This is a genomic window from Nocardiopsis sp. CNS-639 (assembly GCF_000381685.1).
In the GTDB taxonomy this organism is placed as follows: Bacteria; Actinomycetota; Actinomycetes; order Streptosporangiales; family Streptosporangiaceae; genus Nocardiopsis; species Nocardiopsis dassonvillei.
In genome coordinates, this window is record NZ_KB906859.1 from 1 (window position 1) to 56,512 (window position 56,512).

Sequence of the window (56,512 nt, forward strand, 5' to 3'; positions counted from 1 at the left end):
TGGTTGGCTACGTTCGGGAGGGATAACCGCTGAAAGCATCTAAGCGGGAAGCTTGCTTCGAGATGAGGTCTCCTGCCTCCTTTGAGAGGGTAAGGCTCCCTATAGACGATGGGGTTGATAGGCCGGGTGTGGAAGCCCTGTGAGGGGTGGAGCTGACCGGTACTAATAGGCCGAGGGCTTGTCCGCTGCAGATAATTGGATGTTCGCGCACATTTTTCACGGAGCTTGCTGCTCACGGTGATTCCCTGCCTCTTGGGGTGGGTGGAGTCGGGTGGGTGGTGTGTGGTTTCCGTGGTGGTTATTGCTGGAGGGTCACACCCGGTCTCTTTCCGAACCCGGTCGTTAAGTCTTTTTGCGCTGATGGTACTGCCCTGTGGTGGGGTGGGAGAGTAGGTCGCTGCCACGGTTTTTTGTTGAGGGGGGTCGCCTTGCGGGGCGGCCCCTCTTTTTTTGTGGTGGGGGAGGGGTGCCCACAAGGCGACCCCTCCCCCCTTTTTCACGGGCTTACATGTGCACTTGTGAAATCAGTGGACGCCTAGAACCCGTAGTTGTACATCGAGCCGCCCGGGTAGACGGTTCCGACACCGTTGCGGTAGGCGTAGCCGCCGTAGGCGCCGCCCTCCACGAAGGTCCAGCCGCCCAGGGTCCTGCCGTGCAGGGCGACGTACCAGCCGGCGGCGTTGGGGTCGCTGTACCCCCGCAGCGAGAAGTGGATGTGCGCGCCGGTCGTCGAACCGCCGGCGCAGAGGCTGTTGCCCTGGGTGCCCAGGTAGTGGCCGACCCCGACGTTGTTGCCGGGCAGCCACTGGTAGTTCTCCAGGTGGTAGTAGTCCGTGGAGTACCCGTTGTCGTGGATCACCCGCGTCCAGCCGGTGCACAGGCTGTACGCGTAGCCGCCGCGGGCCGCGCGGGCCTGGCCGCTGCCGCCCGCGAAGTCCACCGAGCTGTAGGGACGGCCTCCGCTGTTGCCGTGCGGTCCTCCCGTCATGATCATCGACGAGCCGATGGCGAACGGCAGCCCGACGCCGATGTAGCTGCTGGTGGAGACCCCGGAGGGGTCCGTCGAGGCCGCGACGGTCTCCCGCTCGTCCTCCTCCAGCAGTGCGGAGTCGGCCAGGATGGACGAGAACTCCTCGGTCCCCTCCAACCCCACCGTCCACGCGGAGCCCTCGTAGTCGGCGGCGAACAGCCAGGCGTAGGGGCTCTCGTCCACGTTCATGGGCGCGGTCACGATGGCTACGCCGAACGCCGAGCCGTCGGCGGCCTCGCGGACGTCGACCCGCACGTCGCGCTCCTGGCGGGCGAGCGCGCCGAGGGACGAATCCCTTGCTTGCAGGACGTCGGCGATCACCGATTCGGCCAGGACGTCCTCGGGGGACGCGGCGGCCGACCCGCCCGGGAGGGCTTCGGCGGTGTCGCTGTCGACGGTGATCTCGACGTTGTCGGCGTAGGCGAGCGGGGCGCCCGCCGGGATCGGTCGGGCGTGGGCGGTGGGGGCGGTGACGACCAGGACGGCCGAGGCCGCGACGGCCACGGCGGCGGCACCCAGGGGGCGGGTTCTGGAGACCAGGGCACGGAGGCCGTGGGTGGAAGGGGGTGGCAACTCTTCTCCTTGTGGGGGCGGAGCCAGCGGAACCGTGCGCGCAGGGGTGTGAGCGCACAGTTACCGAAGAGTAATGACGAGTTCGTGCCCCGACAAGGGGTGTAAGGGCGGCGCTTCACGCGGTGCCGCGCACAGGTGTCGCGAGCAGAGGAAAACCCCGCTCCCGTACTAGGGAACGGGGCCGGTGGCCTCCTCGCCGGGTCAGCGGATGCCCGCGACCCTGCCCTCCAGGCCCAGGAGGAACTCCTTGCGCTCCAGTCCACCCGCGTACCCGGTCAGCGAACCGTTCGCACCGATCACCCGGTGGCACGGCACGATGATGCTGATCGGATTGCGTCCGTTGGCCATGCCCACCGCCCGGGATGCGGTCGGCCTCCCCAGTTCCTCCGCCAGCTGGCCGTAGCTCGCGGTCTCGCCGAACGGGATGGTCGTCAGCGCCGCCCACACCCTCAACTGCCAGTCGGTCCCCGCGGGGGCCAGCGGCAGGGTGAACTCGCGCAGTTCGCCCGCGAAGTACGCCCTCAACTGCTCCTCGGCGTCGGCGAACGGCTTGTGGTCGGCCACCCAGTCCTGCGGGACCACCCGCGTCAGCCCGTCCTTGGCGGGGGTGAGCACGCCGCCCAGGGCCGCACCGTCACCGAACAGGGTCAGGTCGCCCACCGGCGACTCCATCGTCGTGTACCGCGTCGGTCCGGGCAGGGGAGCGCGGAACTCCACCGTCGCCACCCTCGGGGGCGCCTTCGGCTCCACGTCGAACGCCAGCATGCCCTGTTCCTCCTGTCCGGGTCCCCCGACCGTCTGCGCCTGCCGCGTGCTCATGCCGATTCCTTCCGTTCCTGACGTTCCTTCGAACCATCCCGCACGCCGTCCCGCACGACCACGTCCGCCCGAACGGCCTCACGGTCGGCCAACGACGCCCACAGCGCGTGGTTGGCGTAGGACCGCCACGGGCTCCACTCCCGTGCCTCGCGCGCGGCGGCCGCGGGGGTCGCCCGTCTGCCCCCCGCCTCCAGCGCCATCCGGACGCCCAGGTCGCCGTGCAGGAACACGTCCGGATCGCCCAGACCCCGCATGCGCACGTAACCGGCGGTCCACGGACCGATGCCGCGCAGCTCCACCAAGCGCCGTTCGGCCTCGTCCCGGTCGCATCCCGGCCCCAGGTCGATCCACCCCGAGGCGATCGCCTCGCACAGCCCCGCCAGGGCGCGTCCCCGCGCGACCGGGATGGAGAAACCGGCCGGGTCGGCGGCGGCGAGCGCGTCAGGGGAGGGGAACACGTGGGTGAGCCCTCCGCCCGGCGCTTCCAGGCCCGGAGCGAGCGGTTCGCCGAACCGCTCGACCAGCCGCCCCGCCAGCGTGCGGGCCGCACGCACCGACACCTGCTGACCGAGGACCGCCCGGACCGCCAGCTCGGCCGGGTCCACGTGCCCGGGCGATCGCAGTCCCGGGTGGGCGGCCACGATCGGCCCCAGGAGGGGATCCCCGCCCAGGGCCTCGGCCACCGCGCCCGGGTCGGCGTCCAGGTCGAGCAGCCTGCGGCACCTGCGCACCGCGCTGGTCAGGTCGCGCGCCTCCGACAACCGCAGGCGGCACAGTACGTGCCCCCCACCGCTCACGGAGACCCCGCCGTCCACAGCGTCCGCCGAACGAACGCCGCCCGTGGCACCAGCGCGGCCGGTCCTGCCCGCCCTGCCGGTCCTCGACCCCTCGGACAGCTCCACCACGGCGGGACCGTGCGCCAGCATCAGCGTCCTGCGGTAGACCCCGTCCCGGTACTCCTCCACGCCCGGGACCGCACGGTCTCCGAGGAACCTCAGCATCCGGGCCAGGTCGATGGGCTCCCGGTAGGGCAGCCGCAGCGTGACCGTCCCCGGCTCGGTGGCCGGAGGGCGGGCGTCCCCCGGACGCGACCCCCCGGAAGCCGACGCACGCCGACCGCCCATGGTCCGCATCTCGGTGGGGGAGCGGTCGAACACCGCGCGCATCGTCTCGTTGAACTGGCGTACGCTCGCGAACCCCGCGGCGAAGGCGACGTCCGCCATCGGCATGTCGGTGGTCTCCACCAGCACCCGTGCCGTCTGTGCGCGCTCGGTCCGGGCCAGGGCCAGCGGCCCCGCGCCCACCTCGGCCGACAGCAGCCGGTTGAGCTGGCGTTCGCTGTAGCCGACCGCCGAGGCCAGGGCGCTGACGCCGCCCCGGTCCACGGCGCCGTCCTGGATGAGGCGCATCGCGCGGCCCACCACGTCGGCCCGCAGGTTCCACTCCGGCGAACCGGGGGTGAGGTCGGGACGGCACCGCTTGCAGGCGCGGAACCCCGACTCCTGGGCGGCCGCGGCGGTCGGGTAGAAGCGGACGTTGGCCCGTTTGGGGGTGACGGCCGGGCAGCTCGGACGGCAGTAGATACCCGTGGTGCGCACGGCTGTGTAGAAGACGCCGTCGAAGCGGGCGTCCCTGCTGTGTACGGCGCGGTAGCGCTGGTCGTCGTCCATCACGCCATCCATGTTCGCCGACGCGGCGCACCGAAGCTGGCGGTTTTCGGACATCGATGCGAGGGCCTCCCGGCTCCGGCGCCCACCGGCGCCGAGGGGCCCGCCGGCTCCGGGCCGGTCGGCCCCGAGGGGCTCACCGGCCCGGAGGGCCGCCGTCTACGAGGGACTCAGAGGGGGCCGCCGCGGTCGTCGCGCGTCCCGGGCACCGGGGGGCTTGCGGGGGCGTCCGCGCCGCCGCGCACGGGGCCTTCGGTGCCGCTGGCCGGGGCGTCCGTGCCGCCGCGGACCCCGGTGGCCCCCGCGCCCCCGTCCCCGGTCACGTCCTCGGCGGTCTCACCGTGGTCGAGGAGGTACTGCACGTACACCGGGCGCAACGCCTCCTGGACCTCCGGGTCGGCCTCGGCGGACAGCGCCTCGTACACGAAACCGGACAGCTGGGCGACGCTCGCCTCACTGGCCTCCTCGTTGCCCGCCGCCGCCTCGGCGGCCGGGATCAGCCTGAGGAGCCGCCAGAAGAAGCGCAGGTCCCACCGCTGCCGTGCCAGTTCGACGGCGCGGTCCCGCAGGTCCTCTGTGCTGGTCTGGTCGAATTCGGTGACATCGTCTCCCATGTTCGGACGATACCCGTCCCCGCGCCCGTCACCCGACAGTGACCTGCGTTACGCTTCATGCGAGTTCATCGTCTCGTCCCCGCGCACCCGGGGGCCTCCCACAAGGAGGGCCGGCGGTCGGGGGAACACTCGTGAGGGGTTTGCCATGGCCGAGGGCGCACCACGGATCGTCGTAGCCAAACCGGGGCTGGACGGACACGACCGCGGTGTCAAGATCGTGGCCCGCGTGCTGCGTGACGCCGGTGTCGAGGTCATCTACACGGGTCTGCGCCAGACACCCGAGATGATCGTGGCGGCCGCGCTCCAGGAGGACGCCGACGCCATCGGACTGTCCGTGCTCTCCGGCGCCCACATGACCATGTTCTCCCGGGTCCTGGAACTGCTCAGGGAGAACGGCGCGGAGGACATCCGGGTGTTCGGCGGCGGGATCATCCCCGACGCCGACATCGCCGAACTCGAACGCCTGGGCGTCGCCAAGATCTTCACTCCGGGTGCTCCGACCTCGGAGATCGCCGACTGGGTGCGGGAGAACGTCCGTCCGGCGCACGCGGCCTGAACCCCTCCCGCGCCACCGGAGTTCCCTCCGGCCCCGTCTTCGTCGGGTGATGTTGGTCGCACCCGCTCAGGGGGCCGTATCCGGGCGAAAGGCGCCCCCGCGGTGTTATGTCGTGTCCCTGGTCACATATTTTCCCACGCGGGTGCTTCCGTGACGCCGCCTGAGCGGCTTTTGGGACGGGCCGGGGCCGGTCAACCCCGCCCCCGGTGTCTGGCGGCCGGATTTCAGGCGACTAAGCTTTGCGCATGTCGCGGGTGGCAACGCCGCGGCGATCTCGATCTTCTGTAAGCGGCGCAGACCGCGGGGTTGTGCCTCGTGCGCCCCGTGTGACACGTGTCAGTGGGTCACAGCCGATCCGGACGAGGCCACCCCGGTAGACATCCTGAGCCAGCGAGTTACAAGGACGGACCCTCGTGGACCTGTTCGAATACCAGGCGAAGCAACTCTTCGCAGAGTACGGGGTTCCCGTACCCCAGGGGAAGGTGGCGAGCACGGCCGCTGAGGCGCGTGCCATCGCTGATGAGTTCGCCGCCGCCGGCAAGCCCCGCGTCGTCGTCAAGGCGCAGGTCAAGACCGGTGGTCGCGGCAAGGCCGGCGGCGTCAAGGTCGCCGAGGGCCCCGAGGACGCCCAGGCCAAGGCCGAGCAGATCCTCGGTATGGACATCAAGGGCCACACGGTCCACCGTGTCCTGGTCGAGGAGGCCTCCGACATCGCGGAGGAGTACTACTTCTCCTTCCTGCTGGACCGCGCGAACCGCACCTTCCTGTCCATCTGCTCCGCCGAGGGCGGCATGGACATCGAGGAGGTCGCCGAGACCAACCCCGACGCCGTCGCCAAGTTCCCGGTCGACGCCCTGACCGGCGCTCCCGCCAGCATCGCGGCGGAGATCGTCAAGGCGGGCAAGCTGCCCGAGGCCGCCGCCGAGGGCGCGACCGAGGTCATCACCAAGCTGTGGGACGCCTTCGTCGGCAAGGACGCCACCCTCGTCGAGGTGAACCCGCTCATCCTGACCAAGGACGGCCGGGTCGTCGCCCTGGACGGCAAGGTCACCCTGGACGAGAACGCCGAGTTCCGCCAGGACCTGGAGAGCCTCACCTTCGCCGAGGAGGGTGACCCCCTGGAGGTCGCCGCCAAGGCCAAGGGCCTCAACTACGTCAAGCTCGACGGCGAGGTCGGCATCATCGGCAACGGCGCGGGTCTGGTCATGTCCACCCTGGACGTGGTCGCCTACGCCGGCGAGGCGCACGGCGGCGTCAAGCCCGCCAACTTCCTGGACATCGGCGGCGGCGCCTCGGCCGAGGTCATGGCCAACGGCCTGGACATCATCCTGGGCGACCCCTCGGTCAAGAGCGTGTTCGTCAACGTCTTCGGCGGCATCACCGCCTGCGACGCGGTGGCCAACGGCATCGTCCAGGCCCTGGAGCTGCTCGAGAGCCGTGGCGACGACGTCAGCAAGCCGCTGGTCGTGCGACTGGACGGCAACAACGCCGAGCTGGGCCGCGAGATCCTCACCAAGCGGGCCCACCCGGCCGTGCGACAGGTCGACACGATGGACGGCGCCGCCGCTCAGGCCGCCGAGCTCGCGGCGAAGTAGGGGAAACAAACACCATGGCTATCTTCCTCAACAAGGACAGCAAGGTACTCGTCCAGGGCATGACGGGCTCTGAGGGCACCAAGCACACCCGGCGCATGCTCGCCTCGGGCACCACCATCGTGGGCGGGGTCAACCCCCGCAAGGCCGGCCAGAAGGTCGACTTCGACGGCACCGAGGTGCCCGTCTTCGGATCGGTGGCCGAGGGCATGGCCGCCACCGGCGCCGACGTCACCGTCATCTTCGTGCCGCCCAAGTTCTCGCGCGAGGCGGTCTTCGAGGCCATCGACGCCGAGATCGGGCTGGCCGTGGTCATCACCGAGGGCATCCCGGTGCACGACACCGCCGCGTTCTGGGCCCACGCCCAGGCCAAGGGCAACAAGACCCGCATCATCGGTCCCAACTGCCCCGGGCTGATCACGCCCGGCCAGTCCAACGCGGGCATCATCCCGTCCGACATCACCAAGCCGGGTCGGATCGGACTGGTGTCCAAGTCCGGGACGCTGACCTACCAGATGATGTACGAGCTGCGTGACATCGGTTTCTCCTCGGCGGTGGGCATCGGCGGGGACCCGATCATCGGCACCACGCACATCGACGCCCTGGCGGCCTTCGAGGCCGACCCGGACACCGACGTGATCGTGATGATCGGTGAGATCGGCGGCGACGCCGAGGAGCGGGCGGCGGAGTTCATCCGCGACAACGTGACCAAGCCCGTGGTGGGGTACGTGGCGGGCTTCACCGCTCCGGAGGGCAAGACGATGGGCCACGCGGGCGCGATCGTCTCGGGTTCCTCGGGCACCGCCGCGGCGAAGAAGGAAGCACTGGAGGCCGTCGGCGTCAAGGTCGGCAAGACTCCGAGCGAGACCGCTCAGCTGGCGCGCGCGCTGTTCTGACGCGTTCCGGTACCGACAACGGCTCCGCCCCGCCGCTCAGCGGTGAGGCGGAGCCGTTGTCGTGTGCGCCCCCGCGTCCGCGGCCGGAGGTCAGGTGGGGCGGCGCGAGTGCCGGACCACGCCCACGACGACGTGGGGGACGATCATCACGGTGAGGAAGATCCCCCAGCCGACGAGGGCCTCGCGGCTTCCGTCCAGGACGGCGGGCAGCCCCCAGAACAGGAAGACGCAGCCCACCCAGGGCAGCACGCCCCACCAGGGCGCGGAGCGGTCCCCGCCGTCCGCGCAGGCCGGTGCGGTTCCCCCGTCCTTCCGGCGGGGCTCCGGAACCGGCGCGCTCCCGCGCCCCGCGCCGGGGGCGCGCGTGTCCGTCGCGGGCAGGTCGCCGAAGAGGGGGACCAGGTCGGAGGAGGTGACGGCGCGCACCGCCAGGGAGGCGCGCTCCTCGTGCTCGTCGACGTCCAGGCGCCCCTCCTCGAAGGCGGTGCGCAGTCTGGCCAGGGCGTCGTCGCGTTCGGCGTCGGAGAGGCGGTAGGGGCGCGGGTGTTCGGGGCCTGGCATGCGGGACCGCTCCGTTCGGGCCGGGGAGCCTCGTTCCCAGGGTAGGACGGCCGGAACGGGGATCCGGTTCCGTCCTCGCGGGCACGACACGCGCGGCCGGGATACCACGGAGCATTCCGGTCCCTGGCAGCATAAGTCGGGTGAGTACGTCAGGATCTCCCCCCGACCGCGGCCGTTCCTCCCAGCGCACGCGGTCCAGCGGCGCGGCGGAGCCCGACGCGGCCGTCGCGCCCCGACCCGTCTACGCGACCGGCGGGATCGCCGCGGCCACCGCCGCGGCGCTGGGGTTGGCCGTGATCGTCACCCTCACCATCATCGGGTGGGTGGCCGCGCCGCACGACACCTTCGGCGAGGACATCATCGACATCCTCCAGGGTGCGGTGCTGGCCTGGCTGGTGGGCCACCACGTGTCGTTCTCGGTGCCCGACGGCCAGATCGCCCTGCTGCCGTTGGGGCTGGTGCTGTTGCCGGGGCTGCTGCTGTACCGGTCGGGACGGTGGCTGGCGCGTTCCTGCGACATCCCCCGCCTGCGGTACGTGTACCGGGCGGCGTTGGCGATCGCCGGGCCGTACGCGGCGATCGCGGGCACCCTGGCCCTGCTGGCGCGGACCGAGGCGGTCGAGCCGAGTATGCCGCGCGCGCTGGTCATGGGGTTCGTGACCGCCTTCCTGGCCGGGGGGCTGGGGGTGCTGCGCCAGCTGATGCGCGACAAGGAGGTGCCCGCCCGGGACCTGCTGCGGCTGATGCCCGCCCGGTCGCGCTCCCTGTTGGTGGGGATGCTCGCCTCCACGGGGACGCTCCTGCTGGGCGGGCTGGCGCTGTTCCTGGTGGCGCTGGCGATGAGCCTGCCCGAGGTCGTCGAGACGACCCGGGTGCTCGGCCCGGGCCTGGTGGGGGGTGCGCTGCTGATCGTGGTCCAGTTGGCGTACCTGCCCAACGCGGTGGTGTTCGCGGTCTGTTACGCGCTGGGCCCGGGGTTCGCGGTGGGGGCGGGAACCGTGGTCGCGCCGACGGGGGTGTCGGTGGGCGCCCTGCCGATGCTGCCGATGCTGGCCGCGCTGCCGTCGAACGGGGCCGCGCCGGTGGCCTCGCTGCTGGCGTTGGCGGTGCCGTTCGTGGCGGGTGCGGTGGGCGGTGCCCTGACCCAGCGCAGCGCCCCGGACGTGGTCAGCGAGGCCGCTCCGCTGTGGGGGTTCGTGTGCGGTGTGACCACGGGGCTGCTGTGCGCGGCGCTGGCCGCGCTGGCCGGTGGGCCGCTCGGCGGGGAGAGGTTGAGCGAGGTCGGGCCGTCGGCGTGGCAGGTGGGTCTGGTGGCCGCCCTGGAGGTGGGTGTGGCCGCCGCCGTCGTGGCGTGGGTGGCGAACTGGTGGTACACGCGGGGGGAGCGCCCGGCGCGCAGGGCCCCGCGTTGGACGGCTTGGCGTGGGCAGCGCCGCGCGAAGGAGGACACGGCGTCTTCGGCGGGGGAGGAGGCGCCCGCCGCGAGGGCCACGGCGCGCTCCGCCGAGGGCGTGACGCGCCCGGCGAAGGAGGCGGCGCGTTCGGCCAGGGACGCGACGCGCTCTGCTGAGGAGGAACCGCGGGAACGTCCGGAGGTGGAGCTGCCCCCGGACGTGCCGGTCGGTGAGGGCCTGGCCACGGTCACGCCGCTGCGCCGCCGTGAGCAGGAGGCGCGACCGGACCCCGAAGAGGACGCTTCGCCGGAGGTCCCCGAGGACGAAGAGCCGGACGCGGGCCGGGCCGCCGAGCGCGCGGAGCGCAAACGCGCGCGCCGGGAGCTGCGCGACCAGCGGCGCGCGGAGCGCAGGGCCAGGCGGGCCGGGGGCGGGCGCTGGTGGCGCCGCCGGTCCGCCGAGGACGAGGAGTCCGAGGAGATGTACGGGATCACCTACGAGGCCGAACCCGACGGCGTCGACACCCCGCAGCGGTGAGGGGCGGCTGTCCGCGGCCGGGGAGGGGCCGGTCACGGTAGCCGCCGAAGCCCTGGCCCGGCTCCGGCCGCCGGTCGCGTGACCGCCGGACCCTCTCCCCGAACACGGCCGTGGGCCCGCTCGTGCTCAGGCCCCGTGGGCCGCGAACCCGTTCGCGACGGGTCCTAGGCGCTCTCCTTGGGCGCGGGCTTCCTCTTCTGCGGTTCGAAGATGGAGTTGACCAGGTCGGTGCACCACTTGAGCAGCTCCAGGTCCCGCAGGGGCCTGCCGCCCAGGCCGCCGGACTTGGGCACCGGCACCAGCAGGGTCCGGGTCGTCTCCTTGCGGATCGACTTGGGGTACAGGCGCCGCAGCCGCAGCTCCTGCGACTCGCGCAGCTCCACCGGGGCGAAGCGGATCTGGTTGCCCTGCATCACCACGTCCGACAGGCCCGCGGACTTGGCCAGCACCCGGAACCGGGCCACCGCCATGAGGTTGTCCACCTGCTCGGGCGGGGTGCCGTAGCGGTCGGTGAGCTCCTCGTAGGCGGCGAGGATGTCCTCCTCGCTGGTGACGCTGGCGATGCGCTTGTAGGACTGCAACCGCAGCCGCTCGCCCGGCACGTAGTCGTGCGGGATGTAGGCGTTGATGGGCAGCTCGACCTTGGTCTCGACCTCCTCGGCCGCGTCCGGGTCGCCCTTGAGCTCGGCCACGGCCTCGCCGACCATGCGCACGTACAGGTCGAAGCCCACGCCCGCGATGGTCCCGGACTGCTCGGCGCCCAGGATGTTGCCCGCGCCCCGGATCTCCAGGTCCTTCATGGCCACGTACATGCCCGCACCGGTCTCGGTGTGCTGGGCCACGGTGGCCAGCCGCTCGTAGGCGGTCTCGGTCAGCGGCCTCTCCGGCGGGTAGAGGAAGTAGGCGTAGGCGCGCTCGCGCCCGCGGCCCACCCGGCCGCGCAGCTGGTGCAGCTGCGACAGGCCGTAGGTGTCGGCGCGGTCGATGATCAGGGTGTTGGCGTTGGGCACGTCCAGGCCGGACTCGACGATGGTGGTGGAGACCAGCACGTCGAAGTTCTTCTCCCAGAAGTCGACCATCACCTTCTCGAGCTGCTGCTCGTTCATCTGGCCGTGGGCGTACGCCACCCGGGCCTCGGGCACCAGGCGCTGGATGCTCGCCGCCACCTTGTCGATGGACGCCACCCGGTTGTGCACGAAGAACACCTGTCCCTCGCGCATCAACTCGCGGCGGATGGCGGCGGTGATCTGCTTGTCCTCGTAGGGCCCCACGAAGGTGAGCACCGGGTGGCGTTCCTCGGGCGGGGTGAGGATCGTGGTCATCTCGCGGATGCCGGTCAGGCCCATCTCCAGGGTGCGCGGGATGGGGGTGGCCGACATCGCCAGCACGTCCACCTGGGTGCGCAGCCGCTTGAGCGCCTCCTTGTGCTCCACGCCGAAGCGCTGCTCCTCGTCGATGATGACCAGGCCCAGGTCCTTGAAGCGGGTCTCCGAGGACAGCAACCGGTGCGTGCCGATGACCACGTCCACCTCGCCGGAGCGCAGCCCCTCGCGGGTGGCCTCCACCTCGCCGTCGGTCTGGAACCGCGACATCGGTTTGACGGTGACCGGGAAGGAGGCGTAGCGCTCGGTGAACGTGGACAGGTGCTGCTGCACCAGCAGCGTGGTGGGCACCAGCAGGGCGACCTGTTTACCGTCCTGCACGGCCTTGAAGGCGGCGCGCACGGCCACCTCGGTCTTGCCGTAGCCGACGTCGCCGCAGATCAGCCGGTCCATCGGGACCGACCTGGACATGTCCTTCTTGACCTCGTCGATGGCGGCGAGCTGGTCGGGCGTCTCCACGTAGGGGAACGCGTCCTCCAGTTCGCGCTGCCACGGGGTGTCGGGGCCGAAGGCGTGCCCGGGGGAGGCCTGGCGCGCCGAGTACAGCCGGATGAGGTCGCCCGCGATCTCACGGACCACCTTGCGGGCGCGGCTCTTGGCCTTGCTCCACTCGGCGCCGCCCATCTTGGACAGGGTGGGCGCCTCGCCGCCCACGTACCGGGTGACCTCGCCCAGCTGCTCGGTGGGCACGAACAGGCGGTCGCCCGGCTGTCCGCGCTTGGAGGGCGCGTACTCGATGAGCAGGTACTCGCGGGTGGCGCCCTGCACCTGGCGGCTGACCATCTCCAGGTAGCGGCCCACACCGTGCTGTTCGTGCACGACGTAGTCGCCGGGCTTGAGCTGGAGCGGGTCGACGGTGCCGCGCCGCCTGCTGGGCATGCGCCGCATGTCCCGGGTGGAGGACTTCTGTCCGGCCAGGTCGGTCTCGGTGAGCACCACGGTGTGCACCGACCGCAGCAGGAACCCGTGGTCGACCAGGCCGGTGGTGACGGTGGCGACCGCCGTTTTGGGCTGCTCGGTCAGGTCAGCGGCCAGGGAGGCGCCCAGCCCGGCGTCGCGCAGCATCGAGACCAGGCGCTCGGCGGGGCCGTGCCCCTGGGTGACCAGGACGACGCTCCAGTTGTCGTGCAGCCATCCCTTGATGTCGGCCAGCGCGCGCTCGGTGTCGCCCCGGTAGGACTCGGAGGGCACCGCGCCGACGACGACGGCGTCGTCCTCCTCGGCCGCGCCGCCCTGCTCGTCCGCGGCGAACGGGGTCAGCCCCCACCAGGGCAGGCCCAGCTCGGTGGCGGTGGAGCGCAGCTCGGAGATGGACATGTAGGCGGACTCGCCCAGGTCGATGGGCGCCTCGCCGCCGGAGGCGGCGTTGATCCACGACGCGTCCAGGAACTCGGCGCTGGTGGCCTCCAGCTCCACCGCGCGGGTGCGGATGCGTTCGGGGTCGCAGCCCACCACCATCGCGCCCTCGGGCAGGTGGGCCAGGAACGGCTCCATGCGCTCGGCGAGCACGGGCGCGAAGGCCTCCATGCCCTCCACGGCGACGCCGTCGGCGATCTTGTGCAGGATCTCGGCCAGGGAGGGGTGCTCCTCGGCCAGCGCCCGCGCGCGCTCGCGCACGGTGTCGGTGAGCAGCAGTTCGCGGCACGGCGGCGCGAACAGCCCGGAGGAGGCGCTGGTGCGCGGGTCATCGCCGCCGGCGGACTCGATGGAACGCTGGTCGGCGACCTGGAAGTAGCGGACGTCCTCGACGGTGTCGCCCCAGAACTCCAGCCGCAGCGGGTGCTCCTCGGTGGGCGGGAACACGTCCAGGATGCCGCCGCGCACGGCCATGTCGCCGCGCTTCTCGACCAGGTCCACCCGGGCGTAGCCGGTGTTGGCCAGGGCCTGGACGACCTCCTCCAGCGGCACCTCGTCGCCGGGGCGGATGCGCACCGGCTCCAGGTCGCCCAGCCCGGACACCAGCGGTTGCAGGACGCTGCGCACCGGTGCCACGACCACGCGCAGCGGGGTGGTCAGCGGGTCGGAGGGGTCGGGGTGGGCCAGGCGGCGCAGGACGGCCAGCCGCTGGCCGACGGTGTCCGAGCGCGGGGAGAGCCGCTCGTGGGGCAGCGTCTCCCACGCGGGAAAGAGGGCCACCGAGTCCTCGGGCAGCAGGCAGCCGAGGGCGTCGGCCAGGTCGGAGGCCTCGCGCTCGGTGGCGGTGACGGCGAGCACGGGCCGCTGCGCGCCCACGGGGGCGTCGGCGGCCAGCGCCCCCACCATGAAGGGGCGCAGCGCCGCCGGGGCGACGAGGTCGAGGTGGGGATCGCGGCCGCCTCGGGCGGCCTCGATCGCGCTGTGCAGTGCCGGGTCCCTGGAGACGTCGGCGAGAAGTCCAATGAGGCTCATAGCACCAGAAAGTGGAAGTGGTCCGGATCAGGCGGTGATGGTCGCGGCCTGCACGGGAAGAAGGCGGCTGCGTGAGTGGACGCCCGGCACCTCTCAGACTATCGAGTCCGGCGGTCCGGCGCGGGCGGGGTGTGGACAACCGGCGACACGGGGCTGCCCCGTGCCGCCCGCGTCCCCGGCCTGGTGGCGCGGGCGGCGGCGCACCGGGTAGAACCGTCTCCGAGCTGCTTCTATTCCGTCTGACACGGTGCGAGGGCGGGTCGCCCCGCGCCCGCGGCATACGCTGGACGCGTTTGCCGGACCGCCCGAGGAGAGGAAGCGCGTGGTGAGTGCCAACAGGCGTGGGAGTGCGCCGCAGGGCGGTGTCGGGAGCCCGGACGCCCCGGTCTTCGCACCAGGTCCGGACGGGCTCGCCCACCTGGAGCTGATCCTCAACGGCGCCTACCCGCTGCCCGGTTTCATGACGCGGGACGAGGCGGTGGCGGTGGAGCGGGACGGCCGTCTGCCCGACGGACGCCCCTGGCCGGTTCCGGTCACGCTGGAGGTGCCCGAGGAGCTGTCCGGAGCCGACCACCTGACCCTCTCCGATCCGGAGGGCGCGCCGCTGGCCGGGCTCGACGTCACCGAGCACTGGCGTGACGCGCAGGGCCGCCACCTCCTGGCCGGTTCCGTGACCCTGCTGCGCCCGCCCACCTACGGCGTGCTGCGCGAGCTGCGGCCCTCGCCCGCTGAGGTGCGGGCCCAGCGCGAGCTGGAGCCCTCCGAGCGCCCCCTGCTGGCCGTGGTCACCGACCGGCCGCTGCACCACCGCGCCCTGCACCAGATCCGGGCCGAGGCCGACGCGCTGGGCCTGGTCCACGGCGAGGGCGGGCGCGCCGACGTGCTGGTGATCGTCGACACCGGTCTGGAGGACGAGGGCATGGCCACGGCGGTGCTGGCCGCCGGGCCCCTGCTGCCCGCGCGCACCTCCTTCGTGGTGTGCACGCTGCCAAGGAGCGCCGACCGCGCGCGGGGCCTGTTCGGCGGGCCGTGGGGGCCGCGCCAGGTGGGTCTGGCCGCGCACGTGGCCGCGTCGTACGGCGCCACCCACATGCTGGCGGTGACCGGTGGGGACGGCCCCGACGTCGAGCGGGTGATGGCCCTGCGTCCGCCCCTGACCGTGCTGGACCCCGAACCGTGGCGCTACCACTCCTCCGACGGGCTGTGGCTGCCCATGACCCGGACCGACCCGGCGTCCGCGCGGGTCGAGCTGACCGACGAGCAGGTGGAGACGGAGCTGGCGCACGGGCGCGAGCTGCCCTCGTGGTTCACCCCGGCCCGGGTGGGCGCGGAGCTGGCGCGGCTGCGCCCGGCCCGCACCTCCAGGGGCCTGACCGTGCTGTTCACGGGTCTGTCCGGCTCGGGCAAGTCCACGATCGCCCGGGGGGTGTGCGACGGCATCCGCAGGTCGGGGCGCCCGGTGACCCTGCTGGACGGCGACGTGGTGCGGCGCATGCTCTCCAGCGGGTTGACCTTCTCCCGCGAGCACCGGGAGCTCAACATCCGCCGGATCGGCTACGTGGCCTCGGAGATCACCCGGCACGGCGGGGTCACCGTGTGCGCGCCGATCGCCCCCTACGCCAAGGGGCGGGCGGAGGTGCGCGCGATGGTGGAGGAGTTCGGTGACTTCTTCCTGGTGCACGTGGCGACCCCGCTGGAGGTGTGCGAGGCCCGCGACCGCAAGGGCCTGTACGCCAAGGCGCGGGCGGGGGAGATCCCCGAGTTCACCGGGATCTCCGACCCCTACGAGGAACCGGACGACGCCGACCTGGTGGTGGACACCGAGGGCGTGGACCCGGCCGAGTCCGTGGCCAGGGTGCTGTCGGCCCTGCGCGCGGGCGGCTGGCTGCCCGAGCACGACGGCTGAACCGCGGCGCGAACAGTGGAGGACGAGAGTTGAACGATCCCCGAGACCCCCGGGACGTGCGGGACGCACAGGGCGGCAGGGACGGCGGCCCGCCGGTCGGGCACCGGGTGCTGCGCCTGGTCGAGGTGATGGACACCCTGCGCCGGGAGTGCCCGTGGGACCGCGACCAGACCCACGGGTCGCTGGCCAAGTACCTCATCCAGGAGGCCTACGAGACCCTGGAGACCATCGAGGAGGGCGACTTCGCGCTGCTGCGCGAGGAGTTGGGCGACGTGCTGCTCCAGGTGGTCTTCCACGCGGCGGTCGCCGCCGAGAGGCCCGAGGGGGACCCGGCGCGGTTCACGGTGGACGACGTCGCCGACGCCATCATCGACAAGATGACCCGCCGCCACCCGCACGTGTTCGGCGGGGTCGAGGTGTCGGGCGCCGACGAGGTGGGGTCCAACTGGGAGGCCATCAAGGCCGCCGAGCGGGCGGAGAAGGCCAGGGCGGCGGGCGGTGACGGGCGCAACTCGGTCCTGGACGGGGTGCCGTTCGCCCAGCCCGCGGTGCTGCTGGCCGACGAGTTGCAGAGGCGGGCGGTGCGCAACGGCTTCCCCGCCGACCTGGTCGGCGACGACGGGGCCGAGGGCGGGGAGCTGTTCTCGGCGGTGGCGGCCGAACGCGGTCGGGGCCGCGACGCCGAGAGCGACCTGAGGGCGGCGGCCCGCCGGTTCGACGCGCGTGTGCGCGCCGCCGAGGACGCCGCCCGCGCGGACGGCAGGGAGCCCCGCGAGCTGTCCGAGAGGGAGTGGCGGACCTACTGGGACAAGGTGGGCGAGGCCTGACGGGTCGGCCGTAGGTGTGGCCGGTGTGAAGCGAGTGCCCCGGGCTGCGCTGGTCCCCTGCTTGCGGCCGGTGCCGGCGCCCGGACCCCGCCGCGGGTACGAGACCACGGCGAAGGGGGCGGGTGGATCCGCTGGACGCCGGTCCGGGTCAGGCCCCGGCGGGTGCGGGGGCGTCCAGCTCCAGGGCCTCCGACGCCCGTGACAGCCTGTTGTCGAAACCGCCGAGGGAGGACAGCAGCGGGGCCAGTCGGAGCAGGAGGCCGCGTGCCAGCAGCGCCGGTCGGGTGCGCGGGAGCAGGAACGCCTGGCCCCGGTCGGCGATGTCCTGGTTGGCCGCCACGAACGGCCTCATCCTGGCCTCGTAGGCGGCCAGCGCCGCGCGGTGGTCGTCGTGGCGGGCGAGTTCCCGTGCCAGGACGTGGGCGCCGACCATGGCCAGGCTGCTGCCCTGCCCCGACATGGGGGAGGGGCAGTACCCGGCGTCGCCGAGCAGGGTCACGCGCCCGGTCGACCAGCGGTCCATGCGGATCTGGGCGACGGAGTCGAAGTAGAAGTCCGGGGCCCGCTCCATCGCCTCCAGGATCCGGTCGGCCTCCCACCCGTGTCCGGCGAAGGCGCGGCGCAGGAACTCCCTCTGCTGCTCGGGCGGCCTGCGGTCGACGCCGTTCTCCTCGCGCGCGGACAGCGCCAGCATGGCCTTGGCCCCCCGCGCGCGGGGCGTGTGGTACATGGCCACGAGCCGCCCCGGGGTGTTGAACAGCACGGCCTCGCGGTCCAGCCCCGGGTGGTTGGGCACCGTGAAGATGCTGATGTAGCTGCCCAGGAAGCGGCGGTGGGGGGCCTCCGGGCCGAACGCGAGCCGCCGGGTCGTGGAGTGCAGGCCGTCCGCCCCCACGACGAGGTCGAACACGCGCGGTCCGGACCGCTCGAAGGCCACGCGGACCCCGTCCGGCTCCTGTTCGATCGCGGTGACGGAGTCCCCGTACAGGTACTCGGTGTACGCGGTGGTCGGCGCGTGGACCAGGCGGACCAGGTCGCCGCGCAGCAGTTCGGCGGCGCGGCCGTCGGCGGTGACCGAACTCGCCTCGAAGCCGCCCGTGCGCCTGCCGCGGGCGTCCACGGTCGTGGCCCTGGACATCTCGGTGGCCGAGGCCCGGACACCGTCGAGCACCCCCATGCGCTCGGCGACGTCCAGGGCCGTGCCGCGCACGTCGATGGCGTAGCCGCCGGTGCGGGGCGCGGGGGCGCGTTCGACGACGGTGGCCTCGATGCCGTGGTGGTGGAGCCAGTGGGCGAGGGTCGGCCCGGCGATGCCCGCGCCGGAGATCAGGACGTTGCGTACGGCGGTCATGGGGTTCTCGCTCCTTCGGGTGCCGTTGCCACCACGCTAGAACTCTACTTACCGTGCGTCAAGTAACTTACCGATAGACAAGTAAACTACTGGCCGGAAGGTCGGCGTTAGACTCGGCTGACCGGGTGGCGAGGGAACGGAAGTGACACGGGTGCCCAGAGCGCGGAGCGACACCAAGGCGCAGATCCGGGCGGTGGCCCTGGAGCTGTTCGCACGCAAGGGGTTCGAGAAGACCAGCCTGCGCGAGATCGCCGAGCGCCTGGACATCACCAAGGCCGCGCTGTACTACCACTTCCCCTCCAAGAACGACCTGCTCACGTCACTGGTCAGGCCCCTGGGCGAGGACATGGAGGCGCTCTTCGCCAGGTACGGCGGCCGCGGCGGGGCCGACGACCCGCGCGCGCTGCTGGGCGACTACTTCGACGTCTGCGTGCGCCACAGCGCCCTGCTGCTCGCCGTCCTCAACGACCTGGGCGCGCTGGCCGACGTGGGGCTGGTCGAATCCGTCATCTCCTGGCGCCGACGCCTGGACGCCCTCCTCGTGGGGCCCGAGGGAGGCGTGCCCGCCCGGATGGGCGCCGTGATCGCCCTCGGCGGCATCCAGGACCTCTCAGTCATGTTCTCCCCCGAGGAGGCCGCCGACCACCGCGAACGCGCCATCGACATCGCCATGGCCGCCCTGGAGTCGGGCATGTCCGATATGGACTAGACCAATTCCGCCGGGTGCGCGCTTCCTCCCCGGTGCGGGGTCGCTAGTCTCGTGTCGGGTCCTGAACCAGTGGTCCGAGAAACCCCAAGAGACGGAGAGAGACCGTGGCGTCCATCGAGGCAGTACAGGCGCGGGAGATCCTTGACTCCCGGGGCAACCCGACAGTCGAGGTCGAGGTTCTGCTCGACGACGGAACCATCGCGCGCGCGGGCGTCCCCAGCGGCGCCTCCACCGGCCAGTTCGAGGCCGTCGAGCTGCGCGACGGCGGTGACCGCTACGGCGGCAAGGGCGTGACCAAGGCCGTCACGGCCGTCAACGACGAGATCGCCGACGAGCTGCTCGGCCACGCCCCCGACGAGCAGCGCATCATCGACCGCGCGCTCATCGACCTGGACGGCACACCGGACAAGTCCCGGATCGGCGCCAACGCCATCCTGGGCGCCTCCCTGGCCGTGGCCAGGGCCGCCGCGGCCGAGGCCGGGCTGCCCCTGTTCCGCTACATCGGCGGCCCCAACGCGCACGTGCTGCCGGTGCCGATGATGAACATCCTCAACGGTGGCGCGCACGCCGACAGCAACGTCGACATCCAGGAGTTCATGGTCGCGCCGATCGGCGCTCCCACCTTCTCCGAGGCCGTCCGCTGGGGCACCGAGGTCTACCACGCCCTCAAGTCGGTCCTCAAGGCCCACGGCCTGGCCACCGGCGTGGGCGACGAGGGCGGATTCGCCCCCAACCTGGACAGCAACCGCGCCGCCCTCGACCTGATCGTGGAGGCCATCGAGAAGGCGGGCTACACCCCGGGCACCGACATCGCGCTCGCCCTGGACGTGGCCGCCAGCGAGTTCTTCAACGACGGCGTGTACACCTTCGAGGGCAAGGCCCGCTCCTCGGAGGAGATGGCCGCCTACTACGCCGAGCTGGTGGAGGCCTACCCGCTCGTCTCGATCGAGGACCCCCTCGACGAGGAGGACTGGGAGGGCTGGAAGAAGCTCACCGCCCAGCTGGGCGACAAGGTGCAGCTCGTGGGCGACGACCTGTTCGTCACCAACCCCGAGCGGCTCCAGCGCGGCATCCTGGCCGACACCGCCAACTCGCTGCTGGTGAAGGTCAACCAGATCGGCACCCTCACCGAGACGCTGGACGCGGTCTCCCTCGCCCAGCGCAGCGGTTACACGGCCATGATCAGCCACCGCTCCGGCGAGACCGAGGACACCACCATCGCCGACATCGCGGTGGCCACCAACGCCGGGCAGATCAAGACCGGCGCCCCGGCGCGCAGCGAGCGGGTCGCCAAGTACAACCAGCTGCTGCGTATCGAGGAGGAACTCGACGACGCCGCCGTGTACGCGGGCGTGTCGGCCTTCCCGCGCTTCGCCGCGCGCGGCTAGTCTGCCCCAGTGCCCCGCGAATCCGAGCAGCAGCGTCCAAAGGCCAAGAAGGCGGCCAAAGCCGACAGGCCCGGGCGCGGCCCTGCCCGGAAGAAGGGGCCCTCAGGCACGGGCACGGGCCGCACCCCCCGGGTGCGGCCCATGCTCACCAGCCGCGCGGCCATCCTCGCGCTCGTGGTGTGCGTGATCGCGCTCAGCCTGGCCTACCCGCTGCGCGAGTACATCGCCCAGCGCGCCCAGCTCGCCGAACTCCGCGAGGAGCGCGCGCGCATGGAGCAGAGCGTGCAGGACCTGCGCCAGCGCGAGGAGGAGATGACCCAGGACGCCTACGTGGAGCGCGAGGCCCGCGTCCGGCTGCACTACCAGTACCCCGGCGAGACCGCCTACATCGTCATCCCTCCCGACTCCGAGGACGAGGACGAGGACGACACCGGCCCCAGTGAGCCCTGGTTCACCACCCTGTGGCGTTCGGTGGAGGAGGCCGACAGCCCGCCGCCCGACGACGGGCTCTGAACCCCGCGCCCTCAGAGCAGGGCGCCCGCGGCCCACGCCCCCGCCGCCAGCGCGACCAGCGCGCAGCCCCCGGTCAGGGCCGCGTAGCCGGCGGCGGCCGGGACACGCCCCTCCCGGGCCAGGGAGAGGACCTCGTGGGAGAAGGTCGAGTACGTGGTCAGCGCGCCGCACAACCCGACGGAGAGCAGGGCCCACAACCGCGGGGAGAGCGCCGCCGCCCCCGCCGCGCCGACCAGCAGCCCCAGCAGCAGGGTGCCCGCGACGTTCACGGTGAACGTGCCCCAGGGCAGCCCCGTGCCGACCGCGCGCGAGACGGCCCGGTCCACCAGGTAGCGCAGGGCCGCGCCCGCGCCGCCGCCCAGACCGACGAGCCACACATCCCAGTTCACGGCCGCCTCCTGCGGGCCAGCGCGCGGACCGCGCGCCCCGTGGCCCACGCGCCCAGGGCGGCCCCGGCCACCGCCCCGACCAGCGTGAGCGCCATGTAGGCCGCGGCCTCAACGACCCGTCCGGAGGCCGCCAGCGTCCCCGTGTCCAGGACATGGGCCGAGTAGGTGGTGAACCCGCCCAGGAAGCCGGTGCCGAGCAGCTGCCTGACCCAGGGCGGCGCGGGCCTGGGCCCGGCGGCGGCCGCGACCAGGACGCCGATGAGCACCGAGCCCGCGAGGTTGACGGCCAGGGTGGCCAGCGGCGGACCGCCGTCGGGGGCCGGCCAGGCCTGCGCCACCAGGTGGCGGGCCACCGCCCCCGCGGTCCCGCCGCAGGCGGCGATCCCGGCCATGGCGGCCACGTGCCGGGAGCGGGGCGCTCGGTCGTCGGCGGACATGGTTCTCCCCACACGTCGTGGCCCCGGCCGCGGGAGCCGGAACGCCGGTGTGCAGGGACCGTTGGCGGACGTCGCGGTTGGCTGACGGCGGGCCCCACCGCCGCGCGCCGACCGGTGGGACGGCACCACGGACGCCTGAGGCCCGTGCGCCGTCATCCTACTGGCGGGACGCGGGGGTGACCCGGGCCGGCGACGGCTCCGCGCGGGAGGGGCGACAGGGACGCCCGCGCCTTCGGGTGCGTGTGCGGCCCTATGCTGGGTGCGCCATGACTTCCGCAGATCAGCCCGCGCCCGGGCACACCGCCGGGCGCCCCGCTCCGGTCGCCGAGCGCGACACCGCCGCCGTCGAACTCCAACTGGGCCGCCCGCCGCGCGGTGTACGCGCGATCGCGCACCGCTGCCCCTGCGGCCTGCCCGACGTGGTGCGCACCGCGCCCCGGCTGGAGAACGGCGAGCCCTTCCCGACCCTGTACTACCTGACGTGCCCGCGCGCCGCCTCGGCCATCGGCCGGATGGAGAACGAGGGCCGCATGCGCCGTATGCAGGAGCGCCTGGGGGAGGAGCCCGAACTCCGGGCCGCCTACACCAGGGCGCACGAGGCCTACCTGGCCGAGCGGGCCGAGCAGGCGCGCCTGGACGGCGTCGAGCCGCTGCCCGAGGGCATGCAGAGCACCGGTGGCATGCCCACCCGGGTCAAGTGCCTGCACGCGCTGGTCGCCCACGAGCTGGCCGAGCCGGGGACCAACCCCTTCGGAGCCGAGGCGCTGGAGGAACTGCCGCACTGGTGGGACAGGGGCCCGTGCGTGTGTGTCGACGAGGACGCCCCCGAGGGCGACGAAGGGAACGCATCATGAGCGGTGTCGCGGCCATCGACTGCGGAACCAACTCCGTCCGGCTGCTGATCGCCGACGTCGTCCACGTGGGCGAGGACGAGGTGCAGGTGGTCGACGTCGACCGGCGCATGGAGATCGTGCGCCTGGGTGAGGGCGTGGACGAGACCGGGGCGTTCGCGCCCCAGGCGCTGGAGCGCACCTTCGAGGCGCTGCGCGGGTACGCCGAGGCCATCGAGGCGCACGGCATCGCCCTGGGCCCGGACGCGGTGCGCATGGTCGCCACCAGCGCCACCCGGGACGCGAGCAACCGCCAGGTCTTCGTCGACGGCGTGCGCGACATCCTCGGCGTGGAGCCCGAGGTGGTCACCGGCCTGGACGAGGCCGAGCTGTCCTTCGTGGGCGCCACCGCCGAGCTGGAGGCCGAGGGCCCGGGCGAGGACCTGGCCCCGCCGTTCCTGGTCGTGGACATCGGCGGCGGCTCCACCGAGTTCGTCCTGGGCGGCGCCTTGTCCGGGGACGACGGCGAGCTGGTCCGCGCGTCGCTGTCGGTGGACATCGGCTGTGTGCGCATGACCGAGCGCCACCTGCGCAGCGACCCTCCCACGGCGCAGGAGGTCGCGGCGGCGACCGCCGACATCGAGGCCGCGCTGGACGAGGTCGAGCGAGTGGTCCCGCTGCGCGAGGCCGCCTCGGTCGTGTGCGTCGCGGGTACCGCGACCACGGTCGCCGGTATCGCCCTGGACCTGCCCGAGTACGACCCCGAGCGCATCCACCACACCCGCGTGGGCGTCGCCGACCTGGACCGCATCACCGGGGAGCTGCTCAAGGCCACCTCGCGGGAGCGGTCGATGATCGGCGTCATGCACCCGGGCCGGGTGGACGTCATCGGCGCGGGCGCGCTCGTGCTGTCGCGGGTGCTCGCCCGCACGGGGGCCGACTCCTTCACGGCCAGTGAGCACGACATCCTCGACGGTGTGGCCTGGAGCCTGGTCGTGTGACGCCGCCCGCGGGAGGGCGCCCCACCGGGCGTCTCCCGCGGTGCGCGCAAGGGTGCCACGGGTGAGACGTGTCACCCCCCAGGGGCCTTGTGAATGCTTTCACAACCGTTCTGACCTGCGAAAACGCCGGTAGGGTGGAGCGGGAAGTGGTGGGAAGGTGAGCCGGTGTGAACCTTCTCTGTCGGAGGGTGCTTGTGAAAGAATGCACAAGCGGAGGGACGAAGCACCCCGCTCCGACCCGGGCGGCACCCCGCCGCGACCACGGCGCGGGCGACCGAAGACCGTGACAACCTCGCGGCCCCTGGGAAGGGGCACCACACAGAAGAACCGTTAGGGCGGAAATGCGATGACCGAGAGCAGGAACTACCGGCTGGTACACGGCGGAGGGGACGACGCGGAGATCCCGCACATCCTCATCGTCGGCGGCGGTTACCTCGGGATGTACACCGCGAGGCGGCTGGAGAAGAAGCTCGGGGCGGGCGAGGCGCGGATCACCGTCATCGACCCCAACTCCTACATGACCTACCAGCCCTTCCTGCCCGAGACCGCGTCCGGCAGCATCTCGCCCCGACACGTGGTCGTCCCGCTGCGCAAGGTCTTCAAGCGGGTCCGCGTCCTGGGCGGCAGGGTCGTGCGCATCGACCACGCCGACCGCACGGTCCGCTACGAGCCCAACGTGGGTGAGGCCCAGACCCTCGCCTACGACTACCTCGTCATGGCCGCCGGAGCGGTCTCGCGCACCCTGCCCATCCCCGGCCTGGCCGAGTGGGGCATCGGGATCAAGACGGTCGAGGAGGCCGCCTTCCTGCGCAACCACGTCCTGGACCAGCTCTCCATCGCCGACTCCACCGACGACGAGGCCATCCGGCGCAAGGCGCTGAACTTCGTCTTCGTCGGCGGCGGCTTCGCCGGGGCCGAGGCCATCGCCGAGCTGGAGGACATGGTCCGCGACGCCGTGCGCCACCACCCCTCGATCGGCCTGGAGGACGTGCAGTTCTACCTCATCGAGGCGGCTGACAAGATCCTCCCCGAGGTCGGCCCCGAGGTCGGCAGCAAGGCGCTCAACCAGCTGCGCCGCCGCGGCATCGACGTCCGGCTCAAGACCTTCCTGGAGTCGGCGGTCGACCAGCACATCAAGCTCAGCGACGGCACCGAGTTCGACTCGGGCACGCTGGTGTGGACCGCGGGCGTCAAGCCCAGCCCGGTCGTGGCCGCCAGCGACCTGCCGCTCGGCCCCAAGGGCCACCTGGACACCAGCGAGTACCTGGCCGTCAACGGCGTGGAGAACGCCTTCGCGGGCGGCGACAACGCGCAGGTGCCCGACGGCAACGGCGGCTACTACCCGCCCAACGCCCAGAACGCGGTCCGCCAGGCCCCGGTCCTGGCCGACAACGTGATCGCCGCCCTGCGCGGCACCGAGCCCAAGGCCTACCGCCACAAGAACCTGGGCGCCGTCGCCGGGCTCGGAGTCCACAAGGGCGCCGCCCAGCTGTTCGGCAAGATCAAGCTCAACGGCCGCCTGGCCTGGTACGCGCACCGGTCCTACCACCTGTTCGCGGTCCCGACCTTCAACCGCAAGATGCGCGTGCTCTCGGACTGGACGCTCGCCCTCTTCCTGCGCCGCGACTACGCCGCGCTCCCGGAGATGGCCGAGCCCCGCCAGGCCTTCGAGGAGGCCAGCCACCCGCAGATCGAGGACGGCCGCCTCCGCCGGGTCAGCTGACCGGGCGCGGCCCCCGCGACAGGCGCGCGACGCGGCCGGCTTCCCCGAGGGGAGCCGGCCGTTTCCTGTCCCAATGCGGCCAAGCCAAGTCAAAGTGGGCAATCAACCCGCCCGGTATGATGGGCCACGCCCTCGTAGCCCAATGGAAGAGGCAGGCCCCCTAAAAGGGTCACAAGTGTCGGTTCGAGTCCGACCGGGGGTACCCACGGCAACCAGCTCCGACGACGCCTGCTCACCGAGCAGGCGTCGTGTATTTTGCGAGCCGGACGCCGCCCCGTGTGCCCGCCGGGCTCCCGCGGCGGTCCCTCAGCGCGGCGGTCCCTGCTGCTCCATCAACAGCTGCAACTGCGTGAACAGGCGCTCCCCGGGGTCCCCCAAGTCGATCCCGCTCACCGACGCCGCCCGGCGCACCCGGTACCGCAGCGTGTTCGGGTGGATGTGCAGCCGCTCCGCCGCCGCCCGCGCGTCCCCGAACGCCTCCAGGTAGGCCAGCAGGGAGCGCACCAGGTCGGCGCCGCCCGCGCGGTCGTGCTCGATCAGCCGGCTCACCCGCGGGTCCCGCAGCGACGGGTCCTCGCGCAGCCGTGCCAGCGTCTCGCTGACCAGCACCCGCGAGCGCACGTCGGAGATGGTCGCCACGTCCCAGCCCGGACCCCGGTCGGGAGAGCGTTCCACCGCGTCCAGGACCCGGTCCGCCTCCGCGCGCGAGTCCGGCACGTCCCCCAGCCGCTCCACCAGCGACCCCACCGCCGCGTGCACCTCCAGTCCCAGCGCCGCGCGCGCCGCCGCCACCGTCTTGCGGGTCAACGCCAGCACTGACCGCTCCACCCCGCGCCGCCCCTCCCGGGCGCGCGCCAGATCCGGCAGCAGCACGTAGACCCGACCGCCCAGCGCGGTCACCAGGGCGCTGCGCCGGTAGGCCGCGGTGTGCACCGACACCAGGTCGATCAGCTGGCGGCGGCGCAACTCGCGCTCGGGCCGGTCGGGGCGCTCCTCCGCCGCGCCCTCGGGCCCCTCGACCAGGGCGAACGCCACCACCAGCGCGCCCCGGTCGGCGTGCACCTCCACGGTGTCGGCCAGTGCTCCGGCGTCGATCCTGCCCTCCAGCAGACTCGACAGCAGGTCCTCGCGCAGCCGCAGCCCCGCGCTGGCCTGCGTGCGCTGGCGGATCATCTGCAACGCGGTGGTGCGCGCCGCGCCCAACAGGGCCTCCTCCGCGTGCTCGGCCAGCGGCCGGTCGCCCTCCTGCACCCAGATCGCGCCCAGCGGCTGGCGTCCCGCGTGGATGCCCACCGCCAACCGGCGCCTGATGCCCAGTTCGGGGTGCTCCTCCACCCGCACCACCTCCTCGCCCGCGCGCAGCTTGGCGAACACCCCCCACTCGCGCAGCAGCGCCAGGTACGACTCCGGGCCGCGCCGCCCCAGCACCGACAGCCGCCGCAGCTCGTCCACCTCGGCGCCGCTGGAGTAGGCCAGCACCCGGCTCGCCGCGTCCTCGATGCTCACCAGCCCGCCGGTGAGCCTGGCGATGGTCTGCGCCATGGAGAACAGGTCGCCGCCGGACTCGCCCAGGTCCTCCGAGGCGGTCAGGCGGGCCTCGTCCAGGATGGACCGGCACACCGACTGCAACTGGTCCCAGCGCACCTCGGGGCGCACCGCGAGCAGGGCGATCCCCGCCTCCCGCGCCTCGGTGCGCAGCGCCCGCGCCTCGTCACCGCCTCCGGGCCGGGGGCGGCCGGGGCGCGTCCCCGCGGTCGGCGGCGCCTCCTCCGACGCCGCGTGCGTGCTGGTCTTGACCGCGACGGCCGTGGCGCCGCGCTCGGCCAGCGCCCTGACCAGGCGCCGCGCGGAGGCGCCCCGCGCCCCGATCAGCAGCACCAGGTCCCCCTCGCGCACCTCCGTGCGGTCCTCCGGGTCGAGGATGACGACGTTGTCCACCTGGACATCGAGCCCGTCCGGAGCGGCGGCCACGTCCACGACGGGGTCACCCAGGGCCAGCAGCAGTCCGCGCAGGGGCAGACCCGTGGTCCTGTCATCGGATGAACCATCCTGAACAGGAGGAACCTCCGGCCGCGGGCGCGGTCGGGGCGCCCCGCCGCCGGAGGCGGGGCGCGGGTCGGATGCGGGGCGGTCGTCGCTCATGTGTGTCCCATTTTGTCCTGGAGAACAAATAAGGCGGGCAAAGAGTGGCCTGGTCCACAAGGTTCGCACGCCCTGCTTCTGGGAGCGTTGAGTCAGCCAACCCTGCTTGTTTCAGGGACATTCTTCACCGGGAAGGTGCCCATGGACGCCGTGACCAACGTCCCTCTGCCCCAGAACGAGCCCGTTCTGTCCTACGCGCCCGGCAGCGCCGAGCGCGAGGAACTCGTGGCCAAGCTGGAGGAGCTCGGCAGCCGGAGCATCGACCTGCCGATGCGCATCGGCGGCGAGAGCCGCATGGGCGGCGGCGAGCCCATCGACGTCGTGCAGCCGCACCGCCACGCCGCGGTCCTGGGCACCATGCGCAACGCCACCCACGAGGACGCCCGCGACGCCGTCGCCGCAGCCAAGGCCGCCGCCCCCGCCTGGCGCGCGATGTCCTTCGACGACCGCGCCGCCATCCTCCTGCGCGCCGCCGAACTGCTCTCGGGCCCCTGGCGCGCCACCATCAACGCCGCCACCATGCTCGGCCAGTCCAAGACCGTGCAGCAGGCGGAGATCGACTCGGCCTGCGAGCTGATCGACTTCTGGCGCTTCAACGTCTCCTACGCCCGCGACCTGATCGCCCAGCAGCCGCTGAGCGTCAAGGGCGTGTGGAACCGCATGGAGCAGCGCCCCCTGGAGGGGTTCGTCTACGCGATCACCCCCTTCAACTTCACCGCCATCGCGGGCAACCTGCCCACCGCCCCGGCCCTGATGGGCAACGTGGTCGTGTGGAAGCCGTCCCCGACCCAGCAGTTCGCCGCCGAGCTGACCATGCGCCTGCTGGAGGAGGCGGGCATGCCCCCCGGCGTCATCAACATGGTCACCGGTGACGGCCTCGCCGTCTCCGACGTCGCCCTCAACGACCCGGAGCTGGCCGGTGTGCACTTCACCGGTTCGACCAGGACCTTCCAGCACCTGTGGAAGAGCGTGGGCGAGAACATCGCCAACTACCGCTCCTACCCGCGCATCGTCGGCGAGACCGGCGGCAAGGACTTCATCGTCGCCCACTCCTCGGCCGACCCCGAGGTCCTGCGCACCGCCATCGTGCGCGGCGCCTTCGAGTACCAGGGCCAGAAGTGCTCGGCCGCCTCGCGCGCCTTCGTCGCCCGCTCGGTGTGGGAGCAGGTCCGCGACGACCTCGTCGCCGAGACCGAGGCCCTGACCATGGGCGACGTCACCGACCTGTCCAACTTCGTCGGCGCCGTCATCGACCGCCGCGCCTTCGACAAGCTGGCCAAGGTCCTGGAGGACGCCAAGTCCGACCCGACCCTGACCGTCCTGGCGGGCGGCACCGCCGACGACTCCGTCGGCTACTTCGTGCGCCCCACCATCATCGAGGGCACCGACCCGTCCCACGACGTGTTCCGCACCGAGTACTTCGGCCCGGTCGTCGCCGTCCACGTCTACGAGGACGAGAAGTTCGACGAGGTCCTCAAGATCGTCGACGAGGGCTCGGCCTACGCCCTGACCGGCGCCGTCCTGGCCAGGGACCGCGCCGCCGTGGCCAAGGCCAGCGAGGCCCTGCGCTTCGCCGCGGGCAACTTCTACGTCAACGACCGCCCGACCGGCTCCATCGTGGGCCAGCAGCCCTTCGGCGGCGGGCGCGCCTCCGGCACCAACGACAAGGCGGGTTCGGCGCAGAACCTGTCCCGCTGGTCCAGCCCGCGCGCCATCAAGGAGACCTTCGTCGCGCCGACGGTCTCCTCCTACCCCCACCAGGGCTGATGAGGAGCCCGGGCCCCCTCCCGTCCTGAGGGGGCCCGGGAACCAGCCCGCATCCACCGGCGCGGCCGGGACGAACCCCGCCGCGCCCCGCCCGCGCCAGCCCATCGGCTCGCGCACGTCTTTCCCGAGGTCACCATGCTTCGCAAACCCCTGCTACTCGCCGCCAGGTCCCAGACCTGCCGCACCATCGTCGAGCGCACCCCCGTCACCCGGGCCATGGTCAAGCGGTTCGTCGCGGGCTCCACCCAGGCCGAAGCGCTCCCCGTGGTCGGGGAGCTGACCCGGGACCGCCACGTCACCCTGGACTTCCTGGGCGAGGACACCACCGACACGGCCCAGGCCGAGGCGACGGTGACCGCCTACCAGGACCTGCTGGCCGCGCTGGGCGAGGCGGGTCTGGCCGAGCGGGCCGAGGTCTCGGTCAAGCTCTCGGCCGTGGGCCAGTTCCTCAACAGCGACGGCGAGAAGATCGCCCTGGACAACGCCCGTCGGATCGCCGAGGCGGCCAAGGCGGTCGGCACCACGATGACCCTGGACATGGAGGACCACACCACCACCGACTCCACGCTGGGCATCCTGCGCGAACTGCGCCAGGACTTCCCCTTCGTGGGCGCGGTGCTCCAGGCCTACCTGCGCCGCACCGAGGCCGACTGCCGCGACCTGAGCGGGGCCGGTTCGCGCGTGCGCCTGTGCAAGGGGGCCTACGACGAGCCCGAGTCGGTGGCCTTCCGCGACAAGGCCGAGGTGGACAAGGCCTACGTGCGCGCGCTGCGTGTGCTGATGGAGGGCGAGGGCTACCCGATGGTGGCCTCGCACGACCCGCGCATGATCGCCATCGCCGGCTCGCTGGCCGCCGCCAACGGCCGCGGCGAGGACGACTTCGAGTACCAGATGCTCTACGGCATCCGCGACGCCGAGCAGGTCCGGCTGGCCGCCGAGGGCAACCGGATGCGGGTCTACGTGCCCTACGGCGACGAGTGGTACGGCTACTACATGCGCCGTCTGGCGGAGCGTCCGGCGAACGTGCTCTTCCTCGCCCGTTCCCTGGTCACGCGCGGCTAACGCGGCCCTCACGGCTCCGTCGCCCGCGGGCGGCCCGGGCCGAGGGGGAGGGGGTCGGTGTCCTCGGGCGCCGGCCCCCTCCGCGTGTCCGCGGGGCGGGCGCCCACGCGCCGCGGAGGGCCGCCGGCCGGCCCCGGCCGGGCCGCGGCGCCGTGTCTGAACAGTGACCTTGCCCGTGGAACTCCGGATGAGGAGCGTACGTTACCTTGTGGGCAGCAATCCACGCGTGAAAGGGTCTTGACTAGACATGCGGATGCGGAGTTCCAACCCCGTCCTCAAGCGGGCGCTCCAGCAGGCCGGTCCTGCCGGGCACGCCCAGCAGGGGTTCAACGGCCAGCCGGGTTACGGCTACGGCCAGCAGCAGGGTCCCTACGGCCAGCCGGGGTACGGACAACCGTACCCGCAGCAGGGGTACGGCCAGCCCTACCCCCAGCAGGGCTACCCCGGCGGTCCGGTGCAGAGCACCGACAACCAGCCGATGACCATCGACGACGTGGTCGTGCGCACCGGTATGACGCTCGGTGTGGTCGCGGCCTTCGCCGTCGTCAACTACTTCCTCTTCAGCTCGGCTCCGGGCATCGCCGTGGTGCTCACCCTCGTGGGTGCGCTCGGCGGTCTGGTGCTGGGCCTGGTGATCTCCTTCAAGCAGATCACCAACCCCGTCGCCATCCTGAGCTACGCCGCCCTGGAGGGCCTGCTCGTCGGCGGCATCTCCGCGATCCTGGCCAACAGCCTGTCGGTCACCACCGGTGACGCCGGTGCGGGCGGCACGCTCGTGACCCAGGCGGTGCTGGGCACCGTCGTGGTGTTCGCCGTGATGCTCGCCCTGTACAAGTTCCGCGTCATCAAGGTGACCGACGGCTTCGTCAAGGTCGTCACGTACGCGGTCATCGGCGCCGCGGCCCTGATGCTGGTCAACTTCGTGGCCAGCTTCTTCATCGCGGGCGGCATCGGCCTGCGCGAGCCCAGCCCGCTCGGCCTGCTCATCGGCCTGGTGTTCGTGGTCCTGGCCGCGCTGACCCTGGCCATCGAGTTCCGCGGCATCGAGGAGGGCCTCAACGCCGGCATCCCCAACAAGTTCGCCTGGCAGTTCGCCTTCGGCCTGACCGTCTCCCTGGTCTGGCTCTACATCGAGATCCTGCGCCTGCTCTGGATCATCAAGTCGATCTTCGCGGAGTAGTCCGCGCCCGACGCGCGGAGCACTCCCGCGGCCGCCCACGGCGTCCGCACACCCACGCGAGGGGCCGCCGCCCGGACGTCCGTCCGGGCAGCGGCCCCTTCGCCGTGGTCGGCGAGCCCGCGGCGCGCTCAGGCCTTCCCGCGTCGGGGCGCGGGGATGGAGCGGTTCCTGCGACGGCGGTCGTACTCCGTCACGAGGGCCTGCGCGTACCACTGGGGCAACTCGTACTCGTCGGCGAGCCAGTTCGACCGGTCCTGGCAGCGCACCAGACCCGGTCCCCCGTCGAGGGCGTCGAACCACTCGTGGAGTCCCCGGCCGGTGACGACCGGGATGCGTTCGATGAGCTTGGCGTGGATCTCCGGCGAGTGGGTTACCGACATGGGCACCTCCGGCAGCGCGTTGGCGTGTGGCACTTACCTGCGACCCTGCATCAGGATCACGTTTTGGACAAGCCCCGGTCACCAGCTTTTACCTTGCCGGTGTGAGAACGTTCGTCTTGAAGGGGTATCCAGACGAACTCTGCTGTGACAGGCGGGGTTTCGTGCGTGTTCCGGAGACGGAGGGGCTGCCCGCCAGCTGCGCCCCCAGCGTCCGCGACCCTGACGCGGGGGACGGGGGCGGTCGGTCGCGGCACGGGCCGACGGGAGGGGCCGTGCACGGCGAAGGGCCCGCAAGCACCACCGGAACCCCGGCGGCGCTTCCGGGCCCCGGGCCTCGCGGAGCGTCAGCTCAGGCGCTCGAAGACGGCGGCCATGCCCTGCCCGCCGCCGACGCACATGGTCTCCAGGCCGAAGGTCCGGTCGTGGAAGCGCAGGCCGTTGATCAGCGTGCCGGTGATGCGGGCGCCGGTGCTGCCGAACGGGTGGCCGATCGCGATGGCGCCGCCGTTGACGTTGAGCTGGGAGTCGATGTCGATGCCCAGCTGGTCGGCGGAGGGCAGCACCTGCGCGGCGAAGGCCTCGTTGATCTCGACCAGGTCGATGTCGCCCATGGCCATGTTGGCGCGGGCCAGCGCCTGCCGGGAGGCCTCCACCGGGCCCAGGCCCATGATCTCCGGGCTCAGGCCGGTCACCCCGGTGGACACGATGCGGGCCAGCGGGGTGATGCCCAGCTGGGCGGCCTTGGTGTCGCTCATGACGACCACGGCCGAGGCGCCGTCGTTGAGCGGGCAGGCGTTGCCCGCGGTGACGGTGCCGTCGGGGCGGAACACCGGCTTGAGCTCGGAGACCTTCTCGTAGGTGGTGCCGCGGCGGATGCCGTCGTCGGTGCTGACCACGGTGCCGTCGGGCAGGGTCACCGGGGTGATCTCGCGCTCCCAGAAGCCGTTGTCCAGGGACTTCTCGGCGAGGTTCTGCGAGCGGACCGCGAACTCGTCCTGGCGCTGGCGCGAGACGCCGGTGGCCTGGGCGACGTTCTCGGCGGTCTGGCCCATCGCGATGTAGGCGTCGGGCAGGTTGCCGTCCTCGCGCGGGTCGGTCCAGGTTCCGGCACCGCCCTCGGCGCGCTTGGCGGTACGGGCCTTGGCGTCGTCGAAGAGCGGGTTCTCGTTGTTGCCGTCGTCGCTGCTGCCGTTGACGAACCGGCTGACGGTCTCCACGCCCGCGGAGACGAAGACGTCGCCCTCGCCCGCCTTGATGGCGTGGTAGGCCATCCGGGTGGTCTGGAGGGAGGAGGAGCAGTAGCGGGTGACCGTGGTGCCCGGGACGGTGTCCAGGCCCAGCTGGACGGCCACGATGCGGGCCATGTTGAAGCCCTGCTCGCCGCCGGGCAGGCCGCAGCCGAGCATCAGGTCGTCGATGCTGCCCGGGTCCAGCTCGGGGACCTTGGCCAGCGCCGCGCGGACGATCTGGGCGGTCAGGTCGTCCGGCCGGATGTCCTTGAGCGAGCCCTTGAAGGCGCGGCCGATGGGGGAGCGGGCGGTTGCGACGATGACTGCTTCGGGCATGGCTGCGTCCCTAACGGTTGAGGTGCTGCGTGTGCAGCTGTGGATCCGGAGGGCCGGGCGACCTGCTCCGGCCTCGGTTGTTACCGACCAGTAAACCTGGCCGGGGGGCCCGAACGCCACCCGGGGTCGACGTTCAGCTGCCCTCCCCGGAACGGTCGGTGTTCTCGGTCGTGGCCATCCCGGCCGGCCCGTCCGGGTGCCCGCGACCGCCCCGGAGGTGGAACGGGCCGCGCACGAGCGCCGCCCAGCGTCCGTGCCTGCCGGATGTGACCCCGCTGGCCTGGGCGTCCACCCGGGAGACCTCCGTTCCGGGGGTCTGGGCGGCCACCACGGCCGCGCGGTCCACCGGCAGGACACCGCTGCTGCGCTCGGCGCCGTCCAGCTCGGGCAGCAGCCCCAGGGCGGCGCAGGCCGAGGGCAGGACGGCGAAGGCGGCCTGCGAGTACCCGAGAGCTGACGGATGAAAACGGTCAGGCCCGAACATGGAAACAGGATCTGTCCGGAAATCGTCCGCCAGCACGTCGCTCATGGAGACCGCGCGGCCTCCGGCCTCGGTGACCGCGATGACCTGGGCGGCGGCGAGCTGGCGGGAGGCGAGGCGGGCCACCGAACGCAGCGGCCAGCCGATGGGCCGGACGGTGCCCAGGTCGGGGCAGGTGCCCACCACCACCTGCGTGCCGTGGTCGACCAGTTGGCGGACGGTCTCGCGGAGCTGGGCGACGGCGTGGTTGGGGCGCACGCGGCGGATGACGTCGTTGGCGCCGACGAAGATGACCGCGAGGTCGTAGCGGGTGGCCTCCTCCAGGGCGCGGGAGCGCTCGATCTGGACGGCCAGGTTGGCCGAGGTGGTGCCGGGGGAGGCGGTGCAGCGCAGGCGTACGGGGCGCTCGGCGGCCGCCGCCAGCCCCGAGGCCAGGAGGACGCCGGGGGTCTGGTCGGCCCGCTCGACCGCGAACCCGGCGGCGGTGGAGTCGCCCATCATCAGCATGCGGATCGGCGGCCCGGAGCCCCCGCCGTAGACGCCGTTGACCACGGGCCTGTCCCAGCGGGGGGAGCCGACCGCGCGCCTGGCCAGCCTGGCCTGGAGGTAGAGGAGTGCGACGGTGCCGCCGCCCACGAGCGTGAGCCCGCCGCCGCCGAACGCGGTGGCAGCGGCGATCCGTCTTGCGCGTGCGGCTCGCAGCACCGGACACCCCCGAGGCTCGGACCCGCCTGCCCTGGGCGGGACGGATACGAGCGAGGTTACCGGTGGACAACCCCGGAATCACGTACCTGAGCGGTACACAATCCGCGCCCCGGGGTGAGGGGAGCGGCATGGGCGGGACAGGGGCGGACGGCCGTCCCCCCGGGCGGGGGCGCGGGGCCGCCGGGCGTTCGGGCACCGGCCGCTCCGGCCTTCCTCCGCGGGAGGGCGGCCGGTTTCCCGACGCAGCGGAACCGGCTGGTGGAGACCATTAGAGTCTGAACTGAGACGGGTCGGACCGGCCCAGCGCCCCGGGCTCGCCACCGGGGCGAGGACATGGCGGGCCGAAACCCGGCCGCCACGACGCAGAGGGAGCGCAAGTGCGGGTATACGACTCACTGATCGACCTGGTCGGGGACACTCCGCTCGTCCGTTTGAACAAGGTCACCCAGGTCCTCGGCCCGAACGCCCCGACGGTCCTCGCCAAGGTCGAGTACTTCAACCCGGGCGGCTCGGTCAAGGACCGCATCGCGCTGCGCATGGTCGAGGCGGCCGAGAAGAGCGGCGAGCTCAAGCCGGGCGGCACCATCGTCGAGCCGACCTCGGGCAACACCGGCATCGGCCTGGCCATCGTGGCCCAGGAGAAGGGCTACCGCTGCGTCTTCGTCTGCCCGGACAAGGTCGGCCCGGACAAGCTCTCGGTCCTGCGCGCCTACGGTGCCGAGGTCGTGGTCTGCCCGACCACCGTCGCCCCCGACCACCCGGAGTCCTACTACTCCGTCTCCGACCGGCTGGCCACCGAGATCCCCGGCGCCTGGAAGCCCAACCAGTACGAGAACACGAACAACCCGGAGTCGCACTACCACAGCACCGGCCCCGAGATCTGGGAGCAGACCGAGGGCCGCATCACCCACTTCGTGGCGGGCATCGGCACCGGCGGCACCATCAGCGGGACCGGCCGCTACCTCAAGGAGGTCTCCGGCGGCGCGGTGCGTATCGTCGGCGCCGACCCCGAGGGCTCGGTCTACTCCGGCGGCTCGGGCCGCCCGTACCTGGTCGAGGGCGTGGGCGAGGACATCTGGCCCGGCACCTACGACACCTCGGTGTGCGACGACATCGTGGCGGTCAGCGACAAGGACTCCTTCCTCATGACCCGCCGTCTGGCCCGCGAGGAGGCCCTGCTGGTGGGAGGCTCCTGCGGCCTGGCCGTCGAGGCGGCCCTGCGCGTGGCCCGGGACGCCGGTCCCGACGACGTCATCGTCGTGCTGCTGCCCGACGGCGGCCGCGGCTACCTCGGCAAGATCTTCAACGACGAGTGGATGGCCGACTACGGCTTCCTGTCGGCCGAGACCGAGGAGGCCACGGCGGGCCAGGTGCTGGCCGCCAAGGGCGGGGAGATGCCCGACTTCGTGCACGCCCACCCGGACGAGACCGTCGGCACGGCCGTGGCCATCATGCGCGAGTACGGCGTCTCCCAGCTGCCGGTGATGAAGGAGGAGCCCCCGGTCATGGCCGCCGAGGTGGTCGGCTCCATCGCCGAGCGCGACCTCCTCGACGCCCTCTTCGACGGCCGCGCGCAGCTGGACGACCTGGTGGAGACCCACATGGGCAGGCCGCTGGCCACGGTGGGCACCGGCACCCCCGTGAGCGACTGTGTCCGCCTGCTGCGCGGGTCCGGCGCCCTGGTGGTGCTGCGCGACGGCAAGCCGGTGGGGATCCTCACCCGCCAGGACCTGCTGGCCCACCTGTCGGGCTGATCCCGTCCGCGGGAGCCTCCGCGAAGCCGCCACGGGGCCCGGACCGCGCTCGAACCGAGCACGGTTCGGGCCCCGCTGTGTACCGACCGGACATGTCGTCGCATACTCGAACACTGCTAATGTTCGCGACAGTTACTGGTAGGTAATAAATGGGGGCACGCGTGTCGCGGCTGTTGTCCTGGGTTCTCCGCTCCGTCTGGTCGTACGCCCGCACCAAGGCCGAAATCCGCGCCGACTCCAGGGCGGCCCGCAGGTTCGCGCGCTTCGGCACGGGCTCGGCGATCGCCTTCCCCACGGCCACCCTCTACGGCGAGCCCTGGATCGAGATCGGCGTGCACACCGTCCTGGGCGGGGACATGACCCTCGCCGCCGGGATGGGGCCCGACTACGACCTGGGCCCCGGGACGGTCGTGCGGATCGGCTCGGGCTGCGCCATCGGACGCGGCTCGCACATCGTCGCCCACAGGTCCGTGGACATCGGCGACCACGTGTACACCGGCCCCTACGTCTACATCACCGACCAGAACCACGCCTACGGCAACACCGAGATCCCCGTCGGCCTCCAGTGGCCGGTGGACGACCCCGTCAGCATCGGCGACGGCACCTGGATCGGCGCGAACGCGGTGATCCTGCCCGGCGTGCACCTGGGCCGCAACTCGGTCGTGGCCGCGGGCACCGTGGTCCGGCCGGGCACCTACCCCGACCACGCCGTCATCGCCGGCGTGCCCGGGAAGGTCGTGCGCACCCACGACCCGGAACTGGGCTGGGACCCGCCGCTGCGCGAGACCGGCACCCCCACCCGGGTGCCCACCCCCGTCACCGGGCTGCCGCCGGAGGTGCCCGCCGAGCCGCCCCGGCCCGGGTCCTCCACCCGCTTCCCGCCCGTCTAGGGCCGGTACGCGGGCAGCACGGTGCCGAGGGTCCCCGGGGACCCCCCGTTATCCAGGAAACCGCGGGGAGGGCCCGCGGCGCCAGCCCCGGTCCGCGCCTGTGGACGGCTCCCAGGCGCGCCCGCGCCCGCTGGCGCCGGCCTGTGGAAAACGCGATCGGTGAGGTCAGCGGGCACTAAGGTGGCCCCATGAAGTTCGACGGGTTTGAAACGCTGGCCATCCACGCGGGGCAGGAGCCGGACGCCGGAACCGGGTCCGTGGTGGTGCCGATCTACCAGACGAGCACCTACGCCCAGGACGGCGTGGGCGGTCTGCGCCAGGGCTACGAGTACTCGCGCACCGGCAACCCCACGCGCACGGCCCTGGAGGAGTGCCTGGCCGCCCTGGAGGCCGGGGTGCGCGGCCTGGCCTTCGCCTCCGGCATGGCCGCCGAGGACACCCTGCTGCGCACGGTGCTCTCGCCCGGCGACCACCTGATCATCCCCGGCGACGCCTACGGCGGCACCTTCCGCCTGGTCTCCAAGGTGGTCGAGCGCTGGGGTGTGCAGTGGGACGCGGTCGACCAGTCCGACCCCGAGGCCGTGCGCGCGGCCGTGCGGCCCAACACCAGGGTGGTGTGGACCGAGACGCCCACCAACCCCCTGCTCAACATCACCGACATCGAGGCCGTCGCGCAGATCGCGCACGACGCCGGCGCCCTGCACGTGGTCGACAACACCTTCGCCTCGTCCTACCTCCAGCAGCCGCTGACCCTGGGCGCGGACGTGGTCGTGCACTCCACCACCAAGTACCTGGGCGGGCACTCCGACGTGGTCGGGGGAGCGCTGGTGGTCTCCGACGCCGAGCTGGGCGAGCGGCTGGCCTTCCACCAGAACACCATGGGCGCGGTCCCGGGGCCGTTCGACTCCTGGCTGACCCTGCGCGGGATCAAGACCCTGGGCGTGCGCATGGACCGGCACAGCGCCAACGCCGAGAAGGTGGTGGCGGCCCTGGAGGGCCACCCCGCGGTGCGCCGGGTGTTCTACCCCGGATTGGACACCCACCCGGGGCACAAGACCGCCGAACGGCAGATGAGGGCCTTCGGCGGCATGGTCTCCTTCGCCCTGCGCGACGGTGAGAAGGCGGCGCTCGCCCTGTGCGAGCGCACCGAGGTCTTCACCCTCGGCGAGTCCCTGGGCGGGGTGGAGTCCCTGATCGAGCACCCGGGGCGGATGACGCACGCGTCCACCGCGGGCTCCCCGCTGGAGGTCCCGGCCGACCTGGTGCGGATCTCCGTGGGCATCGAGTCCGCCGACGACCTGGTGGCGGACCTGCTCCAGGCCCTGGAGGGCTAGGAGGGGCGTCGCGCGGATCGGCTCTCGTCGGTCCGCGCCGGCGGCCTCGGCCGCCTCGGCCGCCTCGGCTCCTGGGCTGGGGGAAGGAGTAGCAGGGCTCTCGGGGGTGGGGGTCACCGCCGGGCCCGTCCGCGCCGCGGCTCCGTCGCCGCGGCGTCCGTCTCAGCGATTCCCGCTCAGACCGCGGTGGGCGTGCGGTCCGTGGAGGGGGCGGACGGGTGCTCCCCGTCGCGGAAGCGCAGCCCCACCACGAGGCTCCCGGTGCGGGAGAGGGGGGTGCCTTCGCCGTCCTCGCGCAGGGAGCGGTAGGTGCCCCGGCGGTCCTGTCGGCGGATGCCGATGGAGACGGCGAGGAAGAACCCCGCGGCCAGGCCCAGGAGTACGACTCCGACGAGGGCGATAACGATGGGGATCATGGTGTTCTCCTCGGGGGGAAGTTCCTATCCGTGTCCTGCGTGCCCTCCTCCGGAGAGGGGGGACGCCGAGCGGTGTCTCACCGTGGTGTTTCCTTTGCGGTGCCGCGGGGGTCAGGCGCCTGGGTCGAAGGGGAGGGGAACCGCCGACGCCCGTTCTGGGGAGTGTTCTTCCGGCGGTGTCGCGTACTGAGGGTGGCCTTCACTTAAAATGGGCTCATGTTGACCAGATGGACCTGATCTCCTGGTGTTCCGATCATCTTGTTGGTACAAGCTAGGTTGTTGGTCTCATACCCCGGCGAGGACTGATATATGCGGGCCGAAAGCAGATACCGACAGATCGCCCGAACCCTGCGGCGCGAGATCCAGGAGGGCTCCCTGACCCGGGGCGCGCAGCTGCCGTCGGAGAAGCAGCTGGAGGAGCGCTTCGAGGCGTCCCGCAACACGATCCGGCTGGCCCTGGGCATGCTGCGCAACCAGGGGCTGATCGTCAGCCGCCCCGGGCGCGGGCACTACGTCCAGGACGTGGTCCCCGAGACCTTCCACGCCAACCGCGTCGGCCCCGGGGGCCTTCACGAGTCCGGTATGACCGGGCAGGTCCTGGAGGAACTCCAGCTCCTCAGCGCCACCCCCGACATCGCCAGCCGCCTGCGCGTTCCCGAGGGCGACATGACGGTCGTCCGCCGGATGTACCGGTTCTCGGGGGAGGTCTCGGCCTCCGTCAGCACCGCCTACTACCCCATGGACCTCGTCGAGGGCACCCCGCTCATGCTTCCCGAGGACGTGGAGAGCGCCCTGTCGGTGCTGGCCGAGTACGGACAGCGCCAGGTCGGGTTCGTCGACGAGCTGGAGACCCGTATGCCCAGCCCGCAGGAGGCGGGCCAGCTCGAACTCCCGCCCGGGGTCCCGGTGCTGACCGTCCACCGGACCGACCTGTCCGAAGAGCGCCCCATCCGGCTCGTGCACACCGTCTACGCGGGCCACAGCATCCGCTACCAGTACGAAAACGGCAATATGAACGCCTACCACCGGGACTGAGCACAAGCATGAGCACGTCGAGGAAGACGGTTGTCGCCGACCACCTGCGCGAGGCACTGGCCAGGGGCGACTACAAGCCGGGTGAGCGGCTGCCGGGGGAGGAGGAGCTCGCCGAGCAGCTCGACGTCTCCCGCGCCACCGCCCGTCTGGGCATGCGCATCCTCCAGGACGAGGGGCGCGTCGCCATCCAGCCCGGACGCGGGGCCTTCGTCGCCGACCACCGGCCCATCGTCCACCTGGCCACCCCCGTGACGGGGGGCGGCGACTCCGAGCGCTTCGAGGCGGGCTACCAGCCCCACCTGCGCGAGGCCGGATACGACCAGGTCCAGGAGAAGATCAAGGTCAGCCTGGACACCATGCGCCCCAAGGTGGCCAAGCGCCTGCGCAGCGACGGGGCCGAGGGACGTACGCGCGGGGACCTGGTGGTCATCCGCTCCTCCGACCGGTTCGTCGACGGCGGCCTGTGGCAGTCCCAGGTCACCTACTTCCCGTACGGCATCGCCAGCAACACCCCGCTCATGTCCCCCGAACGTCTGGAGGAGGGCGTCACCGCCGTCCTGCGGTCACTGGGGTACCGGGAAGAGTGGAACTGGGACATCGTCGGCGCCCGGATGCCCTCCCAGGACGAGGCGGACTCCTTCGGGCTGGGGCCGGGCATCCCGCTGCTGGTGCAGGAGCGGGTGGTCTACGAGGGCATGCGCCCGCTGCGGTTCACCGAGACGGTCATGCCCGCCAACCGGCACCAGCTGCTCTACTCCGGCGGCGGCGCCCCCGAGGAGCTGCTGGTGCTGGCCTCCGACGTCAGCATCTTCGAGCGCTGACCCGCCGCGCCGCTGACCCGCCGCGCCGCTGACCCGTCGGGCCGCTGACCGGCTGGGCCGTCGGCAGCCCGCGCGGAGTTCGGAGCCGACCACACCGGGCCGCTGTCCCGGTACCCGGCCGGGCGGGCCGCTGTCCCGGGACCGGGCGGCACGAGCCCCGGCGGAGTCCCGGTGTCCGCGCCGGTTCCCCGCCGTGGTGGCCAAGTGGTCCGGCCCGCCCTCGCGGCGCCCGGCTCAGCGCAGGTAGCGGTCCACCACCAGCGGCCCCAGCTCCTCGGCTCCGGCGTGCACCACCCGCGTCCCGCGCCGCCGCTCCACCAGCTCCTGGAAGGCGCGCAGCCGCGGATCGTCCGCCAGCAGGAAGAAGGTCACCTCGGCGCCCCCGCGCAGGACGGCGTCCAGCTCGGCGAAGGTCAGCTCCACCGTGCGGGGGGCCGGGGGCCAGGAGAACCGGGCGTCGCCGTCCTCGCCCAGGTGCGCGGTGGGCTCGCCGTCGGTGACCACCAGTACCTGCGGGCGCAGGCCGCCGTGGCGCCGCAGGTGGGCGCGGGCCAGCCGCAGCGCGTGGTGCAGGTTCGTCCCGGGGACGCGGCGCCAGTCGTGCGCTACCAGTGAGGCGGGGGTCAGCTCCCGCGCCCGTTCCCCGAAGCCGACCAGGTGCAGCCGGTCCTGCGGGCGGCGCGTGGACACCAGGGTGTGCAGGGCCAGCGCGGTCCGGGTGGCGGCCTCGTGCAGGGACCGGGTCACCATCGAATGGGACAGGTCCACCAGCAGGGACACGGCCGCGGCCTCCGACGGCTCCGCCCCGGCCACCCGCACGTCCTCGGCCCGCAGCGCCACGCCGCGCTCTCCGGGGCGGGCCCGGCGCAGGGCCGCCTCGCGCACGGTCGCGACCGCGTCCAACGGCCGGTCGCCGTCCTCGTCGCGGGGCAGGGACAGGCCCGTGGGCTCCCCGCCGGGCGCGCTGCCTCCCCGGTGTGCTCCGCCGGGGCCTCCGCGTCCGCGCCGGGAGGCCTCGGCCTCGCGCAGCGCCACCTCGCCCAGGCGGCGCAGTTCGCGCGGGCTCAGGCCGTGGTCGGCCCCGTCCAGGCGGGCCAGGATGCGACCGGCCTCCCCGCCCAGCAGCCCCGGCAGACGGCCCAGGGCGGTGGCGTCCGCCTGGCCGAGGGCCGCGCGGTCGCCGTCGGCGTACCGGGACAGGACGTCCTCCAGGGCGGACAGCCGCCGCCGGTCCTCCTCGGACAGAACCCCCGGGCCGCTCGCGGAACCCGCCCCCGGGCCCCCACCGGTCGCGGAATCCACTCCCGGGTCCTCCGGGTCGGTCGCGGAACCCGTCTCCGGGACCCGCGAAGCGGAAGCCGCCTCCAGTGCCGAGGCGACCAGTACCAGCAGCTCTCGCGCCGCCGCCACGGCCTCCTCGGGTGGCGGGTCGGGCTCGGCCAGCGGGTCGGGTCCGCCCATGTACTCCCGGTACCGAAACCTCACAGGCGTCCGCCTCCCTCTCGCCTCGCGCACACGCACCGCTCGCCCCGCGCACACGCACCGGCTATCTTCCCGATTCGGGAACCGGCAGTCCTGGCCGGGCGAGTCGGCCGCCGAACGGCCGCGCCCGAGCGGCCCCCGGCGCGCGGACGCCTCCGGAGGGCACCGCCTGGGAAACACCGAGGGCCCGTCTGAACGTCCTCCTGTGCCGCCGGGGGCGCCGAGCACCGACCGAAGCGGAGCGCGGGTTCGCAAGAACGCAACCTAGAAGCGGTAGACCCCTCCGTCGGGAAGCGCGTCCTTGGACAGCCGGCGCTCCAGGTACAGGCCCTCCAGCGCGAACTCCACCACCGCGGCGGCCAGCCCCGGGGTCGGCGGGCCGTCCTCGTCATCGGGGGCCGCGTGCCCGATCATCGCCGCGAGTCCCGGAACCGCGCCCACCCGCCGGAGCAGTTCGGCGGCGCCCACCAGGTCACCGGTCTCCACCGTGCCGCCGCCCGAGAAGCGGTCGGCGAGTGCGGACAGGTCCGCCGTCCCCAGGCGTTCGCGGAACACCTCCGCCACCGCCCGGCGCAGCAGCGCGTGCAGGATCTCCGCCTCGCGACCCTCGGAACCCGTCTCGAACTCGACCTTGCCCAGCAGCGGCTCCACCGCGGCGGGCAGGTCGCACACCCGGGCCACCGGAACCTCCCCGCCGGTCAGGGCCGCCCGGCGCAGCGCCGACGCCGCCACCGTCTCGGCCGCGGACACCGAGAAGCGCACCGACACCCCCGAACGGGCGTCCACCTTCTTGGAGGCGCGGACCAGCCGGGTGAAGCGCGCCACGGCCTCCAGCAGGTGCGAGGGCACCGTCGTGCCCTCGGGCAGCGCCGCCTCCTGCCGGATGAGCGCCAGTTCGTCCGCCAGGGTCAGCGGGTAGTGGGTGCGCACCTGCGCGCCGAAGCGGTCCTTGAGCGGGGTGACGATGCGCCCCCGGCTCGTGTAGTCCTCCGGGTTCGCGCTCGCCACCAGAAGCAGGTCCAGCGGCAGCCGCAGGTCGTAGCCGCGTACCTGGAGGTCGCGCTCCTCCAGCACGTTGAACAGCGCCACCTGGGCCCGTGCGGGCAGGTCGGGCAGCTCGTTGACGCAGAACACGCCCCGGTTGGCCCGCGGCACCAGGCCGTAGTGGATGGTCTCGGGATCGCCGAGGGAGTGTCCCCGCGCCAGCAGCGCCGGGTCCACGTCGCCGATCAGCTCGCCCACACCGGTGTCGGGCGTGCCCAGCTTCTCGCCGTAGCGCTCCGAGCGGTGCCGCCACACGACCGGCAGGCCGTCGCCCTCCCGGGCCGAACGGCGCACGCAGGCCGGGCAGACCGGCGCGTAGGGGTGGTCGTTGACCGGGCACCCGGCCACCGCCGGAGACCACTCGTCCAGCAGGGTCGCCAGGGTGCGGATCAGCCGGGTCTTGCCCTGGCCGCGCTCGCCGAGCAGGACGATGTCGTGTCCGGCCAGCAGGGCTCGCTCCACCTGCGGCAGCACGGTGGTGTCGAACCCGTGCACCCCGGGGAACCGGGGCTGTCCCGAGGCCATCCGCCGCAGCAGGTTCTCCCGCACCTCGGCGGCGACCGGTCGGTGGACGTGCCCGGATCCGCGCAGGTCCGCGCGGGTGCGCGGGAGCGGGGACGGGGCGGGGGAGGGGGCTTCGGGAAGGGCGCTCACCCCACGAACCTATCCACAGCCGTCAAGGAGCGTCTGGTTTCCGGGGTTGGCGTGCTGTTTCCTGGATACAAGGGGGCCCAGGGGCTCCGGCCGCATCGTGCTGCCCGCACGCCGCACCGCTGTCGGAGTCCGTGTCAGTTCACCGGAAAACCTCCTGTTCGACGCCGAGGTGGAAGAATGGGACGCGACGGTGGAGTCCTGCGTCCGGCCGCGACGGCCGGCGAAACCGGGGGTGGCAGCTGGTGGCACGGTTCGGTGATGCACTGACGACGGGGGCCGACCTCGTGAACGCGGCCGAGCGCGCCGTACTGAGTGCCCTGGAACAGGTGGACGGCCCTACCGACCTGGTGTGCTTCTTCGTCTGCGGCGCCGACCCCGAGGAGGTCACCCTCGCGGGCAAGCGCGTCATGGAACTGGCGGGCGACGCGGCCACCCTCGGATGCAGTTCCACCGGGGTCATCGGCGGCGGCCGCAGCGTCGAGGGCCAGGGCTCGGTCAGCGTGTGGTGCGCCGGTCTGCCCGGCGTGGAGATCACCCCGTTCCGACTGGACACCGTGGTCGAGGACGACCACCTGGCCGTCATCGGTATGCAGGAGCCCGGCCCCCGCGACAGCGTGGCCATCCTGCTCACCAACCCCTACGAGTTCCCCACCCAGGCCTTCGTCCGCGAGTCCACCGAGGCCCTCGGCGGCCTGCCCCTCGTCGGCGGTATGGCCGACGGCATGCGCGGTGAGGAGTCGGTGCGGCTCTTCTGCGACGGCGAGGTGGCCGAGCACGGCGCCATCGGCGTCCTCGTCGGCGGCGAGAACGTCCTCGGCACCGTCGTGAGCCAGGGCTGCCGCCCCATCGGCTCGCCCATGACCGTCACCAAGGCCGAGGGCAACCTCCTGCTCGAACTCGCGGGCACCAACGCCTACGAGAAGCTGGAGGAGCTGGTCGAGTCCCTCTCCGAGGAGGACCGCGAACTCGCCGAGCACGGCCTGCACATCGGCATCGCCATGGACGAGTACGTCGACCGCCACGAGCAGGGCGACTTCCTCATCCGCACCCTGGCCGGAGCCGACCCCGAACTCGGCGCCCTCAGCATCGACGACATGGTCGAGGTCGGCCAGACCGTCCGCTTCCAGGTCCGCGACGCCGGTACCGCGGACGAGGACCTGGCCCGCCGCCTCAGCGACTTCGGCGCCGAACACCCCGTCGGCGCCGGTCTGCTCTTCTCCTGCAACGGCCGCGGGTCCTCCCTCTTCCCGCAGTCCGACCACGACGTCCTGGCCGTCCACCGTGTGCTCGGCGTCGACGCCGTCGCCGGGTTCTTCGCCGCGGGCGAGATCGGCCCGGTCGGCGGGGTCAACCACGTGCACGGGTTCACCGCCTGCCTGCTGGCCTTCGCCTAGGACACCGCTCCCCGCACCCGCGGCGAGGCCGGTGCGGGTGCTGCCGGGTCGGCGTCCGCGGCCACCGGGACCCGGGCCGTGTCCGTTCCCGGAACAGGTTCCACCGTGTCCCCGAGTCGGACTTTTACCGCTGTGAGGCCGACACCCGACACGAGCTGCTTGAGTGCGTTCCTGCCGGATTGCTTACTGGGAGTGCTCATTCTGATAACTCCACGTGTTTGGCAGGGCGGGAATGTCCCATACGAGGCGCGAGCGCGCCAGAAGCACCGCGAAGATCCTGGCGTCCCTGGGCGCTCTCGTGCTCCTCGCGCCCCCGGCCCCGGCGCTCGCGGAGGAGGGCTGGCTGCGCCAGGAACCGGGTTCCGCCGACCTGATCGGCCTGGTCCTGGAGTCCGGAACGCTGCGCCTGGACGGTGACGCGGGCCGCGGGCCCGTGGCCCGCTGGGGTCCGGAGCCCCGGCGCGGCGGTCTGGCCGTCTTTCCCCCGCAGCCGCTGGAGGCCCCTGCCGACACCGTGGACGTGCGGGTGCGGACGGACGGCGGTCCGGGGGAGGTGACCACCGAACTGCGCGGCGACCGGACCGGCGGGGCCTGGACCGAGTGGCACCCCGTCGGGGACGGGCGGGTGACGCTGCCGCACGAGGTCGCGCGGGTACAGCTGCGGGTGCGGGTCAGCGGGGAGGGGAGCGGCCTCACGGGACTGCGGATCCGCCCGTTGGAGGAGGACGGGGAGCCGCCCCGGGGCGGTGCTACCGGGGAGCCCGGCGACGGGCAGGACGGCCACGCGATCGCGCCGACCGGTCCCGCCGCTCCCACCGGCCCCTCGGAACCGGTGGAACCGGGAAGCCCCGGCGCTTCCCCCGCCCCCTCCGCACCGGGAGGCCCCGAAACCCCCACCGACCCCTCGGGTCCCGGCGACTCTGACAACTCCGGCGACCACGGCGATCGCACCGAGCCGTTCTCGGCCACCCTCTTCGCCACCCGTATCGGACTGGTCGGCAACACCACCGCCAACGGCCACAGGATCCGCGAGAACGACCACTTCGCCGCCCTGCCCTCCCGCCGGGGCCTGGCGGTCCGGGGCGGCGGCGAGTACACCGTGCGGGTGTGCACCACCGGCGCCCTGGGCTCCGAGGGGCGGGGCGTCACCGAGGACCACCGGCCGCGCTGCGCCTACCTGCCGGTGTGGGACGTGGGGCCCTGGAACACCAGGGACGACCACTGGAACGCCGAACGCGAGACCTGGCCCGACCTGGCGCGGGGGCGCCCGCAGGCGCAGGCGGCCTACACGCTGGGGCACAACGGCGGTCTCGACGGGTTCGGGCGCCGGGTGCGCAACCCGGCGGGTATCGACCTGGCCGACGGCGCGTTCCGGCAGGGGCTGGAACTGCCCACCAACGGATGGGTGCGGGTCGACTACCTGTGGACCGGCGAGTACCGCAGGCGCGCGCGGATCACCGCGGCCGACCAGCGGCACCCCGTGGTCGTGCGCGGCGGTCCGGGGCTGGAGCACGAGCCGGTGGGCCTGGCCGCGCACAGCGCCAACGTCGACGTGGCCTGCCAGGCCGTCGGCGACGCGATGGCGGGGACGTTCGGGACGAGTAGCGCCTGGTACCGGATCGGTGAGGGCAACTACGTCCCGGCCGTGTTCGCCGACGGCGGGAACGGCGCCCCGGCCTGCCCGGAGCCGTGAGTCGCGGGGTCGCGGGGCCGTGGGGTGCGGCGACACGCCCCGGGCTGGTGTCGGGGCGCTCCAGATGGGCACGCAGGTGTGGGCTCGGGCCACGGCCCCGGTCGGCGTCGGGGCGCGGGGCGGGCATCGATGGTGTGCGGGCAGCACGGGGCGGGGGTGGGAACCCCCTTCACCACGCCAGGCCGCGGCGGAACCGCCCCGGAAGGGGGAGTTCCCACCCGGGGACAACCCTCCGGCGCACCCGGCCCCGGACGGCTCAGGTGCGGATGACCACGGTTCCGGCGGCCCGGTCGTGCAGGGCGCGCTTCTCTTCGCCGAGCGCCGCCATGGACTCGGCCAGCGTGAAGACGTGGCCCACGACGGGCAGGGACTGCGGGAAGCCGAAGAACGCGGAGCGGCCCATCGCCTGCCCCTGGCTGAGCCTGCCGCCGTCGGCGGCGCTGACCACCTTGATCCCGACCATCATCTTGCCGAGCGTGCGCCCCCAGGTGACCAGGTACAGCCAGTCGTAGAAGAACAGCAGCAGACCCCACCCGAACACGAACAGCAGCGCCCACAGGGTGCCCTCGGCGTCGGTGGTCTGGTCGCTGCCGGTCAGGACCACCGTCACGATGGCCATGAGGACGAAGAACACGACCGCGGCGATCACCACGAGGACGTAGTCGATGGCGCGGGCGGCCAGACGGCGGCCGAACGTGGCCCTCTCCGGTGTCGGGGTCGGGAACGGGCCCGGCACCGGACCCGCGAACGCGCCCTGCCCCGGCACGCCCCATCCGGCGCCCGGAGGGGACACGCCCTGGCCGGGCACGGGGCCGCCGGGACCCCACCCCCCGTTCGGGGGCGGGTACGCGCCGGGGCGGGGTTCCTGGGGGTTCCAGTGGAGCGAGGACATGTCGGCGGGGAATCCCTCGGTTCGTCGGACCGGCGGCCGGGGAAGCCGCCGCGGGAGTGTGCTTCGAGACTACGACGCGGGGGACCCTCCGGAGGATCCCCGCCGCGCACACGAAGGGGCGCCCCGGTGAGGGGCGCCCCCAAAGCGGCGGGGGCGGTCGGACAACCGCCCCCGTGATCGCCGAACCGCCGCTACATGCCGGTGTAGGGCACGGCGTCGATGATCTCGACGCCCAGGCTCTTGCCGTTGGGCAGCGTGTAGCTGACGTTCTCCCCCACGCGCTTGCCGTTGATGGCGGAGCCCAGCGGTGACCTGGGCGAGTACACGTCGATGGGTGAGCCGCTCTCCTCGCGGGAGGCGAGCAGGAAGGTGACCTCGTCGTCGTCCCCGTCGAACTTGACGGTGACGGTCATACCGGGGCCGACCACGCCCTCGGTGTGGGGCGCCTCGCCGACCCGCGCGGTGCGCAGGATCTCGGTGAGCTGGAGGATGCGGGCCTCCATCTTGCCCTGCTCCTCCTTGGCGGCGTGGTACCCGCCGTTCTCCTTGAGGTCGCCCTCTTCCCGGGCCGCCTCGATCTTCTCCGCGATCTCGATGCGCCCACTCCCCGACAGGTGGTCCAGCTCGGACTTGAGCCGGTCGTACGCCTCCTGGGTGAGCCAGGTGACGTTGTCATCGCGGGTCTGGGTCACGGGAACTCCTTGTGTACTAGTAGCAAAGGCCACCAGGCGGCCAGAGCTGAACTTACGAGAATATCACCGTGCGTCGTGACACACGGGTTCCCGCGGTTCGGCGGTGCCTCCGGAGCCGGGCTAAGGGGCTCGGTGGATCAGTCCTGCGAACCTTGTTCCCTGCACGAGGCCACTTCTACCGTGGCGGCCTGACGAACCGTCTCAACGGTCGTGGTGACCATGCGGTTCCCGGCCTCGGCCTTCGAGCGCGTCTGGCCCACCTCGACGAACTGTTCGTCCAGCGCCACGACCAGACACTCGGCGCCGTTCCTGCTGTTCACCTCGTAACTGATGGTGGCCTCCTCGGGCGTGGGCGCGGAGAAGGTGATCACCTGGTGGTACACCCCGCCGCCCAGACCGCTGAAGTTCATCAGGGAGTAGCCCCAGCCGACCGCGCACGCCACCGCGAAGAGGGTGGCGATGACGAAGAAGACCGGCCCGTTCCCGTGGCGCTTGCGCAGCGCGGGAGCGGTACTGGCCGAGGAGTCGGCCGCTGTGTCGGCCGTGGTTTCGGCGCTCTTCACGGCGTCTTCCTCCGGGGTCGGCTGCATCGGGAATCTCCGAACAAGGGGACGGTGTTGTCTAAGATATCCCCGACCTGACAGCCTCCCCACGCGCCCCGCGCGGAAGTCGTCCGAGCCTGTGTACCGGGGGAGCCGGACGGCCGCGCCCCTCGCGTCCGTCCACCTAGTCAAGGAGACCCTTCGTTGTCCGAGCGCCTGCGGCTCATGGCCGTTCATGCCCACCCCGATGACGAGTCCAGCAAGGGCGCGGCCACCATGGCCCGCTATGCGGAGGAGGGCGTCGACGTGCTCGTTGTCACCATGACCGGTGGCGAGCGCGGCGACATCCTCAACCCCGCGATGGAGCGTCCCGACATCCGCGAGAACATCGCGCAGGTGCGCCGAGAGGAGATGGAGCGGGCCAGGGAGATCCTCGGCGTCCAGCAGGAGTTCGCCGGGTTCGTCGACTCCGGCCTGCCCGAGGGCGACCCGCTGCCGCCCCTGCCCGAGGGCTGTTTCGCCACCCTTCCCGTGGAGGAGGGCGCCGCGCCCCTCGTGGAGTCCATCCGCAGGTTCCGGCCGCACGTCATCCTCACCTACGACGAGAACGGCGGTTACCCGCACCCCGACCACATCATGACCCACAAGGTGTCGATGCACGCCTTCGACACCGCGGGCGACCCCGACGCCTACCCGGACGCGGGCGACCCCTGGCAGCCGCTCAAGCTGTACTACTTCGTCTCCTTCCCGCCCGAGCGGTTCGAGGCCCTCGCCGACGTGCTGGCCGCGCGCGGGCTGGAGAACCCCTTCGAGGAGTGGATGAAGCGGATCGCGGACCGCGACCGCCCCCGCTGGGAGATCACCACGCGCGTGCACTGCAGCGAGTACTTCGACGTCGCCGACGAGGCGCTCAAGGCGCACGCCACCCAGGTGGACCCCAACGGGTTCTGGTTCGCCGTGCCCAACGAGGTCGTCGCGGAGGCCTGGCCGAGTGAGGACTACCACCTGGTGCGCTCGCTGGTGGACACCGAGATCCCTGAGAAGGACCTCTTCGCGGGTGTCCGAGAAGCAGTGAGAGTATGAGTGGCATGAACACCCTTCTCACGTCCGCGACGGTGCTGGCGGGCAGCTTCCAGCTCGACAAGGACACCGTGACCCCCGGTGTGCTCGGCTTCCTCGTCATCTTCGCCATCGGCGTCGGGCTGTACTTCCTCATGCGCAGTCTCCTGGGCAAGCTCCGCGCCCTGCCCAAGGACGACGACTTCGGCGCGAGGACCACGGCCTCCGACGACGGTGAGTCGGCCGACGCGGCGCAGGTCTCCGCCGAGGACACCGCTCCGCGGAGCTAGAGGAGACGTCCCCGCCCTGCCCCAGCGGGACGGCGTGTCCGGGCGCACCGCCCGGGCCCACCGCTCGGCCCGGAGGCTCCGGGCCGCTCCCGTGCCCGCCGGACGAACACCCGGCCTCCTCCCGGGCGGTGGTCCCCGCCCCGCTCCGGCGGGTGCGCGACACCCCACCGCCCCGGGTGGCGGAGTTCACGGGCACCGGGTCGGCCTGCGTGCCGTGGACTCCGCTCGGGCGGGTGCGCGACGCCCCGCCGCCCCGGATGGCACAGTGGGGGCATGCCCAACCGCCTGAGCGACGCGACCAGCCCCTACCTGTTGCAGCACGCCGACAACCCCGTGGAGTGGTGGCCCTGGGGTGAGGAGGCCCTCGCCGAGGCGCGTCGGCGCGACGTGCCCCTCCTCGTCTCCGTCGGCTACGCCGCCTGCCACTGGTGCCACGTGATGGCCCACGAGTCCTTCGAGGACGAGGCGACCGCGGCCCTGATGAACAGCCTGTTCGTCAACGTCAAGGTGGACCGCGAGGAGCGCCCCGACGTCGACGCCGTGTACATGGAGGCGACCCAGGCCATGACCGGCCAGGGAGGCTGGCCCATGACCGTGTTCGCCACCCCCGACGGCGCCCCGTTCTACTGCGGCACCTACTTCCCGCGCGAGCACTTCCAGCGCCTGCTGCGGGGCGTGGCCGACGCCTGGCGGGACCAGCGCACCGAACTGGTCGGCCAGGGCGCGCGCGTGGTGGAGGCGCTGAGCGGCCCGCGCACCCTGGCCGCCGCGCCGCCGCCCTCCGCGGACCGGCTCGACCTGGCCGTCCGCGCGCTGGTGCGCGACTACGACAGCGCCCACGGCGGTTTCGGCACCGCGCCCAAGTTCCCGCCGTCGATGCTGCTCTCCTTCCTCACCGCCCAGGACGAGCGCACCCGACCCCTGCAGAGCGCGGACGAGTCCACGCCCGCCTGGCTCATGGCCAGCGGCACCGCCCTGGCCATGGCGCAGGGCGGCATGTACGACCAGCTCGGCGGCGGTTTCGCCCGCTACTCGGTGGACCGCGAGTGGACCGTGCCCCACTTCGAGAAGATGCTGTACGACAACGCCCTGCTGCTGCGCGCCTACGCCCGGATGGGCCGCCGCCCCTCGGGGCCGGGGGTCTCCGACGCCGCCACCCACGCCCTGCTGCGCCGGGTCGCCGGGGAGACCGCCGACTGGATGCTGCGCGACCTGCGCACGCCCGAGGGCGGGTTCGCCTCGGCGCTGGACGCCGACAGCGAGGGCGAGGAGGGCACCTACTACGTGTGGACGCCCGCCCAGCTGCGGGAGGTCCTGGGCGAGGAGGACGCCGCCTTCGCCGCCGAGGTGTTCGGCGTGACCGAGGAGGGCACCTTCGAGCGCGGCGCCTCCGTGCTCCAGCTGCCCGCCCCGCCCGCCGACGCCTGGCGCTACCAGCGGGTCCGTGAGGCCCTGCTGGCGGCCCGCGCCGAACGGGTCGCCCCCGCGCGCGACGACAAGGTGGTGGCCGCCTGGAACGGCCTGGCGGTCGCCGCGCTGGCCGAGGCCGGGGTGCTGCTGGAGCGGCCCGACCTGGTGGAGGCCGCCCGCGCGGCCGCGGACCTGCTGCTGCGCGTGCACCTGCGGGACGGGCGCCTGGTCCGCACCTCCCGGGACGGGCGCGCGGGCACCAGCGCCGGGGTGCTGGAGGACTACGCCGACGTCGCCGAGGGGTTGCTCGTCCTGCACGGTGTGACCGGGGAGGCGCGCTACGCGCACGAGGCCGGGCGTCTGCTGGACACCGTCCTGGAGCGCTTCGGCGACGGCTCCGGCGGGTTCTACGACACCGCCGACGACGCCGAGCGCCTCTTCAACCGGCCCCAGGACCCCACCGACAACGTCACGCCGTCCGGCCGGTCGGCGGCGGCGTCCGCGCTGCTCTCCTACGCCGCGCTGACCGGATCCGAGCGCCACCGCACGGCCGCCGAGGAGGCGCTGTCCCCGCTGGCGGTGCTGGCGGAGAAGGCCGCCCGGTTCGCCGGATGGGGCCTGGCCACCGGCGAGGCACTCCTGACCGGGCCGCGCGCCGTGGCGGTGGTGGGCGACCCCGACGACCCGAGGACCGCGGAGCTGGTGCGCGCCGCGCTGGTCTGGGCGCCGCTGGGCACCGTGCTCTCACGCGGCGACGGCCGCGACGACGGCGGGGTGCCGCTGCTGCGCGACCGCGCGCCGGTGGGCGGGCGACCGACCGCCTACGTGTGCGAGGGCTTCGTCTGCAAGCTCCCGGTCACCTCGCCCGAGGACCTGCGGGAGCAGCTGCTGGCCTGACGCGTCGCCGGGGCCTACCCCAGGTGCGTACCGGCGATGATCCGGTCCACCAGGTCGGGCCGGTAGCCCGGCTGGCGGATCTCCATGTACACGGTCGTGGGCTCGCCCGGCTCGTGCACGGCGGCGCTGCTCAGCGACCCGTTGCCGTGGCACTCGGGCCAGTCCCACACCGTGCCCTCCCATTCACCGGTGTCCAGCGGCCGCTCCTCGGGAGGGTCTCCGCACGGCTGGGCGCCGGCGATCCCGCTCAGGTCGGCGGGGCCGCGCACCACGGTCGCGTACACACCGTAGGCCGTCTCCCGGGTGGAGTCCCAGTCCTCGGCGTCGGTCGCCACCAGCAGGCCCGGACCCGCACCGGCCTCGGCCGCCGCGGGGAGGGCCTCCTGGGCGGTGTGGATCTCGTGGGCCCACACCGACGGCACCTCCAGGTAGACCCCCTGTGCGGCGTCGTGCACGGTGGTCAGGGACACCCCCGGCCTGCCCAGGGAGCCCGAGAGGCTGGCGCCCGTCAGCACCAGCGCCCCCGCCAGGGCGGCCGCCCGCCGCCACGGCATGCGCAGCCGCTGCCACCACGGCACGGCCGCCTTGGGCAGGTCGGGCGCCATACGGATGGTTCTGACCCGGTCGGTGAAGGTTTTGGCGTCCGCCGGACGGCTTTCCCGGTCCACCGAAAGTGCCGACAGGATGAGTTCGTCGAGCGCGGGGGGCAGACCTGGCCGGATCTGGCCAGGAGCCACCTTCACCGGCGGACGCGAGGGCGGACGGCCGGTGATGAGCTCGTAGGCCACCGCGCCCAGCGAGTACACGTCCGACCGGACGTCCAGGTCACCGCCGGGAATGCTCTGCTCGGGGGACATGTAGCCGGGGGTCCCGGCCGCCGCGGTGAACCCCGACGCCTCGTCGATCGACTTGGCGAACCCCAGGTCCGCCACCAGCACCCGCTGCCCCACGGGTGAGGACTGGAGCAGCACGTTGGACGGCTTGATGTCGCGGTGGATCGTGCCGTGGTTGTGCAGCACCGTGATGCCCTGGCCGATCTCGGTGAGCAGCCGCAGGGCCTCGTCCAGGGGCAGTGTGCCCCGGTGGATGAGGTCGGCGACGCTGCCCTGGTCGGCGTAGGTCATCACCATGTAGGGCCGACCGTCGGGGAGCACGTCCACGTCGTGCACCGCCACCAGCCAGGTGGAGTCGGTCTGGCGCAGGATGCGCGCCTCCTCCAGGAAGCGGTGCTGGATGTCCATCTGGTGCGCCCAGTTCTCGGCGAGTACCTTGATGGCCACCGAGTAGTTCAGCAGGTCGTCCTGCGCCAACCAGACCGTGGCGAAGGAACCCGACCCAAGGCGCCGGATGACGCGGTAGCGCCCGAAGGCCTCAGGTTGGCTCATCTCCGCCTCGGTCTGTCAGGGGTGAACACGCGGTCGTTGCCCACTAATACACCATCTGTACCTTCACATTGCCTCCCGCCGATATGATCCCCTCTCCGGGTGGCGCCGATCCCCTCCGGACGTGGAGACTGGAGGGGGCCCGACGGGCTCCGCGCCGTGCGCGGCGGCGAAGGCGACGATTTTTCACGAGTGCGGATCCGGACCGGGGCCGTAGACGTCCCGGTGACGTGTGACCCTCGAACGCAAGGGGCGCACCCGCGTCCGCAGCGGACGGCCGGATGTCTGCCGTCAGTCAGGGAGAGACCAGACATGCGCAGTAGTGACCACGCAGACCACGAGGAGAGCCCCGCGCCGCGGCGCCGGGTGGCGAGCAACGTCGACGAGGAGCTGGAGGACCTCGCGCGCCGGGCCAAGGCCGGAGACGCCATGGCCCTGGACGACCTGCTCCGGCGGATCCAGCCCGAGGTGCTGCGCCGCTGCTCCCGCTTCCTGCCCTACCGGCAGGACGCCGAGGAGGCGTGCCAGGACGCGCTGCTGCGCGTGGCGCGCAAGATCGACAGCTTCAAGGGCGACTCCCTGTTCACCACCTGGCTGTACACGGTGGTGTCCAACTCCGCCCGGCAGACCTACCGCTCCATGAAGCGGCGCTCGGCGGAGTTCCCCACCGAGGCCGAGCGTATGCCCCACCAGAGCGACCCCCGCACCACCAGCGTCATCGCCGGTTCCCGCATCGACCTGCTGGAGGCCCTCGACCAGCTGGAGAAGGACCGCCCCAACCTGGTCGCCCCCCTGGTCCTGCGCGACCTGTGCCAGATGGACTACAACGAGATCGCCTCCGAGCTCAACCTGGCCCTGGGCACCGTCAAGTCCCGCATCCACCAGGGGCGCAAGCACGTGCGCAAGTCCCTGGCCGTGACGTAGCCCCCTTCGGGCGAACTACGCTGGAGGCATCCCCGTCGGCACATCCTTTCCCACGGTGTGCTGTTCCAGATCCAGCTCTGAGAGGTTTCGCCAATGGGGCTTCGTGACCCCCTGTACTGGCTCTACGAGCGGCGCCTGGAGCGTCGGCTGACCAGTCAGGAGATCCCCCGCCACGTCGGTGTCGCCATGGACGGCAACCGCCGCTGGGCCAAGGTGAGCGGGCTCGGCGCGGCCGAGCAGGGCCACCAGGCGGGCGCGAACAAGATCTTCGAACTGCTGCGCTGGTGCGACGAGGTCGGCGTGCAGGTGGTCACACTCTGGATGCTGTCCACCGACAACCTCAGCCGGGACGAGTCCGAGCTGGGCCCGCTGGTGCGCATCATCGAGCAGACCATCGCCCGGCTGCGCGAGGAGGGGTGGAACACGCGCCCCGTGGGGGCCCTCGACATCCTGCCCGCGTCCACCGCCCAGGCGCTCAAGGAGGCGGAGACGGCCACATCCGGTAACCCCGGGCTGGTTGTCAACGTCGCCGTCGGGTATGGAGGTAGACGTGAGATCGCTGATGCGGTTCGGTCCCTCCTCCAAGCGGAGGCGGCCAAGGGCACCGGTATCCAGGAGCTTGCCGAGCGCCTGGACATCGAGGACATCGCACGGCATCTCTACACGCGCGGTCAGCCCGACCCCGACCTGCTCATCCGCACGTCGGGGGAGCAGCGCCTGTCGGGCTTCATGCTGTGGCAGAGCGTGCACTCGGAGTTCTACTTCTGCGAGGTCTACTGGCCTGCCTTCCGCAGGGTGGACTTCCTGCGTGCACTGCGCTCGTACGGCGCGCGCAACCGCCGCTACGGATCCTGACCCCCCGAAGCCCGACCCCTTAACGCGGAGTTCACCGCGCGGAGGGAGAGGTCCCTTGGAAACGGGAGCACGGACGCGTAGCGTCGGAAGTAGCGGGTGGCGTTCGTCCACCCGTTCGGGAGGCCCCGTCTCATTGATCTCCTCCGCCATCGCGGAACGTCAACGAGGAGGGCCGGACCCGGCCCTCGCGGGCCAGGTCCCGGTCCTCCATGATCCCGTGACAGTAGGGCGCCCCAGCGGTGCCCAAGGGGAGAACGAGTGGCTAGTTCCTCGACCGATCGCCGTGACACCCAGTCCCCCGACCCCCGTACGGAGGTAGGCCAGGACGGACGCGTCTATGTGCTCGACACCAGTGTCCTGCTCGCCGACCCGGCCGCTCTGAGCCGGTTCGCCGAGCACGAGGTCGTCATCCCCGTGGTGGTGATCACCGAACTGGAGAGCAAGCGTCACCACCCGGAGCTCGGGTACTTCGCTCGTCACGCGTTGCGCCGCCTGGACGACCTGCGGGTCGCCCACGGCCGTCTGGACGCCCCGGTACCGGTGAACGACGTCGGCGGCACGCTGCGGGTGGAACTCAACCACAGCGATCCGCAGATCCTGCCGGCGGGCTTCCGGCTCGGCGACAACGACACCCGGATCCTCACGGTGGCCCGCAACCTCCAGGAGGAGGGCGGGGACGTCGTGCTG

General features: G+C 72.6%; 48 protein-coding genes, 1 tRNA gene and 2 rRNA genes (1 of these 51 cut by a window edge). 31 read left to right on the forward strand and 20 right to left on the reverse strand.

What is annotated here, in order from left to right; all coding sequences use genetic code 11:
• Positions 1-186: ribosomal RNA gene (locus G011_RS0111155) — 23S ribosomal RNA — on the forward strand; the annotation flags it as partial.
• 104 nt (positions 187-290) lie between these two features.
• A 5S ribosomal RNA gene (rrf, locus tag G011_RS0111160) occupies positions 291-406 on the forward strand.
• A gap of 129 nt (positions 407-535) precedes the next feature.
• On the opposite strand, the gene G011_RS0111165 is transcribed toward rrf, so the two are convergent.
• From G011_RS0111165 to G011_RS0111180, 4 genes are all read right to left on the reverse strand, one after another.
• Positions 536-1,603, reverse strand: coding sequence for a M23 family metallopeptidase (locus G011_RS0111165; protein ID WP_019608552.1), 1,068 nt, complete (start codon positions 1,601-1,603; stop codon positions 536-538).
• Between the two features lie 201 nt (positions 1,604-1,804).
• Positions 1,805-2,368 carry a methylated-DNA--[protein]-cysteine S-methyltransferase gene (locus tag G011_RS0111170; protein WP_026338213.1) on the reverse strand — a complete coding sequence of 188 codons (564 nt, stop codon included), beginning with the start codon at positions 2,366-2,368 and terminating at the stop codon, positions 1,805-1,807.
• A gap of 50 nt (positions 2,369-2,418) precedes the next feature.
• Positions 2,419-4,092, reverse strand: a complete 1,674-nt coding sequence (locus tag G011_RS0111175; protein ID WP_019608554.1) for a DNA-3-methyladenine glycosylase 2 family protein — start codon at positions 4,090-4,092, stop codon at positions 2,419-2,421.
• Positions 4,093-4,259: 167 nt separating this feature from the next.
• Complete coding sequence (locus G011_RS0111180; protein ID WP_019608555.1) at positions 4,260-4,703, reverse strand: hypothetical protein; 444 nt, start codon at positions 4,701-4,703, stop codon at positions 4,260-4,262.
• A gap of 145 nt (positions 4,704-4,848) precedes the next feature.
• On the opposite strand from G011_RS0111180, the gene G011_RS0111185 reads away from it, so the two are divergent.
• From G011_RS0111185 to sucD, 3 genes are all read left to right on the forward strand, one after another.
• Entirely contained in the window at positions 4,849-5,259 is a 411-nt protein-coding gene (locus G011_RS0111185; protein WP_013151118.1) for a cobalamin B12-binding domain-containing protein, read from the forward strand.
• Between the two features lie 413 nt (positions 5,260-5,672).
• Complete coding sequence (gene sucC, locus G011_RS0111190) at positions 5,673-6,854, forward strand: ADP-forming succinate--CoA ligase subunit beta (RefSeq protein ID WP_019608556.1); 1,182 nt, start codon at positions 5,673-5,675, stop codon at positions 6,852-6,854.
• Positions 6,855-6,868: 14 nt separating this feature from the next.
• Positions 6,869-7,747 carry a succinate--CoA ligase subunit alpha gene (sucD, locus tag G011_RS0111195; protein WP_013151120.1) on the forward strand — a complete coding sequence of 293 codons (879 nt, stop codon included), beginning with the start codon at positions 6,869-6,871 and terminating at the stop codon, positions 7,745-7,747.
• Between the two features lie 90 nt (positions 7,748-7,837).
• Here the strand turns inward: sucD and G011_RS0111200 are convergent, their stop codons facing one another.
• The gene (locus G011_RS0111200; protein ID WP_019608557.1) at positions 7,838-8,308 is read right to left on the reverse strand and encodes a DUF1707 domain-containing protein; all 471 of its coding nucleotides are present in this window, start codon (positions 8,306-8,308) and stop codon (positions 7,838-7,840) included.
• A 257-nt stretch (positions 8,309-8,565) separates the two neighbouring features.
• On the opposite strand from G011_RS0111200, the gene G011_RS0111205 reads away from it, so the two are divergent.
• Positions 8,566-10,239, forward strand: coding sequence for a DUF6350 family protein (locus tag G011_RS0111205; protein WP_036552596.1), 1,674 nt, complete (start codon positions 8,566-8,568; stop codon positions 10,237-10,239).
• A 164-nt stretch (positions 10,240-10,403) separates the two neighbouring features.
• Here the strand turns inward: G011_RS0111205 and mfd are convergent, their stop codons facing one another.
• Complete coding sequence (mfd, locus tag G011_RS0111210) at positions 10,404-14,009, reverse strand: transcription-repair coupling factor (RefSeq protein WP_019608559.1); 3,606 nt, start codon at positions 14,007-14,009, stop codon at positions 10,404-10,406.
• 322 nt (positions 14,010-14,331) lie between these two features.
• Here mfd and cysC point away from each other — a divergent pair, with 322 nt between their 5' ends.
• Together cysC and G011_RS0111220 are read left to right on the forward strand one after the other, a co-directional pair.
• Positions 14,332-15,915, forward strand: a complete 1,584-nt coding sequence (cysC, locus tag G011_RS0111215) for an adenylyl-sulfate kinase (RefSeq protein WP_019608560.1) — start codon at positions 14,332-14,334, stop codon at positions 15,913-15,915.
• A 128-nt stretch (positions 15,916-16,043) separates the two neighbouring features.
• Positions 16,044-16,742 (forward strand): MazG family protein, encoded by a 699-nt coding sequence (locus G011_RS0111220; protein WP_051104356.1) that lies wholly within the window; start codon positions 16,044-16,046, stop codon positions 16,740-16,742.
• A 148-nt stretch (positions 16,743-16,890) separates the two neighbouring features.
• On the opposite strand, the gene G011_RS0111225 is transcribed toward G011_RS0111220, so the two are convergent.
• Entirely contained in the window at positions 16,891-18,093 is a 1,203-nt protein-coding gene (locus tag G011_RS0111225) for an FAD-dependent monooxygenase (protein ID WP_019608562.1), read from the reverse strand.
• A gap of 151 nt (positions 18,094-18,244) precedes the next feature.
• On the opposite strand from G011_RS0111225, the gene G011_RS0111230 reads away from it, so the two are divergent.
• From G011_RS0111230 to G011_RS0111240, 3 genes are all read left to right on the forward strand, one after another.
• Positions 18,245-18,802: a TetR/AcrR family transcriptional regulator gene (locus G011_RS0111230; RefSeq protein ID WP_013151127.1), complete on the forward strand. Its 558-nt coding sequence runs from the start codon at positions 18,245-18,247 to the stop codon at positions 18,800-18,802.
• 104 nt (positions 18,803-18,906) lie between these two features.
• Positions 18,907-20,190, forward strand: a complete 1,284-nt coding sequence (gene eno, locus G011_RS0111235; protein ID WP_019608563.1) for a phosphopyruvate hydratase — start codon at positions 18,907-18,909, stop codon at positions 20,188-20,190.
• 141 nt (positions 20,191-20,331) lie between these two features.
• Entirely contained in the window at positions 20,332-20,703 is a 372-nt protein-coding gene (locus G011_RS0111240; RefSeq protein WP_013151129.1) for a septum formation initiator family protein, read from the forward strand.
• 11 nt (positions 20,704-20,714) lie between these two features.
• Here G011_RS0111240 and crcB (G011_RS0111245) read toward each other — a convergent pair whose 3' ends face one another.
• Together crcB (G011_RS0111245) and crcB (G011_RS0111250) are read right to left on the reverse strand one after the other, a co-directional pair.
• On the reverse strand, positions 20,715-21,092 hold the full coding sequence (gene crcB / locus G011_RS0111245) for a fluoride efflux transporter CrcB (RefSeq protein WP_019608564.1): 378 nt from the start codon (positions 21,090-21,092) through the stop codon (positions 20,715-20,717).
• A complete protein-coding gene (crcB, locus tag G011_RS0111250; protein ID WP_019608565.1) occupies positions 21,089-21,529 on the reverse strand; it encodes a fluoride efflux transporter CrcB in 441 nt (146 codons plus the stop codon). The genes crcB (G011_RS0111245) and crcB (G011_RS0111250) overlap by 4 nt, the downstream gene beginning before the upstream one ends.
• Positions 21,530-21,795: 266 nt before the next feature.
• On the opposite strand from crcB (G011_RS0111250), the gene G011_RS0111255 reads away from it, so the two are divergent.
• The 4 genes from G011_RS0111255 to G011_RS0111270 all read left to right on the forward strand — a co-directional run bounded on the left by G011_RS0111255 (position 21,796) and on the right by G011_RS0111270 (position 25,285).
• Entirely contained in the window at positions 21,796-22,383 is a 588-nt protein-coding gene (locus G011_RS0111255; RefSeq protein WP_019608566.1) for a DUF501 domain-containing protein, read from the forward strand.
• Positions 22,380-23,360, forward strand: a complete 981-nt coding sequence (locus G011_RS0111260) for a Ppx/GppA phosphatase family protein (RefSeq protein WP_013151133.1) — start codon at positions 22,380-22,382, stop codon at positions 23,358-23,360. Before G011_RS0111255 ends, G011_RS0111260 begins: the two co-directional genes overlap by 4 nt.
• Positions 23,361-23,706: 346 nt before the next feature.
• Complete coding sequence (locus tag G011_RS0111265) at positions 23,707-25,083, forward strand: NAD(P)/FAD-dependent oxidoreductase (RefSeq protein ID WP_013151134.1); 1,377 nt, start codon at positions 23,707-23,709, stop codon at positions 25,081-25,083.
• Between the two features lie 128 nt (positions 25,084-25,211).
• Positions 25,212-25,285, forward strand: a tRNA-Leu gene (locus tag G011_RS0111270).
• Positions 25,286-25,389: 104 nt separating this feature from the next.
• Here G011_RS0111270 and G011_RS0111275 read toward each other — a convergent pair.
• Positions 25,390-27,225, reverse strand: coding sequence for a PucR family transcriptional regulator (locus tag G011_RS0111275; RefSeq protein WP_026338216.1), 1,836 nt, complete (start codon positions 27,223-27,225; stop codon positions 25,390-25,392).
• 141 nt (positions 27,226-27,366) lie between these two features.
• On the opposite strand from G011_RS0111275, the gene pruA reads away from it, so the two are divergent.
• The 3 genes from pruA to G011_RS0111290 all read left to right on the forward strand — a co-directional run bounded on the left by pruA (position 27,367) and on the right by G011_RS0111290 (position 31,234).
• A complete protein-coding gene (gene pruA / locus G011_RS0111280; protein ID WP_019608568.1) occupies positions 27,367-28,992 on the forward strand; it encodes an L-glutamate gamma-semialdehyde dehydrogenase in 1,626 nt (541 codons plus the stop codon).
• Positions 28,993-29,127: 135 nt separating this feature from the next.
• The gene (locus G011_RS0111285) at positions 29,128-30,054 is read left to right on the forward strand and encodes a proline dehydrogenase family protein (RefSeq protein ID WP_019608569.1); all 927 of its coding nucleotides are present in this window, start codon (positions 29,128-29,130) and stop codon (positions 30,052-30,054) included.
• Positions 30,055-30,301: 247 nt separating this feature from the next.
• Positions 30,302-31,234, forward strand: a complete 933-nt coding sequence (locus tag G011_RS0111290; RefSeq protein ID WP_019608570.1) for a Bax inhibitor-1/YccA family protein — start codon at positions 30,302-30,304, stop codon at positions 31,232-31,234.
• 128 nt (positions 31,235-31,362) lie between these two features.
• Here the strand turns inward: G011_RS0111290 and G011_RS0111295 are convergent, their stop codons facing one another.
• The 3 genes from G011_RS0111295 to G011_RS0111305 form a co-directional block, all read right to left on the reverse strand.
• On the reverse strand, positions 31,363-31,614 hold the full coding sequence (locus tag G011_RS0111295) for a DUF4287 domain-containing protein (protein ID WP_013151139.1): 252 nt from the start codon (positions 31,612-31,614) through the stop codon (positions 31,363-31,365).
• A 344-nt stretch (positions 31,615-31,958) separates the two neighbouring features.
• Entirely contained in the window at positions 31,959-33,179 is a 1,221-nt protein-coding gene (locus G011_RS0111300) for an acetyl-CoA C-acetyltransferase (protein ID WP_019608571.1), read from the reverse strand.
• Positions 33,180-33,312: 133 nt separating this feature from the next.
• On the reverse strand, positions 33,313-34,365 hold the full coding sequence (locus G011_RS0111305; protein WP_019608572.1) for an SGNH/GDSL hydrolase family protein: 1,053 nt from the start codon (positions 34,363-34,365) through the stop codon (positions 33,313-33,315).
• Positions 34,366-34,742: 377 nt separating this feature from the next.
• Here G011_RS0111305 and G011_RS0111310 point away from each other — a divergent pair, with 377 nt between their 5' ends.
• The 3 genes from G011_RS0111310 (at position 34,743) to G011_RS0111320 (ending at position 38,343) form a co-directional block, all read left to right on the forward strand.
• Positions 34,743-36,119, forward strand: a complete 1,377-nt coding sequence (locus G011_RS0111310; RefSeq protein WP_019608573.1) for a cystathionine beta-synthase — start codon at positions 34,743-34,745, stop codon at positions 36,117-36,119.
• 149 nt (positions 36,120-36,268) lie between these two features.
• Positions 36,269-37,009 carry an acyltransferase gene (locus G011_RS0111315; protein WP_013151143.1) on the forward strand — a complete coding sequence of 247 codons (741 nt, stop codon included), beginning with the start codon at positions 36,269-36,271 and terminating at the stop codon, positions 37,007-37,009.
• A gap of 188 nt (positions 37,010-37,197) precedes the next feature.
• Positions 37,198-38,343 (forward strand): cystathionine gamma-synthase, encoded by a 1,146-nt coding sequence (locus G011_RS0111320; RefSeq protein WP_019608574.1) that lies wholly within the window; start codon positions 37,198-37,200, stop codon positions 38,341-38,343.
• A 176-nt stretch (positions 38,344-38,519) separates the two neighbouring features.
• Here G011_RS0111320 and G011_RS0111325 read toward each other — a convergent pair whose 3' ends face one another.
• Positions 38,520-38,759, reverse strand: a complete 240-nt coding sequence (locus G011_RS0111325; protein ID WP_019608575.1) for a hypothetical protein — start codon at positions 38,757-38,759, stop codon at positions 38,520-38,522.
• Positions 38,760-39,068: 309 nt separating this feature from the next.
• On the opposite strand from G011_RS0111325, the gene G011_RS0111330 reads away from it, so the two are divergent.
• Entirely contained in the window at positions 39,069-39,794 is a 726-nt protein-coding gene (locus tag G011_RS0111330) for a GntR family transcriptional regulator (protein ID WP_013151146.1), read from the forward strand.
• 8 nt (positions 39,795-39,802) lie between these two features.
• A complete protein-coding gene (locus tag G011_RS0111335) occupies positions 39,803-40,615 on the forward strand; it encodes a GntR family transcriptional regulator (protein ID WP_019608576.1) in 813 nt (270 codons plus the stop codon).
• Positions 40,616-40,849: 234 nt separating this feature from the next.
• Here G011_RS0111335 and G011_RS0111340 read toward each other — a convergent pair whose 3' ends face one another.
• Positions 40,850-42,100 carry a VWA domain-containing protein gene (locus tag G011_RS0111340; protein ID WP_026338217.1) on the reverse strand — a complete coding sequence of 417 codons (1,251 nt, stop codon included), beginning with the start codon at positions 42,098-42,100 and terminating at the stop codon, positions 40,850-40,852.
• Between the two features lie 261 nt (positions 42,101-42,361).
• Complete coding sequence (locus G011_RS0111345; protein ID WP_019608578.1) at positions 42,362-43,795, reverse strand: sigma 54-interacting transcriptional regulator; 1,434 nt, start codon at positions 43,793-43,795, stop codon at positions 42,362-42,364.
• A 242-nt stretch (positions 43,796-44,037) separates the two neighbouring features.
• Between G011_RS0111345 and G011_RS0111350 the strand changes: the two genes are divergently transcribed.
• Together G011_RS0111350 and G011_RS0111355 are read left to right on the forward strand one after the other, a co-directional pair.
• Positions 44,038-45,189, forward strand: coding sequence for an FIST N-terminal domain-containing protein (locus G011_RS0111350; protein ID WP_036552563.1), 1,152 nt, complete (start codon positions 44,038-44,040; stop codon positions 45,187-45,189).
• A gap of 232 nt (positions 45,190-45,421) precedes the next feature.
• Complete coding sequence (locus tag G011_RS0111355; protein ID WP_026338218.1) at positions 45,422-46,882, forward strand: hypothetical protein; 1,461 nt, start codon at positions 45,422-45,424, stop codon at positions 46,880-46,882.
• 256 nt (positions 46,883-47,138) lie between these two features.
• Here the strand turns inward: G011_RS0111355 and G011_RS0111360 are convergent, their stop codons facing one another.
• The 3 genes from G011_RS0111360 to G011_RS0111370 all read right to left on the reverse strand — a co-directional run bounded on the left by G011_RS0111360 (position 47,139) and on the right by G011_RS0111370 (position 49,056).
• Positions 47,139-47,774: an RDD family protein gene (locus G011_RS0111360; RefSeq protein ID WP_019608581.1), complete on the reverse strand. Its 636-nt coding sequence runs from the start codon at positions 47,772-47,774 to the stop codon at positions 47,139-47,141.
• 191 nt (positions 47,775-47,965) lie between these two features.
• Positions 47,966-48,466, reverse strand: coding sequence for a transcription elongation factor GreA (gene greA, locus G011_RS0111365; RefSeq protein ID WP_013151152.1), 501 nt, complete (start codon positions 48,464-48,466; stop codon positions 47,966-47,968).
• Between the two features lie 137 nt (positions 48,467-48,603).
• The gene (locus G011_RS0111370; protein WP_013151153.1) at positions 48,604-49,056 is read right to left on the reverse strand and encodes a DUF4307 domain-containing protein; all 453 of its coding nucleotides are present in this window, start codon (positions 49,054-49,056) and stop codon (positions 48,604-48,606) included.
• A 156-nt stretch (positions 49,057-49,212) separates the two neighbouring features.
• Between G011_RS0111370 and mca the strand changes: the two genes are divergently transcribed.
• From mca to G011_RS0111385, 3 genes are all read left to right on the forward strand, one after another.
• Positions 49,213-50,091 carry a mycothiol conjugate amidase Mca gene (mca, locus tag G011_RS0111375; RefSeq protein WP_019608582.1) on the forward strand — a complete coding sequence of 293 codons (879 nt, stop codon included), beginning with the start codon at positions 49,213-49,215 and terminating at the stop codon, positions 50,089-50,091.
• A gap of 5 nt (positions 50,092-50,096) precedes the next feature.
• A complete protein-coding gene (locus G011_RS0111380) occupies positions 50,097-50,357 on the forward strand; it encodes a hypothetical protein (RefSeq protein WP_019608583.1) in 261 nt (86 codons plus the stop codon).
• Between the two features lie 273 nt (positions 50,358-50,630).
• Positions 50,631-52,664, forward strand: a complete 2,034-nt coding sequence (locus tag G011_RS0111385) for a thioredoxin domain-containing protein (protein WP_019608584.1) — start codon at positions 50,631-50,633, stop codon at positions 52,662-52,664.
• 14 nt (positions 52,665-52,678) lie between these two features.
• Here G011_RS0111385 and G011_RS0111390 read toward each other — a convergent pair whose 3' ends face one another.
• Positions 52,679-54,049, reverse strand: coding sequence for a serine/threonine-protein kinase (locus tag G011_RS0111390; RefSeq protein ID WP_019608585.1), 1,371 nt, complete (start codon positions 54,047-54,049; stop codon positions 52,679-52,681).
• A gap of 309 nt (positions 54,050-54,358) precedes the next feature.
• Here G011_RS0111390 and G011_RS0111395 point away from each other — a divergent pair, with 309 nt between their 5' ends.
• The 3 genes from G011_RS0111395 to G011_RS0111405 all read left to right on the forward strand — a co-directional run.
• The gene (locus G011_RS0111395) at positions 54,359-54,970 is read left to right on the forward strand and encodes an RNA polymerase sigma factor (RefSeq protein ID WP_013151158.1); all 612 of its coding nucleotides are present in this window, start codon (positions 54,359-54,361) and stop codon (positions 54,968-54,970) included.
• Positions 54,971-55,063: 93 nt separating this feature from the next.
• The gene (locus tag G011_RS0111400; protein WP_013151159.1) at positions 55,064-55,825 is read left to right on the forward strand and encodes an isoprenyl transferase; all 762 of its coding nucleotides are present in this window, start codon (positions 55,064-55,066) and stop codon (positions 55,823-55,825) included.
• A 339-nt stretch (positions 55,826-56,164) separates the two neighbouring features.
• On the forward strand, positions 56,165-56,512 hold the beginning of the coding sequence (locus G011_RS0111405; RefSeq protein WP_019608586.1) for a PhoH family protein. 918 nt of this gene lie beyond the right edge of the window; only the first 348 of its 1,266 coding nucleotides appear in the window; it begins with the start codon at positions 56,165-56,167; its stop codon lies off the right edge, out of view.

Bases quoted from the DNA above. Each gene is read 5' to 3' on its own strand.
- G011_RS0111290 (WP_019608570.1), top strand. From the start codon at position 30,302: ATGCGGATGCGGAGTTCCAACCCCGTCCTCAAGCGGGCGCTCCAGCAG.
- G011_RS0111390 (WP_019608585.1), bottom strand. From the start codon at position 54,049: ATGAGCCAACCTGAGGCCTTCGGGCGCTACCGCGTCATCCGGCGCCTT.
- G011_RS0111320 (WP_019608574.1), top strand. From the start codon at position 37,198: ATGAAGTTCGACGGGTTTGAAACGCTGGCCATCCACGCGGGGCAGGAG.
- G011_RS0111285 (WP_019608569.1), top strand. From the start codon at position 29,128: ATGCTTCGCAAACCCCTGCTACTCGCCGCCAGGTCCCAGACCTGCCGC.
- sucD (WP_013151120.1), top strand. From the start codon at position 6,869: ATGGCTATCTTCCTCAACAAGGACAGCAAGGTACTCGTCCAGGGCATG.
- G011_RS0111220 (WP_051104356.1), top strand. From the start codon at position 16,044: ATGGACACCCTGCGCCGGGAGTGCCCGTGGGACCGCGACCAGACCCAC.
- G011_RS0111295 (WP_013151139.1), bottom strand. From the start codon at position 31,614: ATGTCGGTAACCCACTCGCCGGAGATCCACGCCAAGCTCATCGAACGC.
- mfd (WP_019608559.1), bottom strand. From the start codon at position 14,009: ATGAGCCTCATTGGACTTCTCGCCGACGTCTCCAGGGACCCGGCACTG.
- G011_RS0111380 (WP_019608583.1), top strand. From the start codon at position 50,097: ATGAACACCCTTCTCACGTCCGCGACGGTGCTGGCGGGCAGCTTCCAG.
- G011_RS0111265 (WP_013151134.1), top strand. From the start codon at position 23,707: ATGACCGAGAGCAGGAACTACCGGCTGGTACACGGCGGAGGGGACGAC.
- G011_RS0111370 (WP_013151153.1), bottom strand. From the start codon at position 49,056: ATGCAGCCGACCCCGGAGGAAGACGCCGTGAAGAGCGCCGAAACCACG.
- G011_RS0111225 (WP_019608562.1), bottom strand. From the start codon at position 18,093: ATGACCGCCGTACGCAACGTCCTGATCTCCGGCGCGGGCATCGCCGGG.
- G011_RS0111240 (WP_013151129.1), top strand. From the start codon at position 20,332: ATGCTCACCAGCCGCGCGGCCATCCTCGCGCTCGTGGTGTGCGTGATC.
- G011_RS0111185 (WP_013151118.1), top strand. From the start codon at position 4,849: ATGGCCGAGGGCGCACCACGGATCGTCGTAGCCAAACCGGGGCTGGAC.
- G011_RS0111200 (WP_019608557.1), bottom strand. From the start codon at position 8,308: ATGCCAGGCCCCGAACACCCGCGCCCCTACCGCCTCTCCGACGCCGAA.
- G011_RS0111175 (WP_019608554.1), bottom strand. From the start codon at position 4,092: ATGGACGACGACCAGCGCTACCGCGCCGTACACAGCAGGGACGCCCGC.
- G011_RS0111170 (WP_026338213.1), bottom strand. From the start codon at position 2,368: ATGCTGGCGTTCGACGTGGAGCCGAAGGCGCCCCCGAGGGTGGCGACG.
- G011_RS0111330 (WP_013151146.1), top strand. From the start codon at position 39,069: ATGCGGGCCGAAAGCAGATACCGACAGATCGCCCGAACCCTGCGGCGC.
- G011_RS0111255 (WP_019608566.1), top strand. From the start codon at position 21,796: ATGACTTCCGCAGATCAGCCCGCGCCCGGGCACACCGCCGGGCGCCCC.
- G011_RS0111360 (WP_019608581.1), bottom strand. From the start codon at position 47,774: ATGTCCTCGCTCCACTGGAACCCCCAGGAACCCCGCCCCGGCGCGTAC.
- G011_RS0111355 (WP_026338218.1), top strand. From the start codon at position 45,422: ATGTCCCATACGAGGCGCGAGCGCGCCAGAAGCACCGCGAAGATCCTG.
- G011_RS0111325 (WP_019608575.1), bottom strand. From the start codon at position 38,759: ATGATCCCCATCGTTATCGCCCTCGTCGGAGTCGTACTCCTGGGCCTG.
- G011_RS0111335 (WP_019608576.1), top strand. From the start codon at position 39,803: ATGAGCACGTCGAGGAAGACGGTTGTCGCCGACCACCTGCGCGAGGCA.
- pruA (WP_019608568.1), top strand. From the start codon at position 27,367: ATGGACGCCGTGACCAACGTCCCTCTGCCCCAGAACGAGCCCGTTCTG.
- G011_RS0111275 (WP_026338216.1), bottom strand. From the start codon at position 27,225: ATGAGCGACGACCGCCCCGCATCCGACCCGCGCCCCGCCTCCGGCGGC.
- G011_RS0111300 (WP_019608571.1), bottom strand. From the start codon at position 33,179: ATGCCCGAAGCAGTCATCGTCGCAACCGCCCGCTCCCCCATCGGCCGC.
- G011_RS0111395 (WP_013151158.1), top strand. From the start codon at position 54,359: ATGCGCAGTAGTGACCACGCAGACCACGAGGAGAGCCCCGCGCCGCGG.
- G011_RS0111315 (WP_013151143.1), top strand. From the start codon at position 36,269: ATGGGGGCACGCGTGTCGCGGCTGTTGTCCTGGGTTCTCCGCTCCGTC.
- G011_RS0111400 (WP_013151159.1), top strand. From the start codon at position 55,064: ATGGGGCTTCGTGACCCCCTGTACTGGCTCTACGAGCGGCGCCTGGAG.
- G011_RS0111385 (WP_019608584.1), top strand. From the start codon at position 50,631: ATGCCCAACCGCCTGAGCGACGCGACCAGCCCCTACCTGTTGCAGCAC.
- G011_RS0111180 (WP_019608555.1), bottom strand. From the start codon at position 4,703: ATGGGAGACGATGTCACCGAATTCGACCAGACCAGCACAGAGGACCTG.
- G011_RS0111260 (WP_013151133.1), top strand. From the start codon at position 22,380: ATGAGCGGTGTCGCGGCCATCGACTGCGGAACCAACTCCGTCCGGCTG.
- crcB (WP_019608565.1), bottom strand. From the start codon at position 21,529: ATGTCCGCCGACGACCGAGCGCCCCGCTCCCGGCACGTGGCCGCCATG.